The 57671-nt window shown below is 59.1% G+C and carries 51 protein-coding genes and 2 tRNA genes (1 of these 53 running past the window's edge); 19 read left to right on the forward strand and 34 right to left on the reverse strand.

Translation table 11 applies throughout. The annotated features are described in order from the left end of the window. Window positions 1–184, forward strand: a 184-nt coding sequence (locus tag ACWKV4_RS17725; RefSeq protein ID WP_483833418.1) for a hypothetical protein, incomplete at its 5' end; no start/stop codon positions are given. Here the strand turns inward: ACWKV4_RS17725 and msrQ are convergent. The 6 genes from msrQ to ACWKV4_RS17755 form a co-directional block, all read right to left on the reverse strand. Continuing rightward, complete coding sequence (gene msrQ / locus ACWKV4_RS17730) at window positions 137–757, reverse strand: protein-methionine-sulfoxide reductase heme-binding subunit MsrQ (RefSeq protein ID WP_483833419.1); 621 nt, start codon at window positions 755–757, stop codon at window positions 137–139. The two genes, ACWKV4_RS17725 and msrQ, sit on opposite strands and share 48 nt — an antisense overlap. Beyond that, entirely contained in the window at window positions 757–1770 is a 1014-nt protein-coding gene (gene msrP / locus ACWKV4_RS17735; RefSeq protein ID WP_483833420.1) for a protein-methionine-sulfoxide reductase catalytic subunit MsrP, read from the reverse strand. Before msrP ends, msrQ begins: the two co-directional genes overlap by 1 nt. 58 nt (window positions 1771–1828) lie before the next feature. After that, window positions 1829–2677 (reverse strand): CDP-diacylglycerol--serine O-phosphatidyltransferase, encoded by an 849-nt coding sequence (gene pssA, locus ACWKV4_RS17740; RefSeq protein WP_483833421.1) that lies wholly within the window; start codon window positions 2675–2677, stop codon window positions 1829–1831. A gap of 143 nt (window positions 2678–2820) precedes the next feature. Further along, window positions 2821–3837: a ketol-acid reductoisomerase gene (gene ilvC, locus ACWKV4_RS17745; RefSeq protein WP_483833422.1), complete on the reverse strand. Its 1017-nt coding sequence runs from the start codon at window positions 3835–3837 to the stop codon at window positions 2821–2823. A gap of 48 nt (window positions 3838–3885) precedes the next feature. Beyond that, window positions 3886–4377 (reverse strand): acetolactate synthase small subunit, encoded by a 492-nt coding sequence (ilvN, locus tag ACWKV4_RS17750; RefSeq protein WP_483833423.1) that lies wholly within the window; start codon window positions 4375–4377, stop codon window positions 3886–3888. Window positions 4378–4379: 2 nt separating this feature from the next. After that, entirely contained in the window at window positions 4380–6104 is a 1725-nt protein-coding gene (locus tag ACWKV4_RS17755; protein WP_483833424.1) for an acetolactate synthase 3 large subunit, read from the reverse strand. Window positions 6105–6460: 356 nt separating this feature from the next. Here ACWKV4_RS17755 and ACWKV4_RS17760 point away from each other — a divergent pair, with 356 nt between their 5' ends. Then, entirely contained in the window at window positions 6461–6895 is a 435-nt protein-coding gene (locus tag ACWKV4_RS17760) for a DUF4124 domain-containing protein (protein ID WP_483833425.1), read from the forward strand. A gap of 23 nt (window positions 6896–6918) precedes the next feature. Here ACWKV4_RS17760 and ACWKV4_RS17765 read toward each other — a convergent pair whose 3' ends face one another. From ACWKV4_RS17765 to mrcB, 3 genes are read right to left on the reverse strand one after another with little or no spacing between them, the layout of a single operon-like run. Then, window positions 6919–7254, reverse strand: a complete 336-nt coding sequence (locus ACWKV4_RS17765; RefSeq protein WP_483833426.1) for a YqcC family protein — start codon at window positions 7252–7254, stop codon at window positions 6919–6921. A 5-nt stretch (window positions 7255–7259) separates the two neighbouring features. Beyond that, window positions 7260–7997 (reverse strand): tetratricopeptide repeat protein, encoded by a 738-nt coding sequence (locus ACWKV4_RS17770; protein WP_483833427.1) that lies wholly within the window; start codon window positions 7995–7997, stop codon window positions 7260–7262. A gap of 14 nt (window positions 7998–8011) precedes the next feature. After that, window positions 8012–10333, reverse strand: a complete 2322-nt coding sequence (gene mrcB / locus ACWKV4_RS17775; RefSeq protein WP_483833428.1) for a penicillin-binding protein 1B — start codon at window positions 10331–10333, stop codon at window positions 8012–8014. A 117-nt stretch (window positions 10334–10450) separates the two neighbouring features. Here mrcB and ACWKV4_RS17780 point away from each other — a divergent pair, with 117 nt between their 5' ends. The 4 genes from ACWKV4_RS17780 to ACWKV4_RS17795 all read left to right on the forward strand — a co-directional run bounded on the left by ACWKV4_RS17780 (window position 10451) and on the right by ACWKV4_RS17795 (window position 13593). Beyond that, window positions 10451–12007: a bifunctional aminoglycoside phosphotransferase/ATP-binding protein gene (locus ACWKV4_RS17780; RefSeq protein ID WP_483833429.1), complete on the forward strand. Its 1557-nt coding sequence runs from the start codon at window positions 10451–10453 to the stop codon at window positions 12005–12007. A gap of 83 nt (window positions 12008–12090) precedes the next feature. Continuing rightward, on the forward strand, window positions 12091–12435 hold the full coding sequence (locus ACWKV4_RS17785; RefSeq protein ID WP_483833430.1) for a pentapeptide repeat-containing protein: 345 nt from the start codon (window positions 12091–12093) through the stop codon (window positions 12433–12435). Between the two features lie 59 nt (window positions 12436–12494). Beyond that, the gene (locus tag ACWKV4_RS17790) at window positions 12495–12770 is read left to right on the forward strand and encodes a TfoX/Sxy family protein (protein WP_483833431.1); all 276 of its coding nucleotides are present in this window, start codon (window positions 12495–12497) and stop codon (window positions 12768–12770) included. Between the two features lie 31 nt (window positions 12771–12801). Further along, window positions 12802–13593, forward strand: coding sequence for a Crp/Fnr family transcriptional regulator (locus ACWKV4_RS17795; RefSeq protein ID WP_483833432.1), 792 nt, complete (start codon window positions 12802–12804; stop codon window positions 13591–13593). 174 nt (window positions 13594–13767) lie between these two features. On the opposite strand, the gene sfsA is transcribed toward ACWKV4_RS17795, so the two are convergent. Next, window positions 13768–14478, reverse strand: a complete 711-nt coding sequence (gene sfsA, locus ACWKV4_RS17800) for a DNA/RNA nuclease SfsA (protein WP_483833433.1) — start codon at window positions 14476–14478, stop codon at window positions 13768–13770. Beyond that, complete coding sequence (locus tag ACWKV4_RS17805) at window positions 14478–15650, reverse strand: pyridoxal phosphate-dependent aminotransferase (protein WP_483833434.1); 1173 nt, start codon at window positions 15648–15650, stop codon at window positions 14478–14480. Before ACWKV4_RS17805 ends, sfsA begins: the two co-directional genes overlap by 1 nt. Window positions 15651–15906: 256 nt before the next feature. Here ACWKV4_RS17805 and dksA point away from each other — a divergent pair, with 256 nt between their 5' ends. The 12 genes from dksA (at window position 15907) to ACWKV4_RS17865 (ending at window position 32686) form a co-directional block, all read left to right on the forward strand. Then, window positions 15907–16353 (forward strand): RNA polymerase-binding protein DksA, encoded by a 447-nt coding sequence (gene dksA / locus ACWKV4_RS17810; protein WP_483833435.1) that lies wholly within the window; start codon window positions 15907–15909, stop codon window positions 16351–16353. A 71-nt stretch (window positions 16354–16424) separates the two neighbouring features. After that, the gene (gene gluQRS, locus ACWKV4_RS17815; RefSeq protein ID WP_483833436.1) at window positions 16425–17309 is read left to right on the forward strand and encodes a tRNA glutamyl-Q(34) synthetase GluQRS; all 885 of its coding nucleotides are present in this window, start codon (window positions 16425–16427) and stop codon (window positions 17307–17309) included. Between the two features lie 282 nt (window positions 17310–17591). After that, window positions 17592–17768 carry a hypothetical protein gene (locus tag ACWKV4_RS17820; protein WP_003250005.1) on the forward strand — a complete coding sequence of 59 codons (177 nt, stop codon included), beginning with the start codon at window positions 17592–17594 and terminating at the stop codon, window positions 17766–17768. Continuing rightward, entirely contained in the window at window positions 17752–20706 is a 2955-nt protein-coding gene (locus ACWKV4_RS17825; RefSeq protein ID WP_483833437.1) for a sensor histidine kinase, read from the forward strand. Before ACWKV4_RS17820 ends, ACWKV4_RS17825 begins: the two co-directional genes overlap by 17 nt. Window positions 20707–20729: 23 nt before the next feature. After that, window positions 20730–22148 carry a sigma-54-dependent transcriptional regulator gene (locus tag ACWKV4_RS17830; protein ID WP_483833438.1) on the forward strand — a complete coding sequence of 473 codons (1419 nt, stop codon included), beginning with the start codon at window positions 20730–20732 and terminating at the stop codon, window positions 22146–22148. Between the two features lie 632 nt (window positions 22149–22780). Next, on the forward strand, window positions 22781–24169 hold the full coding sequence (pcnB, locus tag ACWKV4_RS17835; protein WP_483833439.1) for a polynucleotide adenylyltransferase PcnB: 1389 nt from the start codon (window positions 22781–22783) through the stop codon (window positions 24167–24169). After that, window positions 24166–24663, forward strand: a complete 498-nt coding sequence (folK, locus tag ACWKV4_RS17840) for a 2-amino-4-hydroxy-6-hydroxymethyldihydropteridine diphosphokinase (protein ID WP_483833440.1) — start codon at window positions 24166–24168, stop codon at window positions 24661–24663. Before pcnB ends, folK begins: the two co-directional genes overlap by 4 nt. 207 nt (window positions 24664–24870) lie before the next feature. Further along, window positions 24871–25671, forward strand: coding sequence for a 3-methyl-2-oxobutanoate hydroxymethyltransferase (gene panB, locus ACWKV4_RS17845; protein WP_483833441.1), 801 nt, complete (start codon window positions 24871–24873; stop codon window positions 25669–25671). Further along, window positions 25668–26528: a pantoate--beta-alanine ligase gene (gene panC, locus ACWKV4_RS17850; RefSeq protein ID WP_483833442.1), complete on the forward strand. Its 861-nt coding sequence runs from the start codon at window positions 25668–25670 to the stop codon at window positions 26526–26528. The genes panB and panC overlap by 4 nt, the downstream gene beginning before the upstream one ends. 237 nt (window positions 26529–26765) lie before the next feature. Further along, on the forward strand, window positions 26766–28430 hold the full coding sequence (gene pgi, locus ACWKV4_RS17855; protein WP_483833443.1) for a glucose-6-phosphate isomerase: 1665 nt from the start codon (window positions 26766–26768) through the stop codon (window positions 28428–28430). 91 nt (window positions 28431–28521) lie between these two features. After that, entirely contained in the window at window positions 28522–29703 is a 1182-nt protein-coding gene (locus ACWKV4_RS17860; RefSeq protein ID WP_483833444.1) for an acetyl-CoA C-acetyltransferase, read from the forward strand. Window positions 29704–29779: 76 nt separating this feature from the next. Further along, complete coding sequence (locus tag ACWKV4_RS17865) at window positions 29780–32686, forward strand: DUF748 domain-containing protein (RefSeq protein WP_483833445.1); 2907 nt, start codon at window positions 29780–29782, stop codon at window positions 32684–32686. A gap of 175 nt (window positions 32687–32861) precedes the next feature. Here ACWKV4_RS17865 and ACWKV4_RS17870 read toward each other — a convergent pair whose 3' ends face one another. The 16 genes from ACWKV4_RS17870 to rlmE form a co-directional block, all read right to left on the reverse strand. After that, entirely contained in the window at window positions 32862–33218 is a 357-nt protein-coding gene (locus ACWKV4_RS17870; protein WP_483833446.1) for a BON domain-containing protein, read from the reverse strand. A gap of 257 nt (window positions 33219–33475) precedes the next feature. Further along, the gene (gene pnp, locus ACWKV4_RS17875) at window positions 33476–35581 is read right to left on the reverse strand and encodes a polyribonucleotide nucleotidyltransferase (RefSeq protein WP_483833447.1); all 2106 of its coding nucleotides are present in this window, start codon (window positions 35579–35581) and stop codon (window positions 33476–33478) included. Window positions 35582–35861: 280 nt separating this feature from the next. After that, window positions 35862–36131, reverse strand: coding sequence for a 30S ribosomal protein S15 (gene rpsO, locus ACWKV4_RS17880; protein ID WP_483833448.1), 270 nt, complete (start codon window positions 36129–36131; stop codon window positions 35862–35864). A 111-nt stretch (window positions 36132–36242) separates the two neighbouring features. Further along, complete coding sequence (truB, locus tag ACWKV4_RS17885; protein ID WP_483833449.1) at window positions 36243–37160, reverse strand: tRNA pseudouridine(55) synthase TruB; 918 nt, start codon at window positions 37158–37160, stop codon at window positions 36243–36245. Window positions 37161–37163: 3 nt separating this feature from the next. Then, window positions 37164–37571 (reverse strand): 30S ribosome-binding factor RbfA, encoded by a 408-nt coding sequence (gene rbfA, locus ACWKV4_RS17890; protein ID WP_483833450.1) that lies wholly within the window; start codon window positions 37569–37571, stop codon window positions 37164–37166. Between the two features lie 131 nt (window positions 37572–37702). Beyond that, a complete protein-coding gene (gene infB / locus ACWKV4_RS17895) occupies window positions 37703–40231 on the reverse strand; it encodes a translation initiation factor IF-2 (protein ID WP_483833451.1) in 2529 nt (842 codons plus the stop codon). Window positions 40232–40257: 26 nt separating this feature from the next. Beyond that, complete coding sequence (gene nusA / locus ACWKV4_RS17900) at window positions 40258–41739, reverse strand: transcription termination factor NusA (protein WP_483833452.1); 1482 nt, start codon at window positions 41737–41739, stop codon at window positions 40258–40260. Window positions 41740–41799: 60 nt separating this feature from the next. Further along, complete coding sequence (gene rimP / locus ACWKV4_RS17905; protein ID WP_483833453.1) at window positions 41800–42258, reverse strand: ribosome maturation factor RimP; 459 nt, start codon at window positions 42256–42258, stop codon at window positions 41800–41802. Between the two features lie 129 nt (window positions 42259–42387). Next, window positions 42388–42464 (reverse strand) — tRNA-Met (locus ACWKV4_RS17910). 95 nt (window positions 42465–42559) lie between these two features. Then, window positions 42560–42645: transfer RNA gene (locus ACWKV4_RS17915), tRNA-Leu, on the reverse strand. A 19-nt stretch (window positions 42646–42664) separates the two neighbouring features. Beyond that, complete coding sequence (gene secG, locus ACWKV4_RS17920) at window positions 42665–43048, reverse strand: preprotein translocase subunit SecG (RefSeq protein ID WP_483833454.1); 384 nt, start codon at window positions 43046–43048, stop codon at window positions 42665–42667. A gap of 4 nt (window positions 43049–43052) precedes the next feature. Then, window positions 43053–43808 (reverse strand): triose-phosphate isomerase, encoded by a 756-nt coding sequence (gene tpiA / locus ACWKV4_RS17925; RefSeq protein ID WP_483833455.1) that lies wholly within the window; start codon window positions 43806–43808, stop codon window positions 43053–43055. A 76-nt stretch (window positions 43809–43884) separates the two neighbouring features. After that, window positions 43885–45222 carry a phosphoglucosamine mutase gene (gene glmM, locus ACWKV4_RS17930; protein ID WP_483833456.1) on the reverse strand — a complete coding sequence of 446 codons (1338 nt, stop codon included), beginning with the start codon at window positions 45220–45222 and terminating at the stop codon, window positions 43885–43887. Between the two features lie 17 nt (window positions 45223–45239). After that, the gene (gene folP / locus ACWKV4_RS17935) at window positions 45240–46091 is read right to left on the reverse strand and encodes a dihydropteroate synthase (protein ID WP_483833457.1); all 852 of its coding nucleotides are present in this window, start codon (window positions 46089–46091) and stop codon (window positions 45240–45242) included. 8 nt (window positions 46092–46099) lie between these two features. Further along, entirely contained in the window at window positions 46100–48007 is a 1908-nt protein-coding gene (gene ftsH / locus ACWKV4_RS17940; protein ID WP_483833458.1) for an ATP-dependent zinc metalloprotease FtsH, read from the reverse strand. Window positions 48008–48227: 220 nt separating this feature from the next. Continuing rightward, window positions 48228–48848, reverse strand: coding sequence for a 23S rRNA (uridine(2552)-2'-O)-methyltransferase RlmE (gene rlmE / locus ACWKV4_RS17945; protein ID WP_483833459.1), 621 nt, complete (start codon window positions 48846–48848; stop codon window positions 48228–48230). 104 nt (window positions 48849–48952) lie between these two features. Here rlmE and yhbY point away from each other — a divergent pair, with 104 nt between their 5' ends. Further along, window positions 48953–49261: a ribosome assembly RNA-binding protein YhbY gene (gene yhbY, locus ACWKV4_RS17950; RefSeq protein WP_483833460.1), complete on the forward strand. Its 309-nt coding sequence runs from the start codon at window positions 48953–48955 to the stop codon at window positions 49259–49261. Window positions 49262–49347: 86 nt separating this feature from the next. Here yhbY and greA read toward each other — a convergent pair whose 3' ends face one another. The 7 genes from greA to dnaK all read right to left on the reverse strand — a co-directional run. Further along, the gene (greA, locus tag ACWKV4_RS17955; RefSeq protein ID WP_483833461.1) at window positions 49348–49824 is read right to left on the reverse strand and encodes a transcription elongation factor GreA; all 477 of its coding nucleotides are present in this window, start codon (window positions 49822–49824) and stop codon (window positions 49348–49350) included. Next, a complete protein-coding gene (gene carB / locus ACWKV4_RS17960) occupies window positions 49821–53042 on the reverse strand; it encodes a carbamoyl-phosphate synthase large subunit (protein ID WP_483833462.1) in 3222 nt (1073 codons plus the stop codon). Before carB ends, greA begins: the two co-directional genes overlap by 4 nt. 120 nt (window positions 53043–53162) lie before the next feature. After that, window positions 53163–54299: a glutamine-hydrolyzing carbamoyl-phosphate synthase small subunit gene (gene carA, locus ACWKV4_RS17965; RefSeq protein ID WP_483833463.1), complete on the reverse strand. Its 1137-nt coding sequence runs from the start codon at window positions 54297–54299 to the stop codon at window positions 53163–53165. A 177-nt stretch (window positions 54300–54476) separates the two neighbouring features. Further along, on the reverse strand, window positions 54477–55298 hold the full coding sequence (locus ACWKV4_RS17970) for an RHS repeat-associated core domain-containing protein (RefSeq protein WP_483833464.1): 822 nt from the start codon (window positions 55296–55298) through the stop codon (window positions 54477–54479). A gap of 169 nt (window positions 55299–55467) precedes the next feature. Next, window positions 55468–56271 carry a 4-hydroxy-tetrahydrodipicolinate reductase gene (dapB, locus tag ACWKV4_RS17975; protein WP_483833465.1) on the reverse strand — a complete coding sequence of 268 codons (804 nt, stop codon included), beginning with the start codon at window positions 56269–56271 and terminating at the stop codon, window positions 55468–55470. A 25-nt stretch (window positions 56272–56296) separates the two neighbouring features. Beyond that, window positions 56297–57421: a molecular chaperone DnaJ gene (gene dnaJ / locus ACWKV4_RS17980; protein WP_483833466.1), complete on the reverse strand. Its 1125-nt coding sequence runs from the start codon at window positions 57419–57421 to the stop codon at window positions 56297–56299. Between the two features lie 209 nt (window positions 57422–57630). Beyond that, window positions 57631–57671, reverse strand: partial view of a molecular chaperone DnaK gene (gene dnaK / locus ACWKV4_RS17985; protein WP_483833467.1) — the end only. Its footprint extends 1879 nt past the window's final position; the window shows 41 of its 1920 coding nt (coding positions 1880–1920); its start codon lies beyond the right edge, outside the window — the gene reads right to left on this strand; its stop codon occupies window positions 57631–57633.

Genomic DNA, 57671 nt, shown 5'->3' on the forward strand with positions numbered 1-57671 from the left:
CCTTTTTCACCGCGCCGATCCGGAAACCGAAGCCGCTTCCAACCCCTTCAAACCGGCTAACCCATTGATACTCAAGGCGTTTGCCGTTCCGTTGCCGCTGGAAGTGGGGCGCAGTATAAAGGGTTTCAAAGAAGCGTCAAGCGCTTCTTTTGGAAATAGTGGTTTTATTCGTGCTTCGCTTTAATAGCCGCGCAACAGGTGGAACGCGAAGCAGGATCAATAACGCGCCAATGCCCGCATAAATGGCCCATTCACTCCAGTTTGCCCGAACCACCCAGAGGAAATGCAGCAGTGCCAACCCGAGGACGACATAGGTAGCCTTATGCAGCTTGCGCCACCGCGTGCCGAGCTTGCGCTGACTGGCTCGGTTCGACGTGCAGGCCAGCACCAGCAGAATCAGCCAGGCCAAAGCACCGACGATAATATAAGGTCGTTTACGAAGCTCCACGCCCAATTGGCTCAGATCCAGCCCAAGCACGAAGAACAGGTACGAAACCAGGTGCAGCATCGCATAGGCAAAGCACCAGAGGCCTAACTGGCGCCGAGTGACGATCCAGCCACTCCAACCCGTAATGCGCTGCAAAGGCGTCATACTTAGGGTGATCAGTAGCAATATCAGCGCGCCTAGCCCAAGACGCTCTAGTAATACCTTGCCTGGGTCTGGCCCGAGCGCAAAAATCCAAGCTTGATAGAGCCACAGCACTGGCCACGCTGCGATGCCAACGAATACGGCCAATCGAAACCAGGGATAACGCATCAGTAGTTCACCTTCAGATCAAGCCCCGCATACAGGGGAGCGACTTCATCCGCATAGCCATTGAACATCTGGGTTTCTCGCACGTTAGGCGCGAACAATCCACTCGGTAGCCGCCGCTCCCTTGCTTGGGTCCAGCGGGGATGATCGACCTGTGGATTGACGTTCGCGTAAAACCCGTACTCATCGGACGCAATACTTTGCCAAGTGGTGCGAGGCTGTTCCTTGACCAAGCTGATCCGCACGATCGACTTGATGCTCTTGAACCCATACTTCCATGGCACTACCAGGCGCAAGGGGGCGCCGTTCTGGTTCGGCAGCTCACGGCCGTACATGCCCACCGCCATTATGGTAAGCGGATGCATGGCCTCATCAAGCCGCAGCCCCTCTTCGTACGGCCAGTTTATATAAGAGAAGCTAGAACGCTGGCCTGGCATGGTGGCGGAGTCTTGCAAGGTTTCGAAGCGAACGAACCGTGCCTGAGAGGTAGGCTCTACCTGCTTGAGAATGCTGGCAAGCGGAAAGCCCAGCCAAGGGATAACCATCGACCAGGCTTCAACGCAGCGCAGGCGATAGATCCGCTCCTCCAACTGGTAGGGTTTGACGAAATCCTCCAGGGCGAACTTGCCAGGCTTACCAACTTCACCCTCTACCACAACCGACCAAGGTTCAGTCACCAGGCTACTGGCATTCTTCGAGGGGTCTCCTTTATCGGTACCGAACTCGTAGAAATTATTATAGGTACTGGCGTCCTTGAAGGGCGTGATGCTCTCCCCCGCCGCAGAGATGGCCTGCCAGTGAGCATGATCGAGCTTAGCCTTGAACCATGCCGGGGCTTTGCCGGGAGCTACGCCCTCATAGGCAGAGGCCTCGCCCGCAATGGCCCAGGCAGGAAACGCTGAGCCTGCCGCAAGCGCAGCGCCAAGCGACATTAACTTGCGGCGAGAAAGGTAGGACGCTTCCGGGGTGACCCCGGACTCATGGCAAGCCGAGGCTGGTGGGATTTTGATCATCATGGGCACGCTCCGTATTGCCGGCTGTAAAACCGTAGGACGAAGTGTGCCCTGATTTATTTCACCTGTGCCGACGAAGACGCAACAAATGTTGTACAGGGCCGGAGGCTGCATACACCAGGAAAATCAGCAGCAGGATGCGTGGTGGGTCGATAAACACGACGGCAAACACTAACACCACGGCCAAGATAGCCACGAAAGGCACACGGCCTTTGAGGTCCAGCTCCTTGAAACTGTTGTACTTAATATTGCTGACCATCAGCATCCCAGCGCCAGCTACCAGAATGGCCACCAGGAAGGAAAGCTTGGCCCCGGGTATATCCAGATCACTGAGCGCCCATACCGTACCGGCTACTACCCCTGCCGCCGCAGGGCTGGCCAGGCCAATAAAGTAGCGTTTGTCAGCCTTGCCTACCTGCGTGTTAAAGCGGGCCAGACGCAAGGCGGCGCCAGCTACATAAATGAAGGCCACCATCCAGCCCACTTTGCCCATGGCCCCAAGGGCCCATACGAAGGCCAAGAGGGCCGGCGCCATCCCAAAGGCAATCATGTCCGAGAGAGAATCGTACTCGGCCCCGAATGCGCTCTGAGTGTTGGTCATGCGTGCGACCCGCCCATCAAGCCCATCCAGCACCATGGCCACGAAGATGGCGATGGCCGCGAAAGAGTAGTACTTGACCGCGTCCGCGGAGTTACCCGCGCTTAGCGCACTTTGGGCAGTGATGGAATTGATGATCGAATAAAAGCCTGCGAACAGGTTCGCGGTAGTGAACAGGTTTGGTAGCAGATAGATGCCACGGTGGCGGACTTTGCGCCCTTCGGCGTCCTGACTCTCTTCAACGTGCTCATCGATAGGGAGCAAGCTTTCGGGATCAAGGGCCGCGTTCGGCTCTTCGGGGCGTTCGCTCATAAAAGGTACCTTGCAACGTGTGAAAAATATCGACCGGCGCCCAGGGCGAGGGTTCGGCCGCAAACGTTGCAGCTTAATACCAGAAGCCAGCCGACGAAACGAAAAAACGCGGCCTAGGCCGCGTTTTCCGGTAACAGCGTGAATCAATTCTTTGCTTTGTCAACGATCTTGTTGGCCGAGATCCAAGGCATCATCGAACGCAGTTGCTCGCCGATCACTTCAATGCCATGAGCGGCGTTGTTGCGTCGACGTGCCGTCATGGAGGGGTAGTTGGCCGCACCTTCAGCGATGAACATCTTGGCGTATTCACCGTCCTGAATGCGCTTGAGGGCGTTGCGCATGGCTTTGCGCGACTCGTCGTTGATAACTTCCGGGCCAGTCACGTACTCGCCGTACTCGGCGTTGTTGGAGATCGAGTAGTTCATGTTGGCGATACCGCCTTCATACATGAGGTCAACGATCAGCTTGAGCTCATGCAAGCACTCGAAATAGGCCATTTCCGGCGCATAGCCCGCTTCCACCAGGGTTTCGAAGCCTGCTTTGACCAACTCGACCGCGCCACCGCAGAGTACAGCCTGCTCACCAAACAAGTCGGTTTCGGTTTCGTCCTTGAAAGTGGTCTCGATGATGCCAGTGCGGCCACCGCCCACGCCCGCGGCGTAGGACAAGGCAACGTTCTTGGCATTGCCAGACGCATCCTGATAGATAGCGATCAGGTCAGGGATACCGCCGCCTTTGACGAATTCCGACCGAACGGTATGGCCCGGCGCTTTAGGGGCGATCATGATCACGTCCAGGTCGCCACGGGGCACGATCTGGTTGTAATGAATGGCAAAGCCGTGGGAGAACGCCAAAGTTGCGCCCTGTTTGAGGTTCGGCTCCACTTCGTCTTTGTACAGACGGGATTGGAATTCGTCTGGCGTCAGGATCATCACCAAGTCGGCGGATGCTACGGCGCTGGCCACGTCGGTGACCTTCAGGCCATGGGCCTGGGCCTTGGCCACAGTGGCCGAGCCTTTACGCAGGCCTACGACGACATCCACACCGGAATCTTTCAGGTTGCAGGCCTGAGCGTGGCCCTGCGAGCCATAACCGATGATGGCGACTTTCTTGCCCTGGATGATGGACAGGTCGCAGTCTTTGTCGTAATAAACTTTCATGAAATTCCCCTGGTTATCCTGGCCCGCAAGCCATTTGCAAAAAAAGAGTTAGATGCTCAGTACTTTGTCGCCACGCGCGATACCTGTAACGCCACTGCGCACGGTCTCGAGAATGGACGTTGTACCCACGGCCTGAATGAAGCTGTCTAGCTTGTCGCTGGTACCCGTCAGTTGCACGGTATAAACGCTGCTCGTCACATCAACGATCTGCCCACGGAAGATATCCGTGGTGCGTTTGATTTCCGCGCGCTGGGCACCGGTAGCCTTGATCTTGACCAGCATCAGTTCGCGCTCGATATGAGCGCTCTCGGACAGGTCCACCAGCTTGACCACCTCTACCAGCTTGTTGAGGTTTTTGGTGATTTGCTCGATCACCTCATCATGGCCAAAGGTGGTCAACGTCAGGCGCGACAGCGTTGGGTCTTCGGTTGCCGCTACCGTAAGGCTTTCGATGTTGTAGTTGCGCTGAGAGAACAGCCCAACGACCCGGGACAACGCGCCAGGCTCGTTTTCCAACAGCAAAGAGATAATGTGCCGCATGGTCAGGTCCGCTCCGTCTTGCTCAGCCACATGTCACGCATCGAGCCGTCTTTGATCTGCATGGGGTAGACGTGCTCGCTGGTATCGACCTGGATATCCAGGAAGACCAGGCGGTCCTTCATGGCGAAGGCTTCGGCCATTTTTGGCTTCAGGTCTTTCAGGTCGGTGATGCGCATCCCGACATGCCCGTACGCCTCAGCCAGTTTGACGAAGTCCGGTAGTGACTCCATGTACGAATGGGAGTGTCGGCTGCTGTAGATCATGTCCTGCCATTGGCGAACCATGCCCAGTACGCCGTTGTTGAGGTTGACGATTTTCACCGGCAAACCGTACTGCATACAGGTGGACAGTTCCTGAATGTTCATCTGGATACTGCCTTCGCCGGTCACGCAGGCCACGTCGTCCTCGGGGAAGTTGAGCTTGACCCCCATGGCGGCCGGGAAGCCGAAGCCCATGGTGCCCAGGCCGCCTGAGTTGATCCAACGATTGGGCTTGTCGAATGGGTAGTGCTGGGCCGCGAACATCTGATGCTGGCCTACGTCCGAGGTGATGAAGGCATCACCTTCGGTAACTTCCCACAGCGTTCGAATGACCGTTTGCGGCTTGATTAGCGGGCCGTCAGGCTGCGTATACGGGAACATGCCATGTTCCCCGCGCCATTGTTCGATCTGCTTCCACCATTGGGCAACGGCTTGCTCGCTCGGCACTTGCCCGAGCTCTTTATAGGCCGCAACCATGTCGGTAAGCACGCTTTCGACCGGCCCCACGATAGGCACGTCGGCCTTGATGGTCTTGGAGATGGACGCAGGGTCGATGTCTACGTGAATAATCTTGGCATTGGGGCAGAATTTTGCCGCGCCGTTGATGACCCGGTCATCGAAGCGCGCGCCTACCGCCAGGATCACATCGGCGTTATGCATGGTCATGTTCGCGGTATAGCTACCGTGCATGCCGAGCATACCCACAAACTGCCGGTCCGTGCCCGGGTAGGCGCCCAGCCCCATCAAGGTATTGGTGACCGGGGCATTGAGCAGGCGCGCCAGTTCGGTCAAAGGCGCAGAGGCACCGCCGAGGATCACGCCGCCGCCGGCATAGATAACTGGGCGTTGGGCTGCCACGAGCATTTCGGCTGCTTTGCGAATTTGCCCCGAATGGCCACGAACCGCCGGTGAATAAGACCGCAGCTTGACCTTCTTGGGGTACAGGTATTCGAATTTTTCAGCAGGGTTGGTCATATCCTTGGGGATATCCACCACCACTGGGCCCGGGCGACCTGACTCGGCCAGGTAAAAAGCTTTCTTCAAAATGTCTGGGATTTCCGAGGCGTGCTTGATCATGAAGCTATGCTTCACGATAGGCCGGGAAATACCAATCATGTCGGTTTCCTGGAAAGCGTCTGTGCCGACCATGGTGCTAGGCACCTGGCCAGACAGCACCACCATGGGGATCGAGTCCATGTAAGCGGTGGCGATCCCGGTAATGGCGTTGGTAGCGCCAGGGCCAGAGGTCACCAGTACTACACCGGCCTTGCCGGTGGCACGGGCATAGCCGTCGGCCATGTGAGTGGCAGCCTGTTCGTGGCGAACCAGGATGTGAGCCACATCGGGTTCCTTGAACAAGGCATCGTAAACATGAAGGAGAGCACCGCCAGGGTACCCGTAGATGTGCTTGACACCTTCGTCACGCAAAAAGCGGACGATCATCTCAGCGCCGGATAAGAGCTCCACGTTGTTCACCTCTAAAACGCCAGAATACCGCCTTGTAGGACGGGACCATTAGGTTTTACTGCCTAGCAGAGCATGAGCGACGGTGGTCGCCGACTACGTCAGCACTGACTGAGCAAGTATTGGGACTTCCCCAAGTGTTGCGGGGGGTTCCCACCCAGCGCGAGGTAACGCGTTGCGGGTGTAACAGGTCGGCGCGGGTGTGCGCCTCATGATCTGCTGGGCGAGTCTGCTTCTGGCAGTCCCGTCACAGCGGACTTTGGATTGTTGTGAATAGCCCCTCTCAAGTCAAGCGCTCTGTAGGCTTTCTGCATCTGTGGTAATTTGCAGGTTGCCACCCTTTGACCAACGGAGCAGACATGCGCTTCCCCTGCCTGGCAGCCTTCTTGATGTTGGCTGCAACCGCGCCGCTGCACGCAGCCCAGGTGTACAAATGGGTCGACGCCAGTGGCGTAACTCACTTTGATGCCAAGCCCCCGGTCGGCCAAGTGGCCACGCCCATCGACACTCACGCGCCACCTCCGGCCAGCTCGCCCAAAAGCGCGCCGGATGACGAGGATGTGGACAACGACCCCGAGCAGAAGACCGCCGACGCCCAAGTGCGCGAGCAAGTCGCGGAACAGGAACAAAAGACAAAAGAGTTCTGCCAGCAGGCACGTACCAACCTGGCGCAGTTGAATAACAACCCCCGGGTGCGCCAGGAAGTAGACGGGGAGCTACGCCGTTTGACTGAGAAGGAACGCCAGGACCAGATTGCCGAAACGCGCAAATCCATTGCGGACCAATGCCATTGACGCACCCTGCCCTGGTGCTAGGCCTAGGCTTTGCCGTGCTCGGTGATCAACAGGTCGAATTGCCGTAGCGAGGCCATCAGCGCGGCACTCTGGCCTGGGCGAGTTGAGTAGACCATCTCTGCCATGGCCAGGATGCCTGAGGCCGCGGGCAACGCCAGCCCCTGCTCGACAATGACCTTCATGCGGGGCAGGAAAATCCACTGCAGCCACTGCTCGAAGTCCAGCGTGTCCACGCAGAAGGGTTCAGGGCTGGCCAAGGCCTCTGGGCTGGGAGGGGACTGGGACCAGTACCCCTCCTGACGCAGCGCTTGTTCGATCAGCAATAACTGGTCGGCGATCGCGGGTAAGCGGCTATCCATGTCCATCAACCCCGAGCGTTCTTACGAGCCAGGGCAGCGCCAGCGGCATCGCCCTGTTTTTCCCGCGCCTGAGCGATGATTTCCCACAAGCGTGATTGTAAGTCTGGCCGGCCATTGGCGTAGCCCAGCGCCCGACGCGCGAATTGCTCCGCCTGCGCGGCGTCGCCTTGGGCCAACCGTACCTGAGCCAGGCGGAACAATACCTGTGGCTCTCTGGGCGCGATACGCTGAGCGCGCTCAAGGCTGGAGGAGGCACCATTGAGGTCCCCTCCACCTTGTTGCTGTTGCGCGGTGGTCAACAACGCCAGCACCGGCCCGTCGAGCTGCTCGTCCGCGGACAAGCCAGCGCTTGCATGGCTATTGGAGGGAATCCCACTGGGTGCACTGGGCGGGGCGGTATAGACGCTGCCGGTGCTGGCGGCAGGCGGGCTTGGCGGCGTATAGGCCGGGCCATTGGTGACCGGCCCTGGGGTGATAGGCCCGGTACTGATGGGGGCTGCCGTGGCCTGAATCGGTGCGCTGGACGTAGGCACCATAACCGTGACGCCGCTGTCCTGGGGCACTGCCTGTACCGGCGCGGTAGGCACCGGTGCACGGTAAGCACCACTGCGCTTGGCCGATACTCGCTCGCTATTGGAAACCGCCGAGCTCTGGTCCACGACGGGGATCGCGCCACGGGGCACGCTGGCGCAACCATGCAGCAACACGGCTGCGGTTAGCAGGGGCAACCACCACTTGTTCACGTTCGTTCCTCGAGTCAATTCAGCCAGCCTTTAATCCAGTCCATCACCGGCGCGGGCGCATCGGGGCTGACGTTGCAAGCCACACCCGGCGCGGGCTCGCTGCCACGGATGTAAGGCATTTGTACTGCGTTGGAGCACCCTTCCGCCGAGCCTTGGCCGGTTTGAGCATCGACCCAGGCCATCACGATATTGTCTGGAACCGCCATGGCCAAGGGCAGTGGGTCTGCCTTGCGCATAAAGTTGGTCCACACCTGCAAGGCGCCAGTAGCGCCGGTATAGGGCGTTTTACCGTTGTCATCACGGCCCATCCACACCACGGCGAGCAGGTCCTGGCTAAAGCCTGCGAACCAGCTGTCACGGGATTCATTGGTAGTCCCGGTTTTGCCCGCCAAGTTCAACGACGATGGCAGCACGTTGTATACCGAGCGTGCCGTGCCCTCGCGTACCACCCGCTGCATGGCGGTTTGAATCAGGTAGATGCTGCCTGGGTCGAAGCGCTGCTGGATCTGGAAGGGGTAGCGTTTGAGTGGCTCCCCTTCAGCGGTGAGTACGCTGCGAATGCCGCGCATGGGGGTGTTGTAGCCGCCGTTGGCAATGGTCTGGTAGACAGTTGCGACCTGCAATGGCGACAGCGCGCCCGCGCCCAGCAGCATCGAGGGATAGGCTGGCCAGTCTACATCGACTCCCAGCTTGCCCAGGGTTTTGAAGACGTTCGGTATGCCGAGGTCCAGGCCAAGGCGGGCACTGGATAGGTTGTAGGAATGCGCCAGCCCCTGATACAGGAAAATCGTGCCGTTGGAACCGCGCTCATAGTTTTGCGGCGTCCACACCTGGCCATCGGCGCCCTTCACGGAGAAAGGTTCGTCCTTGATCCAACTGGTCAAGGTGTACTGGCTGGGTTTTTCCAAGGCCGTCAGATAAATGGCCGGCTTGACCAACGAACCAATAGGCCGCACAGCATCGAGCGCCCGGTTGAAACCAGCGAACCCTGCCTGGCGGCTACCCACCAGGGCCTGCACCTCGCCGCTTTCCGGGTTGGTCACCACCATGGCGGTTTCCATTGCATCACCACCCTTGCGTGCCGAGAAACGCTTGAAGCTTTCTCCGACGGCCGCCTCGGCCTTCATCTGCAGAATGGGGTCGAAGCTGGTGAAGATGCGCAAGCCCTCGCCGGTGAGGTCTTCGTCCCGGTAATCGTCTCGCAGCTGGCGTTTCACCAGGTCAAGGAACGCTGGGAAGGAACTGTCGGCCAGGCTGCCGCGTTGGGTCACGCCCAAGGGCATTTTCTTTGCCGCGGCCACGGCTTCGGCCGAGGCCACGCCTTGCTCCTGAAGCAGGTCCAATACCAGGTTGCGGCGCTCCAGCGCGCGCTCAGGGTAGCGGCGTGGGTTATAAGAGGAAGGCCCTTTTACCATACCCACCAACAAGGCCACCTGATGCAGACGCAGTTCTGACAAGGGTTGGCTGAAGAAGAACTGGCTGGCCAGGCCAAAGCCGTGCACCGCCCGCTGCCCATCCTGGCCGATGAACACCTCGTTGAGGTAGGCCTCAAGGATCTCCTGCTTGCTGTAATGCATTTCCAGCAACACGGCCATCATGGCTTCGGTCAGCTTTCGGCTCAGGCTGCGTTCGTTGGTCAGGTAAAAGTTTTTGACCAGTTGTTGGGTGAGGGTGCTGCCGCCCTGGCGCATATGGCCGGAAGACGCATTGATGTACACCGCCCGCGCGATGGATTTAAGCGATACGCCAAAGTGGTGGTAGAAGTCCCGATCTTCTACGGTGACCAGGGTGTCCACCAGGTAAGGCGGCACCTGATCGAGCTTGATCAGGATGCGATCTTCAAGGTTTTTGGGATAAATCCCGCCGATCATCAATGGCTCAAGGCGTACCACGGGTAGTTTTTCACCACCCGCGCTGCCCAGTTCGGCGACGTAATCCCCCGAGAATCGAACCCGCACAGGCCGCGCCTGCTCCAGGCCTTCGTAGAACTGGAACCCCCGGGTATTGAGTGACACGGTATTGCCAGCCACGGCGACCTGCCCTGGCCCGTCCACGGCGGTGACGCGCCGATAACCCAAGGCATCGAGCTCGGTGAGAAAATCTTTGATCTGGAGTTTTTGCCCCACGAACAGTTCAAGCGGGCGGGCGTATACCTTGGCGGGGATCGTCCAGCGCTTGCCGGAAAATTTCTCCTGAACCACGGCGTCCAGGTAGATGGCCACGCCGGCCAGCGCCACAAGGCCTACCAGGCCAAGCTTAAGGGCCCAGCCTAACCAGGTACGGGCGCGGCTTGGGGAGGAACGGGAGGGTTTGCGGGGGGATCGGCTACGAGTCATGGCGGCGGATTATACGCAGTTTGCGCAGCGGCAAACAGAAACCTTGTTGCAGTTTGCAGCCCTGGCACAAGCCGCCATAATGAACGGCAATGCCCCTCGATCGCATAAGGATTTTTCGTGAGCCAAGCCCTCATCGCCGCGCTGCAGAACCCGGCGCTCTACCCTCACCCGGTCGACGCCTTCGAGCTTATCGAAACCCATATCTCCTGGGTGATCCTCACCGGCCAATACGCGTACAAAATAAAGAAACCGGTCAATTTCGGCTTTCTGGACTTCACCACCCTCAGCGCGCGCCAGCACTTCTGCCAGGAAGAACTGCGTCTGAATAAGCGCCTGGCAGAAGCGCTTTACCTGGAAGTAGTCGCCATTACCGGCAGCGAAGGCACCCCTGCCCTCGGCGGCGAAGGCACGGCCATCGAATATGCCGTAAAAATGCGCCAGTTCCCCCAGAGCCAATTGCTCAACACCCTCCAGGCACACGGTGAGCTGGGCAGCGAGCACATTGATGCCATGGCGCAACAGATAGCCACGTTCCACGAAGCCGCGCCAAGGGTGCCGGTCGAACTGGAGGAAGGCTCGCCCGAGAGCGCCATGGCCCCCGTGGCACAGAACTTCGAGCAAGTGCGCCCGTTCCTTTCCGAGGCTGCCGACCTGGCGCAGCTCGAGGCCCTCAAGGGTTGGGCCAGCGCCGAGTACGATCGCTTGCTGCCACTGCTGCAAGCGCGCAAGGCCGACGGGTTCATCCGTGAATGCCACGGTGACCTTCACCTGGGCAACGCCACCCTTATCGACGGTAAGGTGGTGATTTTCGATTGCATCGAGTTCAACGACCCCTTCCGCATGACCGATGTCTACGCAGACATCGCCTTCCTGGCCATGGACCTTGAGGACCGCGGGCTAAAATGCCTCTCGCGGCGGTTTATCAGCCGCTACCTGGAGCTCACCGGCGATTACGCTGGGCTGCCACTGCTCAACTTCTATAAGGCCTACCGCGCCATGGTGCGCGCGAAGGTGGCGCTGTTCAGCATGCCGACCAACGCCGATGGGCTTCAACGTGTCACCTCGCTGCGCCAGTACCGTAACTACGCGGCCCTGGCTGAAAGCTACAGCGCCATTCCATCGCGCTTCCTGGCCATCACCAGCGGCGTGTCGGCCGTGGGCAAAAGCCACGTAGCGCTGCGCCTGGTCGAGGGGCTTGGCGCCATTCGCCTGCGCTCGGATATAGAACGCAAACGGATGTTTACCGCAGCCGAACAACAGGACACCGAAGCCTTGTACAGCGAACTGTCCAGCGAGGCGACTTACGACCGCCTGCATGGCCTGGCGCTGGCGGTATTGGCCGCTGGCCTGCCCGTGGTGATAGACGCTACCTACCTCAAGCAGCCCCAACGGGCCAAGGCCCAGGCCGTTGCCCAGGAGCAAGGCGTACCTTTCATCATCCTTGACTGCGATGCGCCCCGCGCCGTCATTGAAAGCTGGCTGAGCCAACGCCAGGCCAACCTGCATGACCCAGACCCTTCCGACGCAACCTTGCAGGTGATTGCGGCTCAGGAGCAGGGCCGTGATCCGCTGACCGCCGAAGAGCTGCTTGCCGCTCGGCAGATTGCTACCCACGACGCCCATAGCGTCGATACCCTGCTCGATGCCATTCGCCAGCGACTGCCGGGGCTTTAATCTCGGCACGGCGTGAACCAGTCCACACCTTCGCGCGCTGGGTGGTGCCATTATGATGGCGCCACCTTTACGGAGACGCCGCCATGACTCAACCCCGCCTTATCGATTCGCCGCTTTTCAACCTCGTAAGAGAAGAAAACATCAAAGTCTTTAATGAAGAGAAGCGCCAGTCAGGCGCGGTCGACTTCACCAGCGGGGACTTCAGGGGCCTTGACCTGCGCGATCTGGATGCCCAAGGCGTGAATTTCACTGACGCGTATTTCCGCTCCGCGGACCTGCGCGGTATCGATTTTCGCGAAGCCTCGCTCGAGGGTGCGTCCCTGGCCCATGCGCAAATATCCGGCGCATATTTCCCTGTGGAGTTGAGCGCGGACGAAATCCTTATGTCAGTGAATTTTGGCACGCGGCTGCGTTATCGAACGAAATGAGCCAGGCCCGCTAACCTTCAACGCAAGGCCGCGGCTTAGCCGCTCAACCAGGAGCGCGGATGAACGACGAGCTACAGGACCTGCGAAATCTCGGTAAAACCTCTGCCCAGTGGCTACATGCCGTGGGCATCCACAGCGCGGCGGACCTGCGGCGGCTAGGGGCGGTAGACGCTTATCGGGCCGTTAAAACCCGCGGCTTTCGTGCCTCACGCGTATTGCTCTATGCGATTGAGGGCGCGTTACTGGGCGTGCATTGGAACGAGTTGTCGGCGGAGCGCAAAGAAGCCCTGAACAAGGCCTTCGAGGCCCGCCTGCCGTTACACTCAAAAACCTAACCCCATGCGCCAGCCAAGCTGAGGACGAACCATGTATCTGATTGGGGAGCAATCGGCGTATGCCGAGCAATGGATCACCAGATTGCAGAGCATTTCAGACGTGTTGCTGGAAGGCGCACAGGCGGATGACCAGGCTTTGGAGCTACCCTCTGGCATCGCCTTGGAGGGCCATCTGCTTGCCGAGAACCTTTACCGCGTAGAAGCAGGCCTGGTTCATGTGAGCCTGAACGAGCGCAGCCTGTTTTACGTAGGCGAAGGCGACCTGCTTAATTTGGCGCCCGCCCCTGAGGGCTTCCCCTGCCGCTACCGTAGCGTAGTACCACTGCGCCTGTTGGCCTACCCACGGCGACCGGCCATGGCACACCTGTGCAACCAAGGCCGTGGCCAGCTGCTTGCTGACTACCTAGGGGGCCAGGCTTGGCTATTGGCTCAAGCCGTGGCGCAAACAAAGCCGGCTGAATACCATAGCAGCAACGGCTACAAGCACGTGGCGGCAGGCGAAGTGTTGATCCGTCAGGGCGATGAGCCCGATCATGTGTTTATCATCATCGAAGGCCACGCCGAGGCTTTTGTGGATGGGCTAAAAGTAGGCGACGTGGCTAAGGAAGAAATTTTCGGTGCCATGGCCGTGTTTACGGAAGAAAAGCGTACAGCCACCGTGGTTGCGGCTACGGCCTGCACAGTAATGCTGATCCCCAAGGATCAATTCCTGGCGATGACGGCTGCCAACCCTAGAATCGCCCATAGCCTGATTGAAAGCATGGCGCAGAAAATCAATGCACTAAACCAGCAACTGACGCACACCGACCCAGGAACGAACTAATTCTCAATTTGCACTTGACTCTCAAATGAGAATAGTTATGATTAGCACAACTGGTCGCGAGATCAGCCGATAAGCAGCCCGGTGGTTCGGACTGAGCTTATCTCCTCATCAGGCTAATCACGGTTATTGACCCGGCACATGCCGGGTCTTTTTTTGCCTGTGTATCGCCTGTGGCTAGCTCCAGTGCAAGGCCAATCGACGGTCGATGAACACTGCCTCCGGCGTGAGGCATACGCCATAAGCCAATACCTCCACCCCGCTGTCCACGGCGGCCCGTAGCGCCTGGGCGTATGCGTCGTCGACCTCCCAAGCCGGGCGTACCGCCTCCACGCCTGTAAGGTTGACGCAAAACAGCTGCACAGCGCGCACCCCGCGCCGTGAAAGCGCGGCAAGCTCGCGCAAGTGCTTGGCCCCTCGCTGGGTCACCGAGTCGGGAAAGGCCGCAACAGCAGTACCTTCGAAACCTAGGGTCACGCTTTTGACCTCCACATAGGCTTCGCCATCTGGATAGCGCAGATGAAAATCCACCCGGCTATTTTCCTCCCCATAGCGCACTTCACGGCGAAGCACGGTAAACCCGGCAAGCTCGGCAATGGCGCCTGCCAGCAACGCTTCCTCCACTATGCGATTGGCACGCCCAGTGTTGATGCAAGCCAGGCGCCCCTGGGGGGTCTCGGCTATCTCCCAGGTGCCGGGCAGCTTGCGCGCAGGGTTGTCAGAGCGGCTGAACCATACCTGCCCGCCAGGCTTCATGCAGTTGAGCATCGAGCCGGTATTGGGGCAATGCAGGGTGATGCAGCTGCCATCAGCCAGCTGTACGTCGGCCAGGAAGCGCTTATAGCGACGAATCAAGGTCGCGGTTTCCAAGGGTGGTTCGAAACGCATCAGCCCTGCCACCGCTGCAAGCCACGGGCAATGCGCTCGACTGCCTGCTCTAGGCGAGGCAGGGCCTGGGTGTAGGCAAAGCGCACATGCTGGCGCGCCAAGTGCTTGCCAAAGTCCAGCCCTGGGGTGAAGGCTACGTATTCCTGCTCCAGGAAGAATCTTGAGAACTCGAAGGCATCTCCACCAAAGCGGCTGATATCGGCATAAAGATAGAAAGCCCCTTCAGGCTCTACCGCAATGTCGAAACCCAAGCCACGTAATGCAGGCAGCAGGAAGTCGCGCCGGGCTTGGAATGCCTCGCGGCGCTGTTCCAGAATGCCCAAGGTGGCTGGCTCAAAGCAGGCCAAAGCAGCATGTTGGGCAATGCTCGGCGCGCTGATGTACAGGTTCTGGGCAAGCTTTTCCAGTTCACTCACCGCCTCCGTAGGCGCCACCAACCAGCCCAGGCGCCATCCGGTCATCCCAAAGTATTTGGAAAAGCTATTGAGCACGAATGCGTCATCGTCTACTTCAAGCACCGTGTGGGCGTCCAAGCCGTAGGTAAGGCCGTGATAGATCTCATCTACCACCAGATGCCCATCTTGTGCCCTTACCGCTTGGCTTAGCGCCTTCAGCGCTTCTAGCCCCAGCACCGCACCCGTCGGGTTTGCAGGAGACGCCACCAGCGCGCCTACGGATTGAGCGTTCCAGTGGCGAGCCACGAGTTCTGGGTTTAGTTGGTAGTGCTCTGCGGGGCCGACCGGTACCAGTTGTGCATCGCCTTCTACCAAGCGCAGGAAGTGTCGGTTGCAAGGGTAGCCTGGGTCCGCCAGCAGCCAGTGCTGACCGGGGTCGACCAGCAATGCGCTGGCCAATAGCAATGCGCCAGACCCCCCAGGGGTTACCATCACGCGGCCGGGGTCGATGTCCACACCATAGCGCTGACCATAAAAACCAGCGATTGCCTGACGTAACGCTGGCAGCCCACGGGCGGCGGTATAGCCAGTGTGGCCCGCCGCAAGCGCGGCCTGGCCCGCGGCTACGATAGGCGCGGCGGTGGTGAAATCCGGTTCGCCGATTTCAAGGTGAATCACATCATTGCCCGCAGCCTGGAGCTCGTTAGCACGGGCCAGTAAAGCCATCACATGAAAGGGTTCGATGGCGCGGCTGCGCGCGCTGTAGAGCTTGGCCATGGGGCGGTCTCAGGTTACCTGGCAAAAGCCGATTCTACGGCATATATCAGGCCCAATGGCGGCTAATAGGGTGCCATTGAATGTTCCACCGTCCCGGTTGTCCAACCGCCTTGCACAGCCAAATCAGGCAAGACAACCGGGAGTAGCGCACCCCGATTTGATCTGGTAAGTTCGCCCGCTTGCAGTCGCGGGGCCGGCGGTCGCCGGAGATGGATCATCCCGCGCAGTGGATTAGAAGAGCGAGAGGCGGTCATTCATGCCCACCAATGAAAACCAGCAAAACAGCACCGAGCTTGTTCGCGGCTTCAAGCCTTATGAGTCGAAAAAAGGCGAGGAGTACATGAGCGACGCCATGCGTGCTCATTTCACGAAAATCCTGAATCAATGGAAACAAGAGTTGATGCAGGAAGTGGACCGCACCGTAGACCACATGAAAGATGAGGCCGCCAACTTCCCGGACCCAGCCGACCGTGCCAGCCAGGAAGAAGAATTCAGCCTGGAGCTTCGTGCCCGCGATCGTGAGCGTAAGCTGATCAAAAAGATCGACAAGACCCTGCAACTGATCGAAGACGAAGAGTACGGCTGGTGCGAGTCCTGCGGTATCGAGATCGGTATTCGTCGCCTCGAGGCACGTCCAACCGCGGATATGTGCGTCGATTGCAAAACCTTGGCTGAAATAAAAGAAAAGCAAGTCGGTAAATAATCCGCGCTGGGGCGGCATTGCGCGCGCCCCAGCCTGGCTACCGTCGCCAGCGTTCCATTGGCCCATCCAGCATGCCTTCCTCCCGTATCGGTCGTTTTGCCCCTACTCCCAGCGGTCTCCTGCACTTCGGCTCATTGGTCGCGGCAGTGGCATCCTTTGCTGATGCACGCGCCAACGGCGGGCAATGGCTATTGCGCATGGAAGACATCGACCCCCCTCGGGAGGTATTCGGCGCCAAGGCCGCCATACTCGAAACCCTGACCCGGTATGGGTTTGAATGGGATGGCCCAGTGCTTTATCAAAGCGAGCGCCATCATACCTACCAAGCCGTGGTTGAGCGCTGGTTGCAACAAGGCCTTGCCTACGCCTGTACCTGCTCGCGCAAAACACTGGAACCCTTTGGCGGTATCTACCCTGGCTTTTGCCGCGACGCCGGCCACGCTTCTGAAGGCGCTGCCATTCGGTTGCGGGGGCCTGAGCTCAATTATGCCTTTGATGACCGGTTGCAGGGGCGGTTTGAGCAGCATCTGGGCCGCGAGGTAGGGGACTTTATCATTCGCCGCCGCGATGGGTTGTATGCCTATCAACTGGCCGTGGTGATCGACGATGGCGCCCAGGGAGTGACGGACATCGTGCGCGGTGCCGACCTGCTGGACTCAACCCCTCGCCAGCTCTACTTACAAGAGTTGCTTGGCTTGCCCGCGCCCAGTTACTTGCATGTGCCGCTACTGGTGCAGCCCGATGGAAACAAGCTTGGCAAACGCTACCGCTCCGCACCCTTGAACGCCGAAGATGCCCGAGGCCAGCTGCTACGGGCGTTGCGCACGCTTGGCCAAGCGCCGACGGCTGATCTGGCCCTGGCCCGGCCCGAGGACATACTGGCCTGGGCAGTGGCGCATTGGAAGGTAGCCACCCTGCCCCGCGTAAAAACCTTGGCGGAAGCGGAGTTGGTTTGATACGGCCAAGCCACGGCTGCTATGGCAGGACCTATCGCCTGTAGAAGCGAGCGACAGCTCGCGAACAAGGGCCGTGAGTCCAACTACGGCCACACTGTTCGCCAGCTTCACTAGCTCCTACAGCGATCCCCAGACAGTATCTACAGGCGCTACCAATTCCTGTACGCGATCAAACTTACGCCATGGCTAAGAACGCAAGTAGGCAGCCGCGCAGCCTTCCGCTACCATCCCGCCTGCCCTGTAGCGGCGCGACAATCCGCCGCCCCTTGTAACGAGGCCAGCATGTATATCTATCGCTTGGTGCTGCTGCTGGTGGTCGGCATCTACCTGTTTTCCCCCGCCATCATGGATTGGTGGATCGAACCCACAGGGGCTTGGTACCGCCCGTACCTGCTGTGGCTGATCCTCATCGTGGTGACGTTTATCCTGCAAAGCCAGAGAGATGCCGATGAGCTTTAGCCTCACCCAGATGATCCTGATCAGCGCCGCTTACCTGCTGGTGCTGTTCGGCGTGGCCTGGGTCAGCGAGCGCGGGCTGATTCCCCGTTCGATCATCTGCCACCCTTTGACCTACACCCTGTCGCTAGGGGTTTACGCCAGTGCCTGGGCCTTCTATGGCACGGTTGGGCTGGCCTACGAGTACGGCTATGGGTTCCTTGCCTGTTACCTGGGCGTCTCAGGGGCATTCCTGTTGGCACCCGTGCTGCTCTACCCCATTCTCAAGATTACCCGCACCTATCAGTTATCCTCACTCGCAGATTTGATCGCTTTCAGATTCCGCAGCACCTGGGCCGGCGCGCTGACCACCTTGTTCATGCTGATCGGCGTGCTGCCCTTGCTGGCTCTGCAAATACAGGCGGTGGCCGACTCCATCAGCATCCTCACCCAAGAGCCGGTGAAAGATAAGGTAGCCTTGAGCTTCTGCGTGCTGATCACACTGTTCACGATCTTCTTCGGCTCTCGACACATCGCGACCCGCGAAAAACATCAAGGCTTGGTCTTTGCCATCGCCTTCGAATCAGTGATCAAATTGATTGCCATGGGCGGGCTCGGCCTGTATGCACTCTATGGCGTCTTCGGTGGGCCGCACCAACTGGAGCTGTGGCTGCTGCAGAACCAGATGGCCCTGGCCGCGCTGCATACACCCCTGCAAGAAGGGCCTTGGCGAACGCTACTGTTGGTGTTCTTCGCCTCCGCCATCGTGATGCCGCACATGTACCACATGGCCTTCACCGAAAACCTCAACCCACGCGCGTTGGTCAGCGCCAGTTGGGGGCTGCCGCTGTTCCTGTTGTTGATGAGCCTGGCGGTGCCGTTGATTCTGTGGGCGGGCCTGCGCCTGGGGGCTACCACCGCGCCTGAATATTTCACCCTGGGGGTAGGTATCGCGGCCAATAACAAGGCCCTGGCGCTATTGGCCTATGTAGGGGGGCTGTCCGCCTCCAGTGGGCTGATTATTGTCACCACCTTGGCGCTATCGGGCATGGCCCTGAATCACCTGGTACTGCCGCTGTATCAACCACCAGCCGGGGGCAGTATCTATCGCTGGCTGAAGTGGACCCGCCGCGGCCTGATCGTCGCCATTCTTATGGGCGGCTATGCTTTCTACCTGATGCTGGGCAACCGCCAAGACCTTGCTCACTTGGGAATCGTAGCTTTCGTGGCAACCTTGCAATTCCTGCCGGGGGTACTGTCGGTGCTGTATTGGCCCACGGCCAATCGACGCGGGTTTATTGCTGGCCTGCTGGCCGGGGTCGCGGTGTGGTCCTTTACCATGTTGATGCCACTGGCCGGGGACGTAGACGGGTTCTATATCCCCATGCTGGATATGATCTATGTGCTCGACGACACCAGCTGGCACATGGCAGCGATTGCCTCGCTGGCCGCCAACGTGCTGCTGTTCACGCTGGTCTCACTGTTTACCAACGCCAGCCCTGAAGAAACCAGCGCCGCTGAGGCCTGCGCGGTGGATAACGTACGGCGGCCACAAAGGCGCGAGCTACATGCCGCATCACCGCAAGAGTTTGCTACCCAGCTCGCCAAGCCCTTGGGCGCCCGCGCGGCCCAGAAAGAAGTGGAACAAGCGTTGCGCGACCTCTACCTGCCATTCGATGAACGCCGCCCCTATGCACTGCGTCGCCTGCGTGACCGGATCGAAGCCAACCTGTCCGGGTTGATGGGCCCCAGTGTTGCCCAGGACATCGTAGAAACCTTCCTGCCGTACAAATCCGGCGGCGAAACCTATGTGACCGAGGACATCCATTTTATCGAAAGCCGGCTGGAGGATTACCACTCACGCCTCACCGGCCTTGCCGCCGAACTCGATGCCTTGCGTCGTTATCACCGGCAAACCCTGCAAGAGCTGCCCATGGGGGTGTGCTCGCTGGCCACCGACCGCGAGATCCTGATGTGGAACAAGGCCATGGAGGAGCTTACCGGTATCTCTGCCCAACGAGTGGTAGGGTCGCGCCTGAGCACCATTGCCGACCCTTGGCGTGAGCTGTTGGAAGGGTTTATCCAAGGCGCCGACGAACACCAGCATAAACAACGCCTGGCATTGGACGGGCAGACCCGTTGGCTCAACCTGCACAAAGCCGCTATCGACGAACCCTTGGCGCCTGGCAACAGCGGCCTGGTGTTGCTCGTGGAGGACCTGACCGACACCCAGATGCTCGAAGACAAACTGGTGCACTCCGAGCGGCTGGCTAGCATTGGCCGGTTGGCCGCGGGGGTAGCCCACGAGATTGGCAACCCCATTACCGGGATCGCCTGCCTTGCACAAAACCTACGGGACGAGCGCGAAGAAGACGACGAGATCACCGAGCTGTCTGGGCAGATCCTAGAGCAAACCAAGCGGGTGTCGCGCATCGTGCAATCCTTGATGAGCTTCGCCCACGCCGGCACCCACCAGCACAGCGACGAGCCGGTCAATCTGGCCGAGGTCGCTCAGGATGCGATCGGCCTGCTTGCGTTGAACCGGCGTAACTTCGAGGTGCAGTTCTATAACCTGTGCGACCCCGATCATTGGGCTGAGGGTGACCCCCAGCGCCTGGCCCAGGTATTGATCAACCTGTTGTCCAATGCCCGAGACGCGTCGCCGGCCGGCAGCGCGGTGAAGGTGCGTAGCGAGGCCAACGAGCATACCGTGGACCTGATTGTCGAAGACGAAGGCACGGGCATTCCGAAAAACATCATGGACCGCCTGTTCGAACCCTTTTTCACCACCAAGGATCCGGGCGAAGGCACGGGGCTTGGGCTTGCACTGGTCTATTCCATTGTGGAAGAGCATTATGGGCAAATCACCATCGACAGCCCGGCTGATGTAGAGAGGCAACTAGGCACCCGTATTAGAGTGACCCTGCCCCGCCATGTCCAGGCGACGTCCGCTGTTAACTGAGACCGTCGAGAGAACCGAATCAGATGCCGCACATTCTCATCGTCGAAGACGAAACCATCATTCGCTCTGCCTTGCGTCGCCTGCTTGAACGGAATCAGTACCAGGTCAGCGAAGCCGGCTCGGTGCAAGAAGCACAGGAGCGCTTCACCATATCTTCATTCGACCTGATCATCAGCGACCTGCGCTTGCCAGGTGCGCCCGGCACTGAGCTGATCAAGCTCGGGCAGGGTAAGCCTGTACTGATCATGACCAGCTATGCCAGCCTGCGCTCGGCGGTAGATTCCATGAAAATGGGCGCGGTGGACTATATCGCCAAGCCGTTCGACCACGACGAGATGCTGCAGGCCGTCGCGCGTATCCTGCGCGATCGTCAACCTGGTCAGGCACTGGGCGAGCGCGATAAACCCAACGCCAAGGCCAGCGACAAACTCGCAGGCAATCCCCAAGGGGAAATCGGCATTATTGGTTCTTGCGCCCCCATGCAAGACCTGTACGGGAAAATCCGCAAAGTCGCACCTACGGATTCCAACGTGCTGATCCAGGGCGAGTCGGGTACCGGTAAAGAATTGGTGGCTAAGGCCCTGCATAACCTCTCTCGCCGCGCCAAGGCCACGATGATCTCGGTCAACTGTGCCGCCATTCCAGAAACCCTGATCGAGTCCGAGCTGTTCGGTCACGAAAAGGGCGCGTTTACCGGTGCAAGCGCTGGGCGCGCCGGCCTGGTGGAGGCCGCGGATGGCGGCACCTTGTTCCTGGATGAGATCGGTGAGCTACCCTTGGAGGCTCAGGCACGGCTACTGCGGGTACTGCAAGAAGGTGAGATCCGCCGGGTAGGCTCGGTGCAGTCGCAAAAAGTCGATGTGCGCCTGATCGCCGCGACCCACAGGGACCTGAAAAGCCTGGCCAAGGTCGGGCAATTCCGGGAAGACCTTTATTACCGGCTGCATGTCATCGCGCTCAAACTGCCGCCCTTGCGGGAACGCGGCAGTGACGTGATCGAAATCGCCAACGTGTTCCTGGTTCGCCAAGCGGCACGCTTGGGCCGGGAAGGCATGCGATTCGGGCCGGACGCCGAAAGTGCCATCCGCCATTACAGCTGGCCTGGCAACGTTCGCGAACTGGAAAACGCCGTGGAGCGTGCGGTGATCCTTAGCGAGAGCGCGCTGATTTCCGCTGAGCTGTTGGGCATCGATATCGAACTCAGCAGCTTGGACGAGGATGATGACTTCCTCGCCATGGCCGCGCAGGCTTCGGGTAACCACGAACCCACCGAGGACTTGTCCTTGGAAGATTACTTCCAGCATTTCGTGCTTGAACACCAAGACCACATGACCGAAACAGAGCTGGCGCGCAAATTGGGCGTTAGCCGCAAATGCCTGTGGGAACGCCGCCAGCGGCTGGGCATCCCCCGGCGCAAATCCAGCATGGCCAGCGAAGGCTAGCGAAGGTGTTACCGTACCGCCCCAACTGTTACAAAGCCGGGGCATACGGTAACAAACCGCTCATGTAGCGCCTGCGCAAATCCACTACAGATTATTGTAAGCATTTGAAAATAAAGGATTTTTAAAAGTTGGCACAGCACCTGCTATATCTACGGTACAAGAACAACAACAAGCGCTAAGACACACAATAAAAACAATACGTATCGGCTCACGCATAACAAAAACAACACGGCATGAGGCGTAGCTAACTGATTCTTTTGGAGAGGTATTGTTTCGGGTTTCCGCGACCAGGCCGAGAACAACAAAAACTGCGCTACAGCAGTGCCTGAACTGGTTGGGCCTTAGGGTCACCGCAATACGGCGTTCAAAGCAATCCGTTTGCTCTTTACTCCCTCTTTGGGAGGCTCCCCAGGTAAACACCTGCGGGTTGGGCGCTCAACAAAAACAAAAAGCCCACGCAAGAATAAAAACGAGCAAGTAACGACTTACTGGGGAGCTTAGGCTCCCCTTGTCGTTTCCGTCACAGGCCCATTCGCGGCCTCCTACACCATCCCATCACTAAATGCTAGAATCCCCGCCCATCGTGCGGTCACTCCTGGTATGGCCGATCATTCCTTCATACAGTGCATCCCATGCTGAAAAAGCTGTTCCAGTCTTTTCGTCCCCCGGCCTCTCAGGCCCACACTCAACGCACCATGCCCGAAGTGCTTGATAGCGGCGCCCATGGCTTGCAGCGTCACCAGTTCAGCCGCCAAGCGGTCGGCATCGTCGAGCGCCTGCAACAGGCTGGCTATCAGGCCTATCTGGTAGGCGGTTGCGTGCGTGACCTGCTGTTGAACGTGACACCGAAGGACTTCGACGTCGCAACGAGCGCCACCCCGGAGCAAATCCGCGCCGAATTCCGCAATGCCCGGATCATCGGCCGCCGCTTCAGGCTCGTGCACATTCATTTCGGTCGAGAAATCATCGAAGTAGCGACCTTCCGGGCCAATCACCCTGAAGACGACGAAGCCACCAGTCATCACTCGTCCCGTAACGAAAGCGGCCTGATCCTGCGTGATAACGTGTACGGCACGCTGGAAGAAGATGCCCAGCGGCGCGACTTCACCATCAACGCGCTGTACTACGATCCTGTCAGCGACCGCATTCTTGACTACGCCAACGGCGTGCATGACGTGCGCAATCGGCTGATTCGACTGATCGGCGACCCCCGCCAGCGCTACCAGGAAGACCCTGTACGCATGCTGCGGGCCGTGAGGTTCGCCGCCAAGTTGGATTTCGGCATCGAGCGCCAGAGCGTGCAGCCGATTCGCGAACTGGCCGGCCTGCTTCAGGACATTCCTGGCGCCCGGCTGTTCGAGGAAGTGCTCAAGCTGTTCCTCTCCGGGCAGGCCACGGACACTTTCGAGATGCTGGTGGACCTGAACCTGTTCGAGCAGATGTTCCCTGGTAGCGCCGAAGCCTTGGAACACAGCCCTGATTACACCCACACCTTGATTCGCAATGCCCTGGTCAATACCGACCTGCGCGTGCAACAGGGTAAACCGGTCACCCCAGCATTCCTCTTCGCGGCCTTGCTGTGGCCGGCGTTGCCAGCCAGGGCGCTGGAGCTACAGGCCCGAGGCATGCCGCCCATTCCCGCCATGCAAGAAGCGGCTCACGACCTGATCGCCGAGCAATGCCAGTACATCGCGATTCCCAAGCGCTTTACCTTGCCGATCAAGGAAATCTGGGACATGCAAGAGCGGCTGCCGCGCCGCAGTGGCAAGCGCGCTGATGTGATGCTGGATAACCCTCGCTTCCGCGCCGGTTACGATTTCCTGCTACTACGTGAAAGCGCTGGCGAACAAACCGATGGCCTGGGCCAATGGTGGACAGACTACCAAGAGGCCTCGGACAGCGACCGTCGCGTCATGATTCGCGATCTGGGCAGCCGGGACGATACCGCCGCCCCGGGTGCCCCAGCGCGTAAGAAGCGCCGTAGCAATACGCGCCGTAAAAACGACAACGCCGTCGAATGAGCGAGCGGCAGCGGGTTTATATAGGCTTGGGCAGCAACCTGGCCGAACCCACGGAGCAGCTACGCCTGGCACTACAAAGCCTAGGGGCTTTGCCCGGTTGCGAATGGGTAGGGGTCTCCGGGCTGTATCGAAGCGACTCGCTGCTGCCGGGGCAACCGCGCTACAGCAATGCCGTGGCCGCTTTGGATACCTTCCTCGAGCCGCTACAAGTGCTCGACGCGCTTCAGGCCATCGAGCAGGGTCAAGGCCGAGTGCGCGCCGAGCGCTGGGGGCCACGTACCCTAGACCTGGATATCATTCTGTTCGGCGATCGCGTGCTGGACACTCCGCGCCTTAAGGTACCTCACTATCACCTTCACGCCCGGCCCTTTGTGCTTTACCCCCTGGCCGAGCTGGTCGACAGCACCTTTGTGTTGCCGGATGGGCGCAGCCTTGAGGCCTTATTGAGGGTCTGCCCGTTCGTTGGCCTGGAGCGCGTGGCCGAGCTGCCGTAACCCTGAAGTAACAGGCCGGTAACACCTGGTTGTTACCGTATTTGACTTCCCGCCAGCGGCTCATGACTATAGGCCGCTCGCCGCCCCCGGCGAGTATGAGCCGGTAGTGGATGGCCTGCCTAGGCTAACGCCTACGATAACGCCCGCGTCGCCACCGAAACATAGGTAATGCCCCACTTCAGAAGGCGGCAACCGAGGAACCTTTGCATGCCAGAAATCACCCTGACCACCCTGAACGGCCTCAAGGCCAAGGGTGAAAAAATAACGATGCTGACCTGCTATGACGCAACCTTTGCCCGTGCAGCCAGCGAAGCCGGGGTTGAAATATTGCTCATCGGGGACTCCCTGGGCATGGTCCTGCAGGGCCACGACAGCACCCTCCCAGTCACCACCGCCGAGATGGCCTACCACACTGCCTGCGTCAAGCGCGGCAACGCGGGGGCACTCATCCTGGCCGACTTGCCCTTCATGGCCTGTGCCACGCTGGAGCAAGCGTTCGCTAATTCCGCTGCGCTAATGCAGGCCGGCGCGCATATGGTCAAGGTCGAAGGCGCCGCCTGGCTGAGCAGCACCATCGAACTGCTCGCCCAGCGAGGCGTACCGGTGTGCGCCCACATGGGCCTTACCCCACAGACGGTCAATGTGCTGGGTGGATACAAGGTGCAGGGGCGCCTGGAAAGCCAGGCACGGCAACTGCAAGCCGACGCCATCACCCTACAAGAGGCTGGCGCGGCGATGATCCTGCTCGAATGTGTACCCAGCGAACTGGCCGCCCACATCACCCAGGCAGTGCGAGTACCGGTGATTGGTATCGGCGCAGGGCCGGCCACCGACGGTCAGGTACTGGTGTTGCACGACATGCTTGGCCTATCCCTCACTGGCCGCGTACCGAAGTTCGTCAAAAACTTTATGCAAGGCCAGCCCAGTATTCAAAGCGCCCTCGCCGCCTATGTAAGCGCGGTAAAAGACGGCAGCTTCCCAGCCCAAGCACACGGATTCAGCGCATGAACACAGTCAACACGGTACTCCAATTGCGGGCGGCAGTGGCTCAGGCACGGGCCGAGGGCAAGCGGATTGGTTTTGTGCCCACCATGGGCAATCTGCACAGCGGGCATGTGGCATTGGTCACCCGAGCCACTGAACAGGCCGATTTCATAGTGGCCAGCATCTTCGTCAACCCCCTGCAGTTTGGCGCCAACGAGGACTTGGGTAGCTACCCCCGTACCTTGGCCGCGGATCAGGGAAAACTCCTTGAGGCGGGCTGCAACCTGTTGTTCGCCCCTGCCGTGAGCGAGATGTACCCTAACGGCACAGGCGTGCAAACCCGGGTCAGCGTGCCGCGGTTATCCGAAGGGCTGTGCGGGGCTAGCCGCCCTGGGCATTTCGAGGGCGTGGCCACGGTGGTTAGCAAGCTGTTCAACATGGTGCAGCCCGACCTTGCTGTGTTCGGGCAGAAGGATTACCAACAACTGGCAGTGATTCGCGCGATGGTACGAGACCTGAACATGCCCATCCAGTTGATCGGCGAGCCTACCGTACGCGCCGAAGACGGGCTGGCGCTGTCATCGCGTAATGGCTACCTAAGCCCAGAGCAAAGGACCATCGCCCCTGCCCTCTATCGTAGCCTGCACGCCATGGCCACTGCCCTTCATAACGGCGAGCGCGACCTGAACGCGCTACTGGCCGAGCACCGTACACGCATAACTGATAACGGCATGCGCTTGGACTACCTTGAAATCCGCCATACCGACACCCTGCGCGCCGCCACTGCCGCTGATCATGACCTCGTCATTCTGGCGGCAGCCTACCTAGGTAGCACGCGATTGATCGACAACCTCGAAGTACGCTTGGGCACCTCGGCCTGATGCGCGCCCTACCCTTGGCGCTCGGGCAGGCAGGCGAAAACCCCGCCCGGTGGGCCGCCAGGGATAGATTAATATTGAAAGCCACGGCCTACAGGCGCAGACAAGCACCCTCGCACGCGCTACCGTGGATAGCTGTGACCACGCGTGGCGTATGCGCTGGCGGTTAATAACACAAAGCAACCTGTCCGGACCTGACAATGTCCAAAAGGCTGACCAAGTAAAAGGAAACTTGCAGAGATGGCGTACTACCGCAATCCTCACGATGTGACCGCCCTTCCCGCCTGGCAGGCGCTCAAAGAGCACCGCACGGCCATGCAGCACTTCAGCATGCGTGAAGCCTTCAATGCCGACCCTAATCGATTCGGCACCTTTTCCCTCAGCGCCTGCGGTTTGTTCCTGGACTACTCCAAGAACCTGATCACCTCGGAGACTCGCGGCCTGTTGGTGCAGTTGGCCGATGAAGTGAAACTCTCCGAAGCGATCAAAGCCATGTTCGCCGGTGAGATCCTCAATGCGTCCGAAGGCCGCCCCGCCTTGCATACGGCGCTGCGTCGGCCGATCGGCGACAAGCTCAAGGTTGGCGGCAGCAACATCATGCCGGAGGTACATAAGGTACTGGGGCAGATTACCGAACTGGTAACCCGCATCCATGACGGCCTGTGGCGCGGCTACACCGAAAAGCCCATCACCGATGTGGTCAACATTGGCATTGGCGGCTCCTTCCTGGGCCCTGAGCTGGTGTCCGAAGCCTTGCTGCCTTACAGCCAGAAGGGCGTGCGCTGCCATTACCTGGCCAATATCGACGGCAGCGAGTTCCACGAACTGTCGGCCAAGCTAAGGGCCGAGACAACCCTGTTCATCGTGTCGTCAAAATCCTTCGGTACGTTGGAAACCTTGAAGAACGCCCAGGCCGCCCGCGCCTGGTATCTGGCTCAGGGCGGCTCCGAAGCCGAGCTGCACCGGCATTTCATCGCGGTTTCGAGTAACAACGCCGCAGCCGTTGCCTTTGGCATCCGTGAAGAGAACATCTTCCCCATGTGGGACTGGGTCGGCGGCCGTTACTCGCTGTGGTCCGCTATCGGCTTGCCGATCGCCCTGTCCATCGGCACCGCTAACTTCAAAGAACTGCTCTCCGGTGCTCATACCATGGACGAGCATTTCCAGACCGCGCCGTTCTCTCAGAACATGCCAGTACTGCTGGCGCTGCTTGGGGTGTGGTACGGCAACTTCTGGGGCTCGCAGAGCCACGCGATCCTGCCCTACGACCACTACCTGCGTAACATCACCAAGCACCTGCAACAGTTGGACATGGAATCCAATGGCAAGAGCGTGCGCCAAGATGGCACCCCCGCTACTACAGAAACCGGCCCGGTCATCTGGGGCGGCGTAGGCGCCAACGGCCAGCATGCCTATCACCAGCTGCTGCACCAAGGCACCCAGTTGATCCCGGCGGACTTCATCGTGCCGGTGGTGAGCTTCAACCCTGTAGCGGATCACCACCAGTGGCTGTTCGCCAACTGCCTGTCGCAGAGTCAGGCGCTGATGCTGGGTAAAACCCGCAATGAAGCCGAAGCCGAACTGCGTGCCAAAGGTGTGGCCGAGGCAGAGGTGGAACGCCTTGCCCCGCACAAAGTGATCCCTGGCAACCGCCCGAGCAATACCCTGGTGGTCGAGCGCATCAGCCCTCGCCGCTTGGGCGCGCTAGTAGCTATGTACGAGCACAAGGTGTTCGTGCAAAGCGTGATCTGGGGCATTAACGCCTTCGACCAATGGGGCGTGGAGCTGGGCAAGGAGCTGGGCAAGAACGTTTACCAGCGCCTGATCGGCGACGTAGAAGAGCCTGCCGAAGATGCCTCGACCCAAGGCTTGATCGACTTCTTCCGTAGCCGTCACCGCGGCTAAGCAGGCCCAGCCTAGCTAAAGCGCCCTTCTCCAAGGGGGGCGCTCAAGGCCGGTCCTCGCCCGGCCCCTAATAATAATGAGGACACTCCCCATGAAAGACGTTGTCATCGTGGCTGCCACACGTACCCCCGTGGGTAGCTTTCAAGGCGCGCTCGCTAAGGTTCCGGCCGTGGAGCTGGGCGCTACTGTCATCCGCCACCTATTAAGCGGCACAGGCCTGGAGCCCGCGCAGGTGGACGAAGTCATTCTGGGCCAGGTGCTCACCGCCGGCGCTGGTCAGAACCCCGCGCGCCAAGCTTCTATCAACGCAGGGCTACCCGCCACGGTACCGGCCATGACCCTGAACAAGGTCTGCGGCTCGGGCCTCAAAGCGGTACATCTGGCTACCCAGGCAATACGCTGCGGCGACGCCGATGTAATTGTCGCGGGTGGCCAAGAAAGCATGAGCCTGGCCAACTATGTATTACCTGGAGCGCGTACTGGCCTGCGCATGGGCCACGCCAACCTGGTGGACACCCTGATCACCGACGGCCTGTGGGATGCGTTCAACGACTATCATATGGGCATTACCGCCGAGAACCTGGTGGAGCAATACGGCATCAGCCGAGAAGCCCAGGACACCTTTGCCGCCGCGTCCCAGCAAAGAGCGGCGCTGGCCATCGAAACCAAGCGCTTTGCCAGCGAAATTACGCCGGTAAGTGTTCCTCAGCGCAAGGGCGAGCCTCTGCAGGTGGTCGATGACGAGCAGCCTAGGGCAGGTACTACGGTTGAGTCCCTGGCCAAACTCAAGCCTGCGTTCAAGAAAGACGGTACGGTCACGGCAGGCAATGCCTCGTCACTCAACGACGGCGCCGCCGCTGTGTTGTTGATGAGCGCGGAAAAAGCCACCGCCCTGGGCCTGCCAGTACTGGCGCGTATCGTAAGCTATGCCAACGCAGGCGTAGACCCGGCAGTGATGGGCATTGCCCCGGTCAGTGCCACCCGCCGCTGCCTGGAAAAAGCCGGTTGGGCACTTGAGGATGTAGACCTGTTCGAGGCCAACGAGGCCTTTGCCGCCCAGGCACTTGCGGTGACCCAAGAGCTGGGTTGGGACCTGAATAAAGTCAACGTGAACGGGGGTGCCATTGCCCTCGGCCATCCGATTGGCGCGTCAGGCTGCCGGGTACTGGTGACCTTGCTCCATGAAATGATCCGCCGAGACGTTAAAAAAGGCCTGGCCACGCTCTGTATAGGTGGCGGGCAAGGCGTTGCCCTGGCCATCGAGCGGCCTTGACCCCGCAGGCTGTTGATGGAACCCTCGGCAGCCTGTAGCACTCCAACCCCCCTTTCCCAGAACAAGCGAAACCGAAATGCCGAACCTACTGCCAAAACGTTTGCTACACGTGGTGGCGGGTGTGTCGATCGCGGTTGCGCTCTATGCCTTGTTGGGCTTTTGGGTAGCGCCCACGGTAGGCCTGCGCATTGCCAACGACAAGCTGGCGGCCATGGCTACCACCCCAGCGCATCTGGAAAAAATCGTTTTCAATCCATTCACCCTGGAACTGACCTTACAGGGGCTGCGCTTGGGCAACTCAGGCGATGAGCAGGTCGCCTTCGAGCGGCTGTATGCAAATGTACAAATCAACAGCCTGTGGCGCAGGCAGGTGCACCTGGCCACGCTGGACCTACAAAAGCCCAAAGCCCAAGTGCTCATCGCCCGTGACGGCCAACTGAACCTCAGCCAGCTGTTCAAGCCTTCTGGCGAGCCAGAGCAGCCGGCCAGTGAACACGACACGCCGTTTCCGGTCACCGTTGACGAACTGAACCTCAGTGACGGCCATGTACACTTCAAGGATGCACGCTCTTCAGCGCCAGTGGAGTTCACCTATGACGCATTGGACTTCCAGCTTCGTCATTTGACCACCTTGCCTAAAGGCGATGCGCAAATGGAGCTTACCGCCCATGGCCCTTTGGTGGGCCATTTAACGTGGAGCGGTCGCTTTTCCCTTTTCCCATTCACTTCTCAGGGGCACCTGACCCTCAAAGACGCTCCTCTGAAAACCTGGTGGCCTTATGTTCAGGCGGCCGCTCCGCTCACGTTGGACAGCGGCAACGTTAGCGCACAATTCGACTACACCGTAGACCTGACCAAACAGGCGCAGATACGGGTGACCCAAGCCAATCTGGTGCTTTCGCCTTTCGCCATGGCAGCACCGGATGGCCGCCCGCTGTTACGCCTGGCGGCTTTGAAGGTCTCAGGCGCCTCCATGGACCTGGCCAACCGCCAAGTAGCACTCAAAGCCATTGACGCGCAGCAGGTGGAAGCCTGGGCCCGCCGTGAAGCCAACGGCGTGTTGGACTGGCAGCAGCTGTTCGGCCCTACCGGTTCCCCCGCAGCTGCCCCAACGAAAGCCGAATCGGCCCCGGCCTCGCAACCCTGGCGAATCAGCGTGGGTGAAGCGCGCTTGAACAATGCGCGGGCGCACTTGGCTGATAACAGCGTGGCCGAGCCTGTCACCCTCGAGCTGACCCCACTGAACGTGCGTGTGGGTAACTATGACAGCCTTGAGGCCAAGCCTGTACCCGTGGAGCTAGAGACCGGCTTTGGCCGCCAAGGCAAGCTCCACGCCAAGGGAGAAGTGAACCTCAGCCCCGTGAGCGTGCATCTGGCTGTCACCAGCCGAGATATTGACCTGCGTATCGCTCAGCCCTACATCACCCCGTTCGCGCGCCTGGAGCTGCGTAGCGGCATGCTTGACAGCGACCTGGCCGTGGACCTGAGCAGTACCGAGCCCTTGGCGTTCTCGGTGACCGGCAAGGCCGCGGTGAACCAGCTACATACGTTGGATACGCTGAAATCGCGAGACTTCGTGCGCTGGGAGCATTTGAACCTCGAAGGGCTGGCATACCGCCACGGCGAAGGGCTGAATATCGACCAAGTGAACATCGCAAAGCCTTACGCGCGCTTTATGATCAATGAAGACCGCACCACCAATATCGATGACTTGTTGGTACCCCAGCCGGCCGATTCGGCCTCGAAACCCGCTGACGATTCCGCTCAGGCCAAACCACTGGCGATCCGCATAGGCGGCATCAACTTCAGTGACGGCTCCGCCAACTTCGCAGACTTCAGCCTGACGCCTAATTTCGGCACAGCCATCCAGCAACTCAATGGCAAGATTGGCACCCTGGATAACAGCAAACCCTTGGCGGCCCAGGTAGACGTAAAAGGCCGGGTAGACCGCTACGCACCGGTAACCATCGAAGGCAGCCTGATTCCTTTCGACCCTTTGGCGAGCCTAGACATTGCCACGCACTTTCGGCGCGTAGAGCTGACCACATTGACGCCCTACTCCGGCAAGTTCGCCGGCTACCGCATCCGCAAAGGCCGCCTGGATCTAGACCTGCATTACCAGATCAGCAAAGGCCAGTTAAAAGCGGATAACAATGTAGTGGTAGAGCAACTGGAACTGGGCGACAAGGTCGACAGCCCTGATGCGGTAAACCTGCCCTTGAAGCTGGCCATCGCTCTGCTCAAAGACAGCCACGGCCGAATTTCCATCGCATTGCCCGTTTCTGGCAATCTTAACAACCCCCAATTCAGCGTAATGCCGGTCGTGTGGCAAACCCTGCGTAACCTGATGGTTAGAACCGCTCAAGCCCCCTTCCGCATGCTGAGTAAGTTGGTACCAGGAGGCGGCGGCGAAGATTTGGGTGCTATCAGCTTTGCGGCCGGTAGCAGCGACCTGGACGCTCAAGCCCAGGCAGATTTATTAAAAGTGGCCGCAGCCTTAAATCAGAAGCCTGAGCTACGGCTGGAAGTCGAAGGAGCCAGCGCATCGGCCAGTGATGGGCCACCCATTGCGGCCCAACGACTGGAGCGCGAATACCAAGCCATGTGGTACAAGATCCTTCAACGCCGAGGGGATAAAGTTCCGGCTCAGGCTGCGCAATTGACAGTGCCTGCGCAGGAGAAATCGGCATTACTCGAAGGTATCTATCGCACCCGCCTTAAACAACAGCCTCCTGCCCAATGGGAAAGCCTGGATACCGCAGAGCGTCAAGCGAAGCTGCAAGTAGCGGTGATCGACTCCTGGCGTGACAGCAATACCCTGCTGCGACAGCTGGGCCAGGCCCGTGCAGGGAGCATCAAGGACTTTATGGTCAGCCAAGGCAAGTTGGCCGATGACCGTATCTACCTGATCGACGCTCGCCTTAATGAGGCCCGTGTCGATGGGCGTGTGGTGAGCGTATTGCACCTGGATGTGGCACCTTAGGACTTATCTTTTGTAGGGGCTAGCATAGCTAGCGAACGCGGTTTCACCGCCAGCACGCTGTTTATGCAAAAGATATTCGCCCGCTATTGCTGGCTCTTACAGGCGGCCAGGGTTTCAGAGCACCATAAAAAAGCCCCGCCTAAGCGGGGCTTCTGCAACGGTAGACCGGAAGGTCTTAGTTGGTGTGCAGGCCGTCAGCCGATACAGCTTTCACACCTTTGATTTTCTTGGTGATCATTACAGCGGTATTTTTCTGAGTGCTGCTTAGCGCAGTGGTGGACGACAGAGAAACCACGCCCTTGTTGGTTTCGACTTTAATGTCGGTACCAGGAATGCCTTTCTCGGTTACCAGGTCAGCTTTGACTTTGGTGGTGATCCAGGTATCGGAGGTGGCTTCTTTGGCTTCGGTGACTTCACCAGCCGCCAGCATCATAGGTGCTTGAGCAGCTTGGTTAGACTGAGCGAATGCGCCAGTGGTCAGGCCCATGGCCATAACGGAAGCAGCGGCGGCAGCGATAGCGAGTTTTTTCATGGGAGTCACTCCTGTTCTTCTGGATAATCCGTAGCCACTTGGCCACTGAGTAACAGTGGTGTTGCAGCTCCCATGCCAACGTCTCGCTTGGAATAACATCATTTAAAAACAACAAGTTAGCTAAATAAGTGGTTCGAGTCGATCGTGCATCCTGCAACCTGCGATGAAAATTTGCGTGCAAGTTGCAGGTACATGCCTCTACATCCCTATAAAAAACCCCGCAGAAGCGGGGTTTTTATAGGGCCATTTGAAGCAGGTTATACACCCGAAGCTTCAGCGGCCGGCACATCCTTGATGGAAAGCTTGATACGGCCGCGATTGTCCACGTCCATAACCAATACTTTCACTTCCTGGCCTTCCTTTAGTACGTCGGTGACTTTCTCTACGCGCTGATCACTCAGCATGGAGATATGCACCAAACCGTCCTTGCCAGGCAGGATGTTTACAAATGCGCCGAAATCGACGATTCGTTCAACCTTGCCCACATAGATCTTGCCGATCTCCGCTTCCGCGGTAATCCCCAGCACACGCTGGCGAGCCGCTTCGGCTGCTTCCTTGGTTTCACCAAAGATCTTGATCGAGCCATCGTCTTCGATATCGATAGACGCCTTGGTTTCTTCGCAGATGCTGCGAATGGTGGCGCCGCCTTTACCGATCACGTCACGGATCTTATCGGTGTCAATCTTCATCGACAGCATGGTTGGGGCGTTAGCGGACAACTCGGTGCGGGACTGGCCGATGATCTGGTTCATCTGCCCGAGGATGTTCAAGCGCGCTTCCAGGGCTTGGCCCAGGGCGATCTCCATGATCTCTTCGGTGATGCCGTTGATTTTGATGTCCATCTGCAGCGCGGTGACGCCCTTGGCGGTACCGGCAACCTTGAAGTCCATGTCCCCCAAGTGGTCTTCGTCACCCAGGATGTCGGTCAGGATGGCAAACTTCTCACCTTCCTTTACCAAGCCCATGGCGATACCCGCAACCGGTGCCTTCATGGGCACACCTGCGTCCATCAGGGCCAGGGAAGCACCGCACACCGACGCCATAGAGCTGGAACCATTGGATTCGGTGATTTCCGACACCACGCGAATGGTGTAGGGGAATTCGGAATCGCTTGGCAGCATTGCTTGAACCGAACGGCGCGCCAGCCGGCCGTGACCAATTTCGCGACGACCAGCGCCACCCATGCGGCCACACTCGCCCACCGAGAACGGTGGGAAGTTGTAGTGCAGCATGAAGGGGTCTTTCTTCTCCCCTTCAAGGGTGTCCAGCAGTTGGGCATCGCGAGCGGTACCCAAGGTGGCAACAACCAGCGCCTGGGTTTCACCACGGGTGAACAGCGCCGAACCATGGGTCTTGGGCAGAACCCCAACTTCGATATTCAACGGGCGCACGGTACGGGTATCACGGCCGTCGATACGCGGCTTGCCGTTAACGATATTCTCGCGCACGGTGCGGTATTCGATTTCGCCGAAGATTTCTTTGACTTCCGAAGCCGTAGGCTGGCCTTCTTCAGCGGAGAACTTGGCCACTACCTGGTCACGCAGCTCACCCAGGCGCGCATAGCGGTCGGCCTTGACGGTGATGGTGTAAGCCTCGGAAACCGCCGCGCCGAATTCGCCACGGATGGCGTCCAGCAGCGGGGTGTTCTGAGCCTTGGCGGACCATTCCCAAGTAGGCTTTGCAGCTTCCGCGGCCAGTTCCTTGACAGCCTGGATGACGGCCTGGAATTCATCGTGGGCGAACAGTACCGCACCCAGCATCTGGTCTTCGGTCAGCTCTTTGGCTTCCGATTCCACCATCAGCACGGCGTCGGAGGTACCGGCTACAACCATGTCCAGGCTCGAAGCCTTCAACTGCTCGTAGGTGGGGTTCAGCAGGTAACCGGTGCTTTCATGGAAGGCAACGCGAGCGGCACCGATGGGGCCTTCGAACGGAATGCCGGAGATCGCCAGGGCGGCAGAGGTACCGATCATGGCCGCGATGTCCGGATCGGTCTTCTTGCTGGTGGAGACCACGGTACAGACGACCTGAACTTCATTCATGAAGCCTTCAGGGAACAGTGGGCGAATTGGCCGGTCGATCAGGCGTGACGTAAGGGTTTCTTTTTCGGAAGGGCGGCCTTCACGCTTGAAGAAACCACCGGGGATCTTGCCCGCGGCATAGGTTTTTTCCTGATAGTGGACCGACAGCGGGAAGAAGCCCTTGCTTGGGTCCGCGTGCTTGGCACCTACCACTGTGACCAGCACGGTAATGTCGTTATCGACGGTGACCAGCACAGCGCCGCTGGCTTGACGGGCGATACGGCCAGTCTCGAGGGTTACGGTCGATTGACCGAACTGAAACGTTTTGATTACCGGGTTCACGGCTTCCTACCTTCTAGTTTCACTTTGGGGAAATCGGTACGAGGTTCTGGTACAGAACCCAGGCGCTGTAGGTATGCATCCGCACAACACCTTGAATGCTTAGGCGCCAACGGGATTCGGCCCGTTCTACGTCCAGATAAAACTTGAGGTTGGAAACCCGCCCTCTGAGCACAAGGCTCAGGGAACGGACTGCCAACCTCATTGAGTGGCACGCCATCACCCGCCATCGCGCCTGAAGCGCGACGCCGATGGGCGTGCCCACCACAGGCCAGGCCGCTGATCAGCGACGCAGACCCAGGCGACCGATCAGGGCGCTATAACGGCTAACGTCCTTGCCCTTCAGGTAATCCAGCAGCTTACGACGCTGGTTAACCATACGGATCAGACCACGACGGGAGTGGTGATCTTTACCGTTGGCTTTGAAGTGGTCTTGCAGCTTGTTGATGTTGTGGGTCAGCAAAGCAACCTGGACTTCCGGAGAACCGGTGTCGCCAGCGGCTTGCTGATATTCACCAACGATACGAGCTTTATCTTCAACGCTGAGTGCCATGAGGCAGTCTCCATTTCAGGGAATCGCTAAGCGATTCCAATAGGCCAGGGAATGATCCCTGTCGTTTAATAAGAGGAATGACCGCGCCTACTTACAGCCACCCTCGTTCGGTCATTCAGACCGAATCAGCCGACGCGGCGCAATACGCCCGTCTTCGCTCACTTCACCGATACCGATGAAGCGGCCATTGTGATCTTGCACCCGCACCATGCCAAAGGCCGGAGCCTCTGGGGCGCGAACCGGCTGCCCATGCAACCAGTAAAACGCACTGTGTTCCGAGAACTGCAACAAGGGCCAATCCTGCAAGCCGCTGTCGGCAGGTAGCAGCAATTGGTCCAGCGCTTCATTCCCCCCTTCGGCGTGAGCCTGCTCAAGCGCCTCAAGGGTAACGGTTTGGGCCAGCGTAAACGGCCCTGCCTGAGTCCGCCGTAGTTGAGCCACATAGGCGCCACAGCCCAGCTGCTCGCCAATGTCCTCTACCAGGGTGCGGATGTACGTGCCTTTACTGCACTGAACAGCCAGCGTAGCTCGGGCCTGTTCCACCGCCAGCAACTCAAGGCTGCCAATAGTAACAGAACGTGCCTCACGCTCCACTACTTCCCCTGCCCGCGCCAACTTATAAAGCGGCTGACCATCGCGTTTGAGCGCTGAGTACATGGGCGGAACCTGCTCAATTGCGCCCCGAAAGCCTGGCAGTACCGCTTCGATGTCGGCCTGACCGACGGTCACTTCCCGCTCGCGCAGTACGTCGCCTTCGGCGTCCGCGGTGGTGGTGGTGACCCCCAGCTGCATCACCGTCTCGTAGGCTTTATCAGAGTCAAGCAGGTACTGAGAGAACTTGGTTGCCTCCCCAAAGCACAACGGCAGCACGCCAGTGGCCAGCGGGTCGAGGCTACCGGTATGCCCGGCTTTCTCGGCGTTAAGCAACCAACGTACCTTTTGCAAGGCAGCATTGGAGGTGAAGCCCTGTGGTTTATCCAGCAGGATGATCCCGCTGACATTGCGACGAATACGTTTGACCTGTGCCACCGATCAGTCCTCGCCGCTGCCGTTGGGCTCGGAGGCCGCTGGCGCGTGCTGGCTGTCTTCGGCCACGGCGCGCTCGATCAGTGCCGAGAGATGAGCCCCACGGGCTACGCTTTCATCGTAATGGAAATGCAGTTGAGGAACGCTGCGCAGTTTCATTTCACGCCCAAGCTGGGTACGCAAAAAGCTCCCGGCCGCGTTCAATACTTTCATGCTTTGCTTGACCTGTTCGCCGCCATCATCGCCCATCACCGTGATGTACACCTTGGCGTGGCCCAGGTCTCGGGTAACCTCGACGGCGGTGATGGTCACGAGCCCAACGCGTGGGTCCTTAACTTCGCGGCGGATCAGTTGCGCCAGCTCACGTTGCATCTGGTCACCGATGCGCTGGGTACGGCTGTATTCTTTTGCCATGGCAAACTACCTGTATCGACCACCCGCGCCGCGGGCGGCTTGAAAGCAGCAAACGCCCGGCCAGCGGAAGCCGAACCGGGCGTTGCGTAAGGGAGTGGGTGACAGGCACGCCACTCCAAACTAAGTGCAGCTTAGAGCGTACGGGCCACCTGGACTTTCTCGAAGACTTCGATCTTGTCGCCGACCTTGACGTCGTTGTAGCTCTTGACGCCGATACCACACTCCATGCCAGCGCGCACTTCGGACATGTCGTCCTTGAAGCGGCGCAGCGACTCCAGCTCGCCCTCGAAGATCACCACTTCCTCGCGTAGTACGCGGATCGGGCGATTACGATGTACAACGCCTTCAAGCACCATGCAGCCAGCGACCGCGCCGAATTTCGGCGAGCGGAACACGTCACGCACTTCGGCAATACCCAGGATGTTCTCGCGAACATCGCTGCCTAGCATACCGGTCAGGGCTTTCTTGACGTCCTCGATGATGTCGTAGATCACGCTGTAGTAACGCATGTCCAGGCCATCTTGCTCGACGATGCGGCGGGCGCCAGCATCGGCACGCACATTGAAGCCGAACAGTACCGCGTTAGAAGCCAGCGCCAGGTTGGCATCGCTTTCGGTGATACCACCCACGCCACCGGCGACGACCCGTACCTGCACTTCGTCGTTACCCAGGCCGCCCAACGCGCCCTGAAGCGCTTCGAGAGAACCGCGTACGTCTGCCTTGAGCACGATGTTGAGAGTTTTCTTCTCTTCCTGGCCCATGTTCTCGAAGATGTTCTCGAGCTTGCCAGCGTGAGCACGAGCGAGTTTCACCTCACGGAACTTGCCTTGACGGAACAGGGCGACTTCACGGGCTTTCTTCTCGTCAGCGACAACACTCATTTCGTCGCCAGCGTCCGGGGTACCGTCCAGGCCGAGAATCTCGACCGGGATGGAGGGGCCCGCTTCTTTGACCGGCTTGCCGTTCTCATCGAGCATGGCGCGGATCCGACCGAAGTTGGAACCTACCAGCACCATGTCGCCCTGACGCAGGGTACCGTCCTGAACCAGCACGGTAGCCACGGGGCCACGGCCTTTGTCCAAGCGGGACTCGACCACCACACCACGGCCAGGGGCCGCGGGGCTGGCTTGCAGCTCCAGTACTTCGGCTTGCAACAGAACGGCTTCGAGCAATTCGTCGACGCCTGTACCCATCTTCGCCGAGACCGGTACGAACGGGGTGTCGCCGCCCCACTCTTCGGACGTTACGCCGTGAACCGACAGCTCACTGCGGATACGGTCCAGGTCAGCGCCCGGCTTGTCGATTTTATTCACTGCTACGACCAGGGGAACACCCGCGGCCTTGGCATGTTGAACAGCCTCGATGGTCTGCGGCATTACGCCGTCATCGGCGGCAACCACCAGGATCACGATATCGGTGGCCTTGGCACCACGGGCACGCATGGCGGTAAACGCGGCGTGGCCTGGGGTATCCAGGAAGGTCACCATGCCACGGTCGGTTTCTACGTGGTAGGCACCAATGTGCTGGGTGATACCACCGGCCTCGCCCGCAGCCACCTTGGCGCGACGGATATAGTCGAGCAGCGAGGTTTTACCGTGGTCGACGTGGCCCATTACGGTCACCACCGGTGCGCGAGAAACGGTTTCGCCCTCATAGCGCAGGGACTCGGCCAAGGACTCTTCCAAGGCATTGTCACTGACCAGCTTGACCTTGTGGCCCAGCTCTTCGGCAACCAGCTGCGCGGTATCTTGGTCCAGTACCTGGTTGATGGTCACCGGGGTACCGAGCTTGAACATGAACTTGACGACTTCAGCGCCCTTGACGGACATCTGCTGTGCCAGATCGGACACGGTAATGGTTTCGCCGATGATGACATCGCGTACCACCGGGCCAGTCGGGCTCTGGAAGCCGTGCATGTTGCGCTTCTTGAGCTTGGACTTGCCACGGCCGCCACGGCGGAACCCATCGCTTTCTTCATCGGTGGTGCGCGGCGCGGCGCGCGGCGTCGGTGCCTTTTCCTTGACAGTGGCACGATGTGGCTGGCCTTTACGCTCGCCGCCACGACGGTCATCGTCGGTGCCGGCTTTAGGCTTGTCTGGGCGACGCGCGTCATCACGCTTGCGCACTTCGACAGTTGTCGTCGGCACGGCGGGGCGGTCGTTCGCGGCGGCAGGCTCGGCAGCGCGGGAAACGGGTGCGGCAGCAGGTTCCGCGGCAGGAGCAGCTGCGGGCTTGGTTGTATCTGGCCCGGCCTTGCGAGCTTCTTCCTCGGCGCGCTGACGAGCCTGCTCTTCGGCTTTTTGCCGGGTAGCATTCTCTGCAGCACGGCGCTCTTCCAGCTCGCGACGCTGTGCGGCCTCGATTTCCTCGGGGCTCTGCTTGACGAAGGTCTTCTTCTTACGGACCTCGACACTGATGGTTTTGCTACCGGCCACTCGCAGCGTGCTCGTGGTCTTGCGTTGCAGGGTAATTTTGCGGGGTTCTTCCACTTTTGCCTTGTGACTGCTTTTCAGGTGCGCCAACAGCGCTTGTTTTTCGGTATCGGTCACAACCTGGCCAGCGTCGGTATGCGACAATCCCGCCTCTCGCATCTGTTGCAACAGGCGCTCCACCGGTGCGGCGACCTCTTGGGCCAGTTCTTTCACCGTGACTTGCGTCATGCACTTCTCTCCTCAGGCCGCGCCAGTTACTCGAACCAATGGGCTCGGGCGGCCATGATCAACTTGCCGGCTCGCTCTTGGTCGATGCCGTCGATGTCGAGCAAATCGTCAATAGACTGCTCGGCCAGGTCTTCGCGGTTAATGACACCGCGTACCGCCAATTCCTTCGCGAGGTCTGCATCCATGCCTTCGAGAGACAGCAGGTCTTCCGCCGGTTGGGCGTCGGCCAGCTTTTCCTCGGAGGCGATGGCTGCAGTCAACAGGCGATCCTTGGCCCGAGCACGAAGCTCATTGACGATCTCTTCATCGAACCCGTCGATGTTGAGCATTTCTTCCAAAGGCACGTAGGCGATTTCTTCGAGGCTGGTAAAGCCCTCGTCCACCAGCACCTGAGCGAGTTCTTCGTCCACTTCGAGTTGCTCGACGAAGTTGCGCAGGATGTCGCCGGTTTCGGCCTGCTGCTTTTCCTGGATATCCGACTCGGTCATGACGTTAAGTGTCCAACCGGTCAGCTGACTGGCAAGACGAACGTTCTGACCGCCACGACCGATGGCCTGAGCCAGGTTGTCGGCTGCCACTGCGATATCCATGGCGTGGGCGTCTTCATCAACGATGATGGCCGCGACTTCCGCCGGGGACATTGCGTTGATGACGAACTGTGCGGGGTTATCGTCCCACAGCACGATGTCCACGCGCTCGCCACCCAGCTCTCCCGACACAGCCTGTACGCGAGAACCACGCATGCCGATGCACGCGCCCTGCGGGTCGATGCGTTTGTCTTTAGAGCGGACGGCGATTTTTGCACGAGACCCTGGATCGCGAGAAGCGCCCATGACCTCGATCAGCCCTTCGGCGATTTCCGGCACTTCGATCCGGAACAGCTCGATGAGCATTTCCGGCGCGGTACGTGACAGAATCAATTGGGGGCCACGGTTCTCGCTACGAATTTCCTTGAGCAGCGCGCGTACCCGCACCCCGACCCGGAAGGTTTCACGAGAGATGATGTCTTCGCGAGCCAACAAGGCCTCGGCGTTGTTACCCAGGTCAACGATCACATTGTCCCGGGTTACCTTCTTGACCGTACCGGAAATGATTTCGCCAACCTTTTCGCGGTAGGCGTCTACCACCTGAGCACGCTCGGCCTCGCGCACTTTCTGCACGATCACTTGCTTGGCGGTTTGTGCAGCAATGCGGCCAAACTCGATGGACTCGATTTTATCTTCGAATACATCGCCTGCGACGGCATCGGGTTTACGCGCTTGAGCTTGGTCAACGGCCAACTGGTGAGCGGGATCATCGAAGTTCTCGTCCTCGACAACGGTCCAGCGGCGGAATGTTTCATAGCTACCGGTGTGACGGTTAATCTCCACCCGCAAATCTACTTCGTCTTCGAACCGCTTTTTAGTCGCGGTCGCGAGGGCGATTTCCAATGCTTCAAATATCACACCCGCCGGTACGCCCTTTTCATTGGATACCGATTCAACAACCAGCAGTACTTCTTTACTCATCGTACGCCTCGCCTTTCGCAAGCCTTTGGGATCCGCGTTTCACGCATGACCCGACACGTCTCAGTCAAAACTGGGAATAATGTTTGCTTTATCGATGTAATCGATCGGCAACAAGAATTCATGGTCATCGACCTGGACCACCACATCCTGTTCTTCCACACCGCGAAGCAGGCCCTGAAAATTACGCCGCCCTTCAAAAGGCGTGCGCAACTTGATTTTTACCTGGTCACCGGCATGTGCGGCGAACTGCTCTAGCGTGAACAGCGGGCGATCCATACCGGGAGAGGAGACTTCCAGGGTGTATTCCACGGCAATAGGGTCTTCGACATCGAGAACTCCACTAACCTGGCGGCTGACGATTTCGCAATCCTCAACCAAAACACCACCTTCCTTGTCGATAAAGATACGCAGCAGTGAATGGCGCCCCTGAGATATGTACTCTATACCCCAGCATTGATAACCAAGCGCCTCGACCACTGGGGCCAGTAAGGCCTGCAACTGTTCTAGCTTGCTCGACACCTGAACCCCCTCGTGCATGCTGTGCAAATAAAAAATGGGCGAAACGCCCACCCTGGAAAACGCCGCATTCGCGCGGCGCTAGACTGATCAGCTAACAAAAAGCCCCTGAACAGGGGCTCCGCTGAAAACTGGTTGCGGGGGCTGGATTTGAACCAACGACCTTCGGGTTATGAGCCCGACGAGCTACCGGACTGCTCCACCCCGCGACATAGCTGGCCTGAAAGTATACGGCCTCGGCCGCTTACGGTCAATCGACAGCTCTGGAACAAGAAAGCCCGCAAAGTGCGGGCCTCTTATATATTGGTACCGAGAAGGGGACTCGAACCCCTACACCCTATGGGCACAACCACCTCAAGGTTGCGTGTCTACCAATTCCACCACCTCGGCAAAACTTTTTGAAACCCTTTTACTTCTGCTCTTGAGCAGGCGGAACATCGTTGCCGTTCACACCAGTTTTTTGCTCATGGAGCACCGGAACATCATCTGCCGCCGGCTTTTGCTGTGGAACTTCCAAAACCGCTGGATTAGGCAAACCCGCTTGACTCAACTGGTGAGCCTTTTCTTTAGCAAAGTAACCTAAGCCCAAGCTGGTAATGAAGAAACATGCAGCGAGTATACCAGTAAACTTACTTAGAAAGGTAGAGGAACCTTGGCTTCCGAACACAGTATTTGAGGCACCCGCGCCGAAAGATGCTCCAGCTTCCGCACCTTTCCCCTGTTGCAACAGCACGAGGGCAACTACCCCGAGCGCGCCCAACAGATGAAACACTACCACGACATTTTCCAGCATCTTGTCAGCTTCCCGCGGCGCGACAGATCGCACCGAACTCATCTGCGTTGAGGGCGGCGCCACCAATCAGCCCCCCGTCGATATCCGGCATGCGGAACAACTCAGCCGCGTTGGCCGCCTTTACACTGCCGCCGTACAAAAGCCGCACACCGTCTGCGACTTCGGAATTCTTAGCCTTCAACAAATCACGAATCGCTTTATGCACATCCTGGGCTTGTTCGGGCGTGGCCGTTAGACCTGTACCAATCGCCCAAACCGGCTCATACGCGATGACTGCACGGGAAAATACTTCTATCCCAAGCGCATCGATAATGCTGTTGAGCTGAGCACTTACAACCTCGAAAGTCCGTTCGGCTTCACGCTCTTCCAAGGTTTCGCCTACACAAAGTACCGGAGTCAACCCAGCCTCTTGCGCAGCCTTGAATTTCGCAATCAATGCGGCTTCTGCCTCGCCGATGATCTGCCTGCGCTCGGAGTGCCCAATAAGCACCAAGGAGCAACCTGCGTCTACCAACTGGCTTGCGGCGACTTCTCCAGTCAGGGCACCGGGCCCAGCCTGGGTCGCGACGTTTTGCGCGCCTACCGCAACCTTCGAACCTTGCAGCGCTTCAACCGCTCCGCCGATATGGAGGAATGTCGGGAAAATCGCGACCTCTACTGTCGCTGAAAAATCCTGACTTTTCAACCCCTTGAGCAGCTCCGCCACGCTGGCGCAGGTACCGTGCATTTTCCAGTTACCAGCTACCATCAAGCGACGCATGCTTCACCCCGTCGGTCAAAGTGGGCGCAGATGTTACCCAGAACAACCGTAGGTAGCAAGCCTTTGCGGCGCCTATTCATACACAAACTTCTTTGACAAGCGCTGCCAGCTCTTCGGCGTAGCGTCGTACTTGCATTTCTTCATCACCCTCCACCATCACCCGCACCAGAGGTTCGGTGCCGGACTTACGCAGCAGCACGCGCCCGCGCCCGCCCATGGCCCGGGTAACACGCTGGCAGGCTTCTTCCACCGCAGGGTGACCCACAGGGTTTTCACCACCACTGAAACGTACATTGATTAGCACCTGCGGGCATTTGCGCAGCCCGTGCCGAGCTTGGGACAGGGTTTCGCCACGACGCTTGAGGGCTAACAACACTTGCAGCGAGGCAATGATCGCATCGCCAGTGGTTGTGTGCTGAGAGCAGACGATATGGCCTGAGTTTTCCCCGCCCAAGGGCCAGCCGCGCTCGGCCATTTCAGCGATCACATAGCGGTCACCGACGTTGGCACGGGTGAAGGGTATGTCTTGGTCCTGCAGAGCGAGTTCAAGCCCCAGGTTGCTCATAAGGGTGCCCACTACACCACCCTCGAGGCGACCGCGCTCTTTAAGGTCGCGAGCAATGATAAAGAGCAGCTCGTCCCCATCGACAATGGCGCCTGTGTGGTCAACCATTAGCACACGGTCCCCATCGCCGTCGAAAGCAATGCCCATATCGGCGTGGCCTAGCAGAACTGCCGCCTGCAAGGCCTCCATATGGGTAGAACCGCAACTTTCGTTGATATTCAAGCCATCCGGCTGAGCCGAAATCGCGGTCACCTGAGCGCCCAGCTCACGGAAAACGTTAGGCGCGACCTTGTAGGTTGCCCCATGGGCACAGTCCACCACCAACTTGAGGCCAGCGAAATCCGTGCTGCTCGGTACGCTGCTTTTACAAAATTCGATATAGCGGCCAGCGGCGTCGTTGATTCGCGATACCTTGCCCAGGCTACCGGACTCAGCCACGGTCATCGGTTGGTCCATCAGTTCTTCGATCATCAACTCGATGTCATCGGGTAGCTTGGTGCCTTGCCCGGAGAAGAACTTGATGCCGTTGTCATGGTGAGGGTTGTGGGACGCGCTGATAACGATCCCTGCCTCGGCATGAAAGGTGCGCGTAAGGTAGGCAATGGCCGGAGTAGGCATTGGCCCAAGCAGCATTACATCCGCGCCAGCGGCGGAAAGGCCAGCCTCCAATGCGGATTCGAACATGTACCCTGAAATACGGGTGTCCTTGCCCACCAGCACCCGGCAGGCGCCCATCTTGCGGAACGCCATGCCCGCTGCCCAACCTAACTTGAGCATAAAATCTGGGGTGATGGGGTATTGACCGACACGGCCGCGGATACCGTCGGTACCGAAATATTTTTTGCTCATGGGTACTCCGTTAATTCTTATTCGGCTGCGCTGACCGCTGCAAGCATGCGCACAACGTCCATGGTTTCGGCAACGTCATGCACGCGCAGGATACTTGCACCTTGGGTTATGGCCAAAGCCGCCAAGGCAAGACTACCTGCGAGCCTGTCACTGACTGGCCTGCCCAATGCCTGGCCTACGATGCTTTTGCGCGATACGCCGACCAGTAGGGGGCGACCTAATACCTCCAAGCCCTGAAGGCGCTTGAACAGGCTCAGGTTATGGGGATGGGTTTTAGCAAAGCCAAAACCTGGGTCAAGGATGATCCGCGATGCATCAATCCCGGCATTCTGACAGGCGATGATTCGGCGCGCGAGGAAATCCGTGACCTCGGTCACCACATCGACATAGTGAGGGTTGTCCTGCATGTTTCCAGGCTCCCCCACCATGTGCATCAAACACACCGCCGCATTCGTTTGTGCGGCAACTTCCAGGGCACCAGGCCGCTGCAGGGCACGTACGTCATTGATCAGCCCCATGCCTAAGCGGGCTGCCTCGCGCATCACTTCTGGCGATGACGTATCGACAGAGATGATGACATCCAATTCGGCAGCAATGGCCTCGACTATGGGGCATACCCGATCAAGCTCCTCTTGCAAGGAGACCGGCAGCGCGCCTGGCCTCGTGGACTCGCCACCAACGTCTATGAGGGTAGCCCCAGCGTCGACCATTTCCCGGGCATGCGCCAATGCCAACGCTCGCCCTTTGAAGCGGCCGCCGTCCGAGAAAGAATCTGGCGTGACATTGAGGATACCCATGACATGGGTATGGGATAAATCAAGAACCCGGTTGCCGCATGGCAACCGGGTCTGGTGTAACGAAGAAGACATTTAAAACCTTAGTGCTGCGCCGCTGGGCCACCAATGGGTGCTTCAGGGCGCTCGTTACCCTGGGCTGCGTTTCCAGAAGACCCGGAACCGTCGGTCCAGTCCCGAGGCTCGCGCACTTCACGCCCGGCCATGATGTCTTCGATCTGATCAGCGTCGATCGTCTCGTACTTCATGAGTGCGTCGGCCATGGTGTCCAGCTTGTCACGGTTGTCAGCCAGTATCTGTCTAGCCGTGGTATAGCAGTGATCAATGATGCTACGTACTTCAGAGTCAATCATCTTGGCTGTTTCGCCTGAAACGCTGCTGCTCTGAGAGCTACCACCACGCCCAAGGAAGACTTCGCCTTCCTCTTCCGCATACATCAGCGGCCCCATTTTTTCGGACAGGCCCCACTTGGTGACCATGTTCCGAGCAATCTGGCTGGCTCGCATAATGTCGTTGGACGCACCGGTGGTAACACCATCGAAGCCCAAGGTCATCTCTTCGGCAATCCGACCGCCGTACAACGAACAGATTTGGCTGATCAACGCGCGCTTGGACAGGCTGTAACGGTCCTCTTCGGGAAGGAACATCGTTACGCCCAAGGCACGACCACGCGGAATGATCGATACCTTGTACACCGGATCATGCTCAGGAACGATGCGACCCACGATGGCGTGACCCGCCTCGTGGTACGCAGTGTTACGTTTTTCTTTATCGGACATGACCATAGTCTTGCGCTCGGCACCCATCATGATCTTGTCTTTGGCCAGTTCGAACTCGCGCATCTCTACGATCCGCTTACCATGCCGGGCGGCGAACAAAGACGCTTCGTTTACCAGGTTGGCCAAATCGGCGCCCGAAAACCCTGGGGTGCCACGGGCAATCACACCCGCGTTTACGTTCTCGCTGACTGGCACCTTACGCATGTGTACCTTGAGGATCTGCTCACGGCCCCGAATGTCTGGCAAGCCAACGACCACCTGACGGTCGAAGCGGCCTGGCCGCAGCAAGGCAGGGTCAAGCACGTCAGGCCGGTTGGTGGCGGCAATAACAATGATGCCGTCATTCATTTCGAAGCCATCCATCTCGACCAGCAACTGGTTGAGGGTCTGCTCGCGTTCATCGTGCCCGCCGCCCATGCCAGCGCCACGATGGCGACCCACGGCGTCGATTTCGTCGATGAAGATGATGCAAGGCGCGTGCTTCTTGGCTTGCTCGAACATGTCGCGAACACGGCTGGCGCCCACGCCCACAAACATCTCAACGAAGTCCGAACCGGAAATGGTAAAGAAAGGCACCTTGGCTTCGCCAGCGATGGCCTTGGCGATCAGGGTTTTACCAGTACCTGGTGGCCCGACCATCAATACGCCACGAGGGATACGGCCACCCAGGCGTTGGAACTTGCCTGGATCACGCAAGAACTCTACCAGCTCACCCACTTCTTCCTTGGCCTCATCGCAACCAGCGACGTCCGCCAGGGTGGTTTTGACTTGATCTTCGGAAAGCAGCCTTGCCTTGCTCTTGCCGAAGCTCATTGGCCCGCCCTTGCCGCCAGCGCCTCCCTGCATCTGCCGCATGAAGAACATGAACACGGCGATGATCACAAGAATCGGGAAGCTGGCCACCAGAAGCTGGGTCCAGATGCTTTGCTGCTCAGGTTGCTTGCCTTCGACCACCACGCGGTTGTCTACCAGGTCGCCGATCAGGCCATTGTCCTGAATGGCGGGGCGGATGGTCTTGAAGTTGTCGCCGTCGTTGCGCTTGCCAGTGATGACATAGCCGTCGACCTGCACGCGCTCGATCTTGCCGTCTTTCACCTGCTGGATGAAATCCGAATAGTTGAGGGTTTGCGGCTCGTTGGGGCTCGAGAAATTGTTCATCACCGTTACCAGTACGGCAGCGATGATGAGCCACAGGATGAGATTCTTTGCCATATCGTTCAATTCGCTACCCTCTGAAGCCAGTCTCTAGGACCTAGCGCCAGGCTTCGTATGATGTCCATCGGCCTAACTTACTACACAACCCTAGGCATGCGCAGACGCCGCTTGTAACGCTTTGTGAAACTTTTGACTGCGTAATACTCGCTTATGCTCCGTGCAGACCACCATTCGAAAAAAACTATCGGTCGCCAAGAGCGTGCCTGCAGTGTAGCCGTTAGCCTTTGAAGCCGCGTGCCAACAGGTATTGCTCCCGAGAACGATCCCGTGACGACAGGGGTTTACGCATTTGCACCTTGTCGAACATCTGCCGAACGGTCTTGAGGTAGGTATCGAACCCCTCCCCCTGGAAAATCTTGATAAGGAAATCCCCATCGGGCTTAAGCACGCGGCTGGCCAGATCCAAGGCCAGCTCACAGAGAAACATTGCCTTAGGCATGTCCACCGCGCTTACCCCACTCATATTGGGGGCCATATCTGAAATAACAAGGTCGACCTGGCCGCCGCCGACGGCCTGGAGGATTTGCGCCAACACAGTGTCCTGAGTGAAGTCCCCCTGAATGAAGGTCACATCTGGGATGCTGTCCATTTCCAGAATGTCAGAAGCGATCAAGCGCCCCTGACCGCCGATCAGCCGGCTGGTTACCTGAGACCACCCTCCAGGCGCGGCGCCCAGGTCAATCACCGACATGCCTGGGCGGATTAGCCGGTCCTTTTCCTGGATCTCCAGCAATTTGTAGCTGGCCCGGGAGCGATAGCCGTCCTTTTGGGCCATCTTCACGTAAGGGTCGTTGAAATGTTCTTTCAGCCAGTTATGGCTTGTTTTGGAACGGGCCACTGGGCACCTCTGGGTGTGGCGGCAATGCGTGTCGCTGGGCTTAATACCAGGCGCTCAGGTAAAATGGCCGCCGTTTTATACAGTTTCAATTAAAGGGTCAGATTATGCCGCTCAATGCAGAGCACAAGAAGCAATACAAATCCATCGGTCATCATCTCAAGCCCGTACTGATCGTAGCCGACAACGGCGTTACCGAAGGCGTGGCGGCCGAGCTGGAGCGCGCACTGGCTGACCACGAGTTGATCAAAGTGAAGGTCAGTATGCTGGACCGCGAAGCCCGGCTAGAGATGATCTCCAACCTATGCAAGGCTGGCCGCGCCGAGCTGGTACAGGTCATCGGGAAAATGGCGCTGATCTACCGCCGCAACCCGCAGCCCAACAAGCAGCTGTCGAATATTCACCGCTTCCAGTGATCAGGCACCTGTAGCAGCCGAGTTTGCTCGCGACCGCATCCACATCCGGTCGCGAGCAGGCTCGGCTGCTACGGGCCTTGTATCTATCAGAGGTGCAACACCTCGACGATTTCGTATTCCACCACGCCGCTCGGGGTTTTTACCACGACCACGTCGCCTTCGCTCTTGCCTACCAGCGCACGGGCAATGGGCGAACCCACCGAGATCTTGCCTGCTTTGATATCGGCCTCGTCCTCACCCACGATCTGATACTTCAGGCGATCGTCAGTCTCGACATTGGCAATCTCCACGGTGGTCCCGAAAATCACTTTGCCGGTAGGCTCAATGGCCGTCACGTCGATGACCACTGCGTTTTGCAGTCGGCCCTCGATATCACGGATGCGCGCCTCGACCATGCCCTGCTGCTCGCGAGCGGCGTGGTACTCAGCGTTTTCCTTGAGGTCGCCCAGTTCACGGGCAGTGCCGATATCCTGGCTAAGCTTGGGCCGCACTACCTTGGTCAGGTGGGCGTGCTCTTCCTCCAGGGCGCGCGCGCCCTGAACAGTCATGGGGTATTTGTTCATGCGTTAAGTCCTGCGTGTAGGTCTTGCAAGCGGCGTACGGTTTTTTCAGGGCCGAATTTCAGTGCCTCGCAAATGGCCTCGCCGGCGGCAATGGTTGTGGTGCAGTAGATCTTGTGCTGCAGGGCATTACGGCGAATCGAGTAGGAGTCGGCGATGGACTGCCGCCCTTCGGTGGTGTTGATAATCAAGGTCACTTCGTCGTTCTTGATCATGTCCACGACATGCGGCCGGCCTTCGGTCACCTTGTTGACTCGGCGTACCTTCAGGCCCGCTGCCTCAATGACCTGCGCGGTGCCGCTGGTGGCAACAACCTCAAAGCCCAGCTCGATCAGGTCCTTGGCCACGCCTGCCACGAACGGCTTGTCGTCGTCGCGCACGCTGATAAAAGCCGTGCCGCCGGTAGGCAATACCTCGCTGGCACCCATCTGAGCCTTGGCGAAGGCCTCACCGAAGGTATCGCCTACACCCATCACTTCACCCGTGGATTTCATCTCAGGGCCGAGGATGGGGTCAACCCCCGGGAACTTGGCAAAGGGGAATACCGCCTCCTTCACGCTATAGAAGTTGGGAATGATCTCCTTGGTGAAGCCCAGCTCTTGCAAGGTTTTGCCTGCCATTACCCGTGCCGCGATCATGGCCAGGGAGGTACCGATGCACTTGGATACGAACGGCACGGTACGGGAGGCACGCGGGTTCACTTCGATCACGTAGATCTTGTCGCCCTGCAATGCCAACTGCACGTTCATCAAGCCTATCACGCCCAGCTCGAGGGCCATTTTCTTGACCTGCTCGCGCACTTCGTTCTGTACGTTCTCAGGCAACGAGTAGGGCGGCAGCGAGCAAGCGGAGTCACCGGAGTGAACGCCAGCCTGTTCGATGTGCTGCATGATCGCGCCAATAACCACGTCCTTGCCGTCACAGACAGCATCCACGTCCATTTCGATGGCGCAGTTGAGGAAGTGATCGAGCAACACGGGGCTGTCGTTGGATACCTGCACGGCCTCGCGCAGGTAGCGCTTGAGCTCGTCGAGTTCGTAGACGATTTCCATGGCGCGGCCACCCAACACATAGGAGGGGCGTACCACCAAGGGATAACCAATGGTGCCGGCAGCGCGGATCGCTTCTTCTTCACTGCGCACGGTCGCGTTCGGCGGCTGCAGCAGGTTCAGACGCTGGACCATCTGCTGGAAGCGCTCGCGGTCTTCAGCGCGGTCAATGGCATCCGGGCTGGTACCGATAATAGGCACGCCAGCTTCTTCCAAGGCGCGGGCCAACTTCAGTGGTGTTTGCCCACCGTACTGCACAATAACGCCCTTGGGCTTCTCTACCCGCACTACTTCAAGCACGTCTTCAAGGGTCAGCGGCTCAAAGTACAGCCGGTCGGAAGTGTCGTAATCGGTGGATACGGTTTCAGGGTTGCAGTTGACCATGATGGTTTCATAACCATCGTCACGCAGCGCCAGGGCCGCGTGTACACAGCAGTAGTCGAACTCGATGCCTTGGCCAATACGGTTAGGCCCGCCACCGAGAATCATGATCTTGTCGCGGCTGGACGGGTTGGCCTCGCACTCTTGCTCGTAGGTGGAATAAAGGTAGGCGGTATCGGTAGCGAACTCGGCGGCGCAGGTATCCACACGCTTGTATACCGGGAAGATTTCCAGCTTGTGACGGTGGCGACGCAGGTTCTTGTCAGTCACGCCCAACAGCTTGGCCAGGCGCTGATCAGAGAAGCCTTTGCGCTTGAGACGGAACATCAGCGCTTTGTCGATATCCGCCAGGCCGAGGGTTTTGACCTTTTCTTCGTCTTTGATCAGGTCTTCGATCTGGACCAGGAACCAATGGTCGATGCTGGTCAGGGCAAAGATTTCATCGCAGGTCATGCCGGCGCGGAAGGCATCGGCCACATACCAGATGCGCTCGGCACCCGGCACGGTCAGCTCGCGCTTAAGGATGGTGTGGAATTCCGGGTTGCTTGGCTCGACCTTTGGGTCCAGCCCGCATACGCCTACTTCCAACCCGCGCAGGGCCTTTTGCAAGGATTCCTGGAAGGTCCGGCCAATGGCCATAACCTCACCCACGGATTTCATCTGGGTGGTCAGGCGGGCGTCGGCCTTGGGGAATTTCTCGAAGGCAAAGCGAGGCAGCTTGGTGACCACGTAGTCGATGGAGGGCTCGAACGAGGCCGGGGTTTTGCCGCCGGTGATATCGTTCTGCAGCTCGTCCAGGGTGTAACCCACGGCCAGCTTCGCAGCGACCTTGGCGATGGGGAAGCCAGTGGCCTTGGAGGCCAGGGCCGAAGAGCGGGATACCCGCGGGTTCATCTCGATGACGACCATGCGGCCGGTGTCTGGGCAAATCCCGAACTGCACGTTCGAGCCCCCGGTTTCCACGCCAATCTCACGCAGCACCGCCAACGAGGCGTTGCGCATGATCTGGTATTCCTTGTCGGTCAAGGTTTGCGCCGGGGCAACGGTGATGGAGTCACCCGTGTGCACACCCATGGGATCAAAGTTTTCGATGGAACACACGATGATGCAGTTGTCCTTTTTGTCGCGGACAACTTCCATTTCGTATTCTTTCCAGCCGATGAGCGACTCGTCGATCAGCAGTTCCTTGGTGGGCGAGAGGTCCAAGCCGCGGGCGCAGATTTCTTCGAACTCTTCGCGGTTGTAGGCAATGCCGCCACCGGTGCCGCCCATAGTGAACGAGGGGCGGATGATGCAGGGGAAACCCAGGGTTTCCAGAACCGCGTTGGCTTCCTCCATGCTGTGGGCAATGCCAGAGCGCGGGCAGGCCAGGCCGATGGCCTTCATGGCCTTGTCGAAGCGAGAGCGGTCTTCAGCCTTGTCGATGGTGTCTGCGTTGGCACCGATCATTTCCACGCCGAACGTTTCCAGCACGCCTTCGCGCTCAAGGTCCAGGGCGCAGTTCAGAGCGGTTTGCCCGCCCATGGTGGGCAGCAGCGCGTCAGGGCGCTCGGCCTCGATGATCTTGGCCACCGTTTGCCATTTGATTGGCTCGATGTAGGTGGCATCGGCCATGGACGGGTCGGTCATGATGGTGGCCGGGTTGGAGTTCACCAGGATGACCCGGTACCCCTCTTCCCGCAGCGCCTTGCACGCCTGGGCGCCTGAATAGTCGAACTCACAGGCCTGGCCGATGACGATCGGCCCCGCGCCCAGGATGAGAATACTTTTGATGTCTGTACGTTTTGGCATGGTTGTCACTCAAATCCGCGGATCGGTCGGCAGGCCCTTGCAGGGCAAGCCGCTTCGAACATTCAGGGGCAGCGCCAGGCCTCGCGGCATATAAGCGCGCGGGCACAGGGCTGTTGGCAGTCAGCGGCGCTTGGCCATCGCATCGATAAAGCGATCGAACAAGGGGGCAACGTCAGTCGGGCCTGGGCTGGCCTCCGGGTGGCCCTGGAAGCTGAACGCGTCCTTGTTGACCAGTTCGATGCCTTGCAAAGTGCCGTCAAACAGCGACTTGTGAATGGGCCGCACGTTGCTTGGCAAGGTGCTTTCCTCTACCGCGAAGCCGTGGTTCTGGCTGGTGATCATTACCACGCCGGTGTCAAGGTCCTGGACCGGGTGGTTGGCGCCGTGATGGCCGGTGTCCATCTTCACGGTGCGGGCGCCAGCGGCCAAGGCCAGGAGTTGGTGGCCCAGGCAGATGCCGAACACCGGGGTGTCGGTTTCCAGCACGTCCTGAATCGCCTTGATCGCGTAGTCGCAAGGCTCTGGGTCCCCAGGGCCGTTGGACAGGAATACGCCGTCTGGCTTGAGCGCAAGCACTTCACTAGCGGGGGTTTGCGCGGGCACTACCGTCAGGCGGCAGCCGCGCGCAACCAGCATGCGCAGGATATTCAGCTTAACGCCGTAGTCGTAGGCCACCACATGGTAGGGCAGCTCTTCGTCCTTCATCACGGCATGGCTATCGGTGGCCAGCGCCCACACCCCTTCGCGCCACGGGTAGGTCGTCTTGGTGCTCACCTCTTTGGCCAGGTCCATCCCTTTTAGGCCTGGGAAACCACGAGCAGCAGCAATGGCCGCTTCTTCGGAGATATCGTCACCGGCCAGGATGCAGCCATTTTGCGCGCCCTTCTCACGCAGCAGTCGGGTCAGGCGGCGAGTGTCGATACCGGCGATTGCCACTACATTGTTGGCTTTGAGGTAATCGGACAGTGACTGGGTATTGCGCCAGTTGCTGGCCACCAGGGGCAGATCCCGGATCACCAGGCCCGCGGACCACACGCGATCAGCCTCGGCGTCCAGCGCGGTGGTGCCGGTGTTGCCGATGTGGGGATAGGTGAGGGTTACGATCTGCTGGGCATAGGAAGGGTCGGTGAGAATTTCCTGATAGCCTGTCATGGCGGTGTTGAATACCACCTCTCCGACGGTCTGGCCGTCGGCTCCGATCGCTTCACCGCGAAAGACGCTGCCGTCGGCAAGGGCGAGTATGGCTGGCTTAGTCAAGAAGACCTCCGATAAATCAAGCCTGAAAGGGCGATCGCAGGTTGTAAAAAAGCGGAGAGACGTATGGACACGTCACCCCGCTCGTTCACTGAATTATCTGCGCGCTTTTAGTGGACACACTAAAGCTGTAGCTTACAGAAAAGCGACATTTTGGTCCACCCACCGCACGCTTTTAATTTATCGGCGTTGCTGGCTCCATGGGTCTACACGCCCTCGCAGACGAACGACTGCCGGGTCTGCCAATTCTTGATAATACAGATAACTAAGAACGGTGCGCCTGACATCACTGTCGTTTAGATTCAAAGACCCCTCCGGCAAAGCTGGCCAGTCGCCCGGGCCAACGGGCTTGATGGCTTCGTTTGCCCAAATGCTTGCATGCTGTCGATCAATAGCCCGCTCGAACAAGGACGGGTCTCGCAAGGGCGCATAACTTGGAATTACCTCAAAGCTTTTGGCGCCCAACCTCACTTGCTCAGCGTTGCGAGCCATAACGCCAAAGCTGCCTTGAGAGCCTGAGAGATGAGCACCCAGGCTTTTATACATCTGCGTAGGATCAGCTACTTCTGTCGTGAAGAATCGTAGAGTTTTCCCCTTACCAGCGCCGGCATACGCTAATTCCAAGGCGCTCGCGCGTGGCAAGGTGACGGGCTTGGCGCTTTTCACAAGCTTGCCTAGCAGGCTCGCCCAGCTGGCACCTCCTCTATCCTGCCTGTTGATCGGGTCACCGCTGCAATAAGCATAGGCATTCAATCCACCTCGCCCAAATGGACTGGCGCCATCGGCAGAAAAAAACCTTAGCAAAGTGGGCGAGTAGGCCCGACGCCCACCTCCCATCAGGTAGAAATCTGCCTCTCGCCTCTGACCTGTGAACGCAGGTTCGGGCTGCCTGCCCGACAAGTGACCAAATGGTGTATAGCTCTTTGATACACGTGCATTCCGGTATACAGACTGCGCCATATCAGTCGCTATCAATGAAAAATAAGGGGTCCGCCGAGTCATTGGGCTGCTCCGAAAATTCCGCCCAATTAAAGCGTGTCAGGCTCTACGGTGAAACTAGCAGAACGACTAGGTCTGCCCATCACAGGTACTGCTGCTATGAGACCAGAAGCTCACTGCAAGCGAAAGCCTGGGAATGGCCACGAGGCATTCCCAGTCACGCTCTACCAGCTCAACGCAAGTCCAGCACATCCTGCATGTCGTAAAGCCCCGGCGCGCGGCCATCCAGCCATAGGGCAGCACGTACCGCGCCCTTGGCGAAGGTCATGCGGCTGGAGGCTTTGTGGGTGATTTCCACCCGCTCGCCTTCGGCGGCAAAGAGCACGGTATGGTCGCCTACAACATCCCCTGCCCTTACGGTGGCAAAGCCAATGCTCTGCCGGTCACGGGCGCCGGTTTGCCCTTCGCGGCCGTACACAGCGACTTTCTCCAGGTCACGGCCCAGCGCGCTGGCAACCACTTCGCCCATGCGCAAGGCCGTGCCCGAGGGCGCGTCTACCTTGTGGCGGTGGTGGGCTTCCATAATCTCGATATCTACGTCATCACCCAATACACGCGCAGCGGTATCGAGCAACTTCAGGCAGAGATTGACCCCAACGCTGAAGTTGGCCGCGAACACGATAGGGATGTCCTTGGCGGCTTCAGCGAGGCGTTCTTTTTCCTCGGGGCTGAAACCGGTAGTACCAATGATCATCGCCTTGCCCGCCTTGCGGCAGAAAGCCAGGTTCTTCAGCGTCACCGAGGGGTGAGTGAAGTCGATCAGCACATCGAACTCATCCGCCACCCTGGCCAGGTCGCCTGACAGCGGCACGCCGATCCGCCCCAGCGCGGCCAATTCGCCCGCATCAGCACCTACCAAGGTGCTGTCCGAGCGATCAATGGCAGCGGTCAGGCCGGCACCGGGGGTTTGCTGCACCGCTTCGACCAGGGTTTTCCCCATACGGCCGGCGGCGCCCATTACAGCTATACGTCGCATCTGTGAACCCTTTTGATCGCTGCCTTCACAAGTCGCCGAAGAAGCGCTTCATACCTTCGAACCAGCCACTGGCCTTGGGCGAATGGGTAGTATTGCCTTCCAATGAAGCCCGGAACTCTTCCAACAGCTCGCGCTGGCGGCGGTCCAGGTTGACCGGGGTTTCCACCGCCACACGGCAGAGCAGGTCGCCCGGCGCGCCACCGCGAACCGGCGCCACGCCCTTGCCACGCAGGCGGAACTGCTTGCCGGTTTGAGTGCCATCCGGGATTTTCAACTTGACCCGGCCATCCAGGGTAGGTACTTCAAGCTCACCACCCAAGGCGGCGTCCGTGAAGCTGATCGGCACCTCACAGTAGAGGTTCTTGCCGTCGCGCTGGAAGATCGAGTGCTCGCGTACGTTGATAACCACATACAGGTCACCGGTAGGGCCACCCTGTGCACCCGCTTCGCCTTCGCCCGACAAGCGAATACGATCACCGGTGTCCACCCCTGGCGGTACCTTGACCGATAGGGTTTTGAATTCTTCTACGCGGCCTTCGCCGTGGCAGGCCTCGCAGGGGTCGGAAATAATCTTGCCCTGGCCATGGCAGCGCGGGCAGGTTTGCTGCACCGAGAAGAAGCCCTGCTGCATCCGCACCTGGCCGATACCGGCGCAGGTTGGGCAAGTGACGGGCGAGGAACCCTTCTTGGCCCCATTGCCGTCGCACACCTTGCAATTGACCAGGGTTGGCACGCGGATGCTGACCGTAGTGCCACGCACGGCTTCCTCCAGGTCCAGCTCCAGGGTGTAGCGCAGGTCGCTACCCCGTTGAGCACCACCTCGACCACCAGCCCGCCCGCCGCTACCGAAGAAGTCGCTAAAGACGTCACCGAAGATGTCGGAGAAGTTAGCGCCACCGAAGCCCGGGCCCCCACCCATTTGTGGGTCTACACCGGCGTGGCCGTACTGGTCGTACGCGGCGCGCTTGCTCGCGTCGGACAGTACTTCATAGGCCTCGTTGGCCTCCTTGAAGCTTTCTTCCGAGGCTTTGTCTCCGGGGTTACGGTCCGGGTGATGTTTCATCGCCAGGCGGCGATAGGCCTTCTTCAGGTCAGCTTCGCTCGCGCCTCGCTCGACCCCAAGTACCTCGTAGTAATCACGCTTAGCCATATGCTTCTTTTACATCCTGAATAAAATTCGACGCACCGGCCAGCGATGCCTCGCGCGCTGCAGCCAGGGGCCAACTGGAACACCCAGCGAACCGGGTGCTTGAAATTCCTGTACTCCAGACATGCCAACGCGGGAGCCAAGGCTCCCGCGCGGCGACATGCTACCAGTCACCACGCATACGCAGGGCACCGGCCGATCACAAGCAGTACTTACTTGTTGTCTTTCACTTCTTCGAACTCAGCATCGACCA

It is taken from the genome of Pseudomonas artemisiae (genome assembly GCF_057128685.1).

What these genes read in the sequence shown, in the direction of transcription:
- msrQ (WP_483833419.1), bottom strand. Translation starts at nt 757, where the DNA reads ATGCGTTATCCCTGGTTTCGATTGGCCGTATTCGTTGGCATCGCAGCG.
- msrP (WP_483833420.1), bottom strand. Translation starts at nt 1,770, where the DNA reads ATGATGATCAAAATCCCACCAGCCTCGGCTTGCCATGAGTCCGGGGTC.
- pssA (WP_483833421.1), bottom strand. Translation starts at nt 2,677, where the DNA reads ATGAGCGAACGCCCCGAAGAGCCGAACGCGGCCCTTGATCCCGAAAGC.
- ilvC (WP_483833422.1), bottom strand. Translation starts at nt 3,837, where the DNA reads ATGAAAGTTTATTACGACAAAGACTGCGACCTGTCCATCATCCAGGGC.
- ilvN (WP_483833423.1), bottom strand. Translation starts at nt 4,377, where the DNA reads ATGCGGCACATTATCTCTTTGCTGTTGGAAAACGAGCCTGGCGCGTTG.
- ACWKV4_RS17760 (WP_483833425.1), top strand. Translation starts at nt 6,461, where the DNA reads ATGCGCTTCCCCTGCCTGGCAGCCTTCTTGATGTTGGCTGCAACCGCG.
- ACWKV4_RS17765 (WP_483833426.1), bottom strand. Translation starts at nt 7,254, where the DNA reads ATGGATAGCCGCTTACCCGCGATCGCCGACCAGTTATTGCTGATCGAA.
- mrcB (WP_483833428.1), bottom strand. Translation starts at nt 10,333, where the DNA reads ATGACTCGTAGCCGATCCCCCCGCAAACCCTCCCGTTCCTCCCCAAGC.
- ACWKV4_RS17785 (WP_483833430.1), top strand. Translation starts at nt 12,091, where the DNA reads ATGACTCAACCCCGCCTTATCGATTCGCCGCTTTTCAACCTCGTAAGA.
- ACWKV4_RS17790 (WP_483833431.1), top strand. Translation starts at nt 12,495, where the DNA reads ATGAACGACGAGCTACAGGACCTGCGAAATCTCGGTAAAACCTCTGCC.
- ACWKV4_RS17795 (WP_483833432.1), top strand. Translation starts at nt 12,802, where the DNA reads ATGTATCTGATTGGGGAGCAATCGGCGTATGCCGAGCAATGGATCACC.
- sfsA (WP_483833433.1), bottom strand. Translation starts at nt 14,478, where the DNA reads ATGCGTTTCGAACCACCCTTGGAAACCGCGACCTTGATTCGTCGCTAT.
- ACWKV4_RS17805 (WP_483833434.1), bottom strand. Translation starts at nt 15,650, where the DNA reads ATGGCCAAGCTCTACAGCGCGCGCAGCCGCGCCATCGAACCCTTTCAT.
- dksA (WP_483833435.1), top strand. Translation starts at nt 15,907, where the DNA reads ATGCCCACCAATGAAAACCAGCAAAACAGCACCGAGCTTGTTCGCGGC.
- gluQRS (WP_483833436.1), top strand. Translation starts at nt 16,425, where the DNA reads ATGCCTTCCTCCCGTATCGGTCGTTTTGCCCCTACTCCCAGCGGTCTC.
- ACWKV4_RS17820 (WP_003250005.1), top strand. Translation starts at nt 17,592, where the DNA reads ATGTATATCTATCGCTTGGTGCTGCTGCTGGTGGTCGGCATCTACCTG.
- ACWKV4_RS17825 (WP_483833437.1), top strand. Translation starts at nt 17,752, where the DNA reads ATGCCGATGAGCTTTAGCCTCACCCAGATGATCCTGATCAGCGCCGCT.
- ACWKV4_RS17830 (WP_483833438.1), top strand. Translation starts at nt 20,730, where the DNA reads ATGCCGCACATTCTCATCGTCGAAGACGAAACCATCATTCGCTCTGCC.
- pcnB (WP_483833439.1), top strand. Translation starts at nt 22,781, where the DNA reads ATGCTGAAAAAGCTGTTCCAGTCTTTTCGTCCCCCGGCCTCTCAGGCC.
- folK (WP_483833440.1), top strand. Translation starts at nt 24,166, where the DNA reads ATGAGCGAGCGGCAGCGGGTTTATATAGGCTTGGGCAGCAACCTGGCC.
- panB (WP_483833441.1), top strand. Translation starts at nt 24,871, where the DNA reads ATGCCAGAAATCACCCTGACCACCCTGAACGGCCTCAAGGCCAAGGGT.
- panC (WP_483833442.1), top strand. Translation starts at nt 25,668, where the DNA reads ATGAACACAGTCAACACGGTACTCCAATTGCGGGCGGCAGTGGCTCAG.
- pgi (WP_483833443.1), top strand. Translation starts at nt 26,766, where the DNA reads ATGGCGTACTACCGCAATCCTCACGATGTGACCGCCCTTCCCGCCTGG.
- ACWKV4_RS17860 (WP_483833444.1), top strand. Translation starts at nt 28,522, where the DNA reads ATGAAAGACGTTGTCATCGTGGCTGCCACACGTACCCCCGTGGGTAGC.
- ACWKV4_RS17865 (WP_483833445.1), top strand. Translation starts at nt 29,780, where the DNA reads ATGCCGAACCTACTGCCAAAACGTTTGCTACACGTGGTGGCGGGTGTG.
- ACWKV4_RS17870 (WP_483833446.1), bottom strand. Translation starts at nt 33,218, where the DNA reads ATGAAAAAACTCGCTATCGCTGCCGCCGCTGCTTCCGTTATGGCCATG.
- rpsO (WP_483833448.1), bottom strand. Translation starts at nt 36,131, where the DNA reads ATGGCACTCAGCGTTGAAGATAAAGCTCGTATCGTTGGTGAATATCAG.
- rbfA (WP_483833450.1), bottom strand. Translation starts at nt 37,571, where the DNA reads ATGGCAAAAGAATACAGCCGTACCCAGCGCATCGGTGACCAGATGCAA.
- infB (WP_483833451.1), bottom strand. Translation starts at nt 40,231, where the DNA reads ATGACGCAAGTCACGGTGAAAGAACTGGCCCAAGAGGTCGCCGCACCG.
- nusA (WP_483833452.1), bottom strand. Translation starts at nt 41,739, where the DNA reads ATGAGTAAAGAAGTACTGCTGGTTGTTGAATCGGTATCCAATGAAAAG.
- secG (WP_483833454.1), bottom strand. Translation starts at nt 43,048, where the DNA reads ATGCTGGAAAATGTCGTGGTAGTGTTTCATCTGTTGGGCGCGCTCGGG.
- tpiA (WP_483833455.1), bottom strand. Translation starts at nt 43,808, where the DNA reads ATGCGTCGCTTGATGGTAGCTGGTAACTGGAAAATGCACGGTACCTGC.
- glmM (WP_483833456.1), bottom strand. Translation starts at nt 45,222, where the DNA reads ATGAGCAAAAAATATTTCGGTACCGACGGTATCCGCGGCCGTGTCGGT.
- folP (WP_483833457.1), bottom strand. Translation starts at nt 46,091, where the DNA reads ATGTCTTCTTCGTTACACCAGACCCGGTTGCCATGCGGCAACCGGGTT.
- ftsH (WP_483833458.1), bottom strand. Translation starts at nt 48,007, where the DNA reads ATGGCAAAGAATCTCATCCTGTGGCTCATCATCGCTGCCGTACTGGTA.
- yhbY (WP_483833460.1), top strand. Translation starts at nt 48,953, where the DNA reads ATGCCGCTCAATGCAGAGCACAAGAAGCAATACAAATCCATCGGTCAT.
- greA (WP_483833461.1), bottom strand. Translation starts at nt 49,824, where the DNA reads ATGAACAAATACCCCATGACTGTTCAGGGCGCGCGCGCCCTGGAGGAA.
- carB (WP_483833462.1), bottom strand. Translation starts at nt 53,042, where the DNA reads ATGCCAAAACGTACAGACATCAAAAGTATTCTCATCCTGGGCGCGGGG.
- ACWKV4_RS17970 (WP_483833464.1), bottom strand. Translation starts at nt 55,298, where the DNA reads ATGACTCGGCGGACCCCTTATTTTTCATTGATAGCGACTGATATGGCG.
- dapB (WP_483833465.1), bottom strand. Translation starts at nt 56,271, where the DNA reads ATGCGACGTATAGCTGTAATGGGCGCCGCCGGCCGTATGGGGAAAACC.
- dnaJ (WP_483833466.1), bottom strand. Translation starts at nt 57,421, where the DNA reads ATGGCTAAGCGTGATTACTACGAGGTACTTGGGGTCGAGCGAGGCGCG.